Origin of the sequence: Variovorax sp. Root434, from assembly GCF_001426595.1 — a bacterium.
Lineage (GTDB): Bacteria > Pseudomonadota > Gammaproteobacteria > Burkholderiales > Burkholderiaceae_C > Variovorax.
On the sequence record NZ_LMEK01000006.1, the window covers coordinates 297,047 to 352,929 of the forward strand.

At 67.6% G+C, this 55,883-nt stretch carries 49 protein-coding genes and 3 pseudogenes (1 of these 52 cut by a window edge); 27 read left to right on the forward strand and 25 right to left on the reverse strand.

Annotation, left to right across the window (positions count from 1 at the left end; all coding sequences use genetic code 11):
- The 3 genes and pseudogenes from ASD05_RS30635 to ASD05_RS29375 all read left to right on the forward strand — a co-directional run.
- Window positions 1-603: aldehyde dehydrogenase family protein (locus ASD05_RS30635; protein WP_268810524.1), on the forward strand; the 603-nt coding region annotated here is incomplete at both ends.
- Between the two features lies 1 nt (window position 604).
- Window positions 605-1,216: pseudogene (locus tag ASD05_RS30640) on the forward strand (aldehyde dehydrogenase family protein); the annotation flags it as partial.
- Window positions 1,216-1,476 (forward strand): annotated as a pseudogene (locus tag ASD05_RS29375) (aldehyde dehydrogenase family protein); the annotation flags it as partial. The pseudogenes ASD05_RS30640 and ASD05_RS29375, both read left to right, overlap by 1 nt.
- Before the next feature lie 306 nt (window positions 1,477-1,782).
- On the opposite strand, the gene ASD05_RS08100 reads toward ASD05_RS29375, so the two are convergent.
- Complete coding sequence (locus ASD05_RS08100; RefSeq protein ID WP_056590114.1) at window positions 1,783-3,336, reverse strand: glycine betaine ABC transporter substrate-binding protein; 1,554 nt, start codon at window positions 3,334-3,336, stop codon at window positions 1,783-1,785.
- Between the two features lie 113 nt (window positions 3,337-3,449).
- On the opposite strand from ASD05_RS08100, the gene ASD05_RS08105 reads away from it, so the two are divergent.
- The gene (locus tag ASD05_RS08105; RefSeq protein WP_056590116.1) at window positions 3,450-4,514 is read left to right on the forward strand and encodes an ROK family protein; all 1,065 of its coding nucleotides are present in this window, start codon (window positions 3,450-3,452) and stop codon (window positions 4,512-4,514) included.
- A 13-nt stretch (window positions 4,515-4,527) separates the two neighbouring features.
- Here the strand turns inward: ASD05_RS08105 and ASD05_RS08110 are convergent, their stop codons facing one another.
- The 5 genes from ASD05_RS08110 to ASD05_RS08130 form a co-directional block, all read right to left on the reverse strand.
- Window positions 4,528-6,060 (reverse strand): efflux transporter outer membrane subunit, encoded by a 1,533-nt coding sequence (locus tag ASD05_RS08110; protein WP_157610028.1) that lies wholly within the window; start codon window positions 6,058-6,060, stop codon window positions 4,528-4,530.
- Window positions 6,061-6,075: 15 nt separating this feature from the next.
- Window positions 6,076-7,194, reverse strand: a complete 1,119-nt coding sequence (locus ASD05_RS08115; protein WP_056590119.1) for an ABC transporter permease — start codon at window positions 7,192-7,194, stop codon at window positions 6,076-6,078.
- A gap of 11 nt (window positions 7,195-7,205) precedes the next feature.
- Entirely contained in the window at window positions 7,206-8,336 is a 1,131-nt protein-coding gene (locus ASD05_RS08120) for an ABC transporter permease (protein WP_056590122.1), read from the reverse strand.
- Window positions 8,333-10,099 (reverse strand): ATP-binding cassette domain-containing protein, encoded by a 1,767-nt coding sequence (locus ASD05_RS08125; RefSeq protein ID WP_056590125.1) that lies wholly within the window; start codon window positions 10,097-10,099, stop codon window positions 8,333-8,335. The genes ASD05_RS08120 and ASD05_RS08125 overlap by 4 nt, the downstream gene beginning before the upstream one ends.
- A 153-nt stretch (window positions 10,100-10,252) precedes the next feature.
- Complete coding sequence (locus ASD05_RS08130; RefSeq protein WP_056590128.1) at window positions 10,253-11,263, reverse strand: HlyD family efflux transporter periplasmic adaptor subunit; 1,011 nt, start codon at window positions 11,261-11,263, stop codon at window positions 10,253-10,255.
- Window positions 11,264-11,367: 104 nt separating this feature from the next.
- Here ASD05_RS08130 and ASD05_RS08135 point away from each other — a divergent pair, with 104 nt between their 5' ends.
- Window positions 11,368-12,039 (forward strand): TetR/AcrR family transcriptional regulator, encoded by a 672-nt coding sequence (locus tag ASD05_RS08135; RefSeq protein WP_056590131.1) that lies wholly within the window; start codon window positions 11,368-11,370, stop codon window positions 12,037-12,039.
- Here the strand turns inward: ASD05_RS08135 and ASD05_RS08140 are convergent.
- The 3 genes from ASD05_RS08140 to ASD05_RS08150 are packed head-to-tail and all read right to left on the reverse strand — an operon-like array spanning window position 12,017 to window position 15,246.
- Entirely contained in the window at window positions 12,017-13,396 is a 1,380-nt protein-coding gene (locus ASD05_RS08140) for a phospholipase D-like domain-containing protein (RefSeq protein WP_056590134.1), read from the reverse strand. The genes ASD05_RS08135 and ASD05_RS08140 overlap by 23 nt on opposite strands.
- Before the next feature lie 34 nt (window positions 13,397-13,430).
- Window positions 13,431-14,096 carry a glutathione S-transferase family protein gene (locus ASD05_RS08145; RefSeq protein WP_056590137.1) on the reverse strand — a complete coding sequence of 222 codons (666 nt, stop codon included), beginning with the start codon at window positions 14,094-14,096 and terminating at the stop codon, window positions 13,431-13,433.
- Between the two features lie 28 nt (window positions 14,097-14,124).
- On the reverse strand, window positions 14,125-15,246 hold the full coding sequence (locus tag ASD05_RS08150) for a 5-methyltetrahydropteroyltriglutamate--homocysteine S-methyltransferase (RefSeq protein ID WP_056590139.1): 1,122 nt from the start codon (window positions 15,244-15,246) through the stop codon (window positions 14,125-14,127).
- A gap of 276 nt (window positions 15,247-15,522) precedes the next feature.
- Here ASD05_RS08150 and ASD05_RS08155 point away from each other — a divergent pair, with 276 nt between their 5' ends.
- From ASD05_RS08155 to ASD05_RS08175, 5 genes are all read left to right on the forward strand, one after another.
- A complete protein-coding gene (locus ASD05_RS08155; protein WP_056590142.1) occupies window positions 15,523-16,695 on the forward strand; it encodes an ABC transporter substrate-binding protein in 1,173 nt (390 codons plus the stop codon).
- 139 nt (window positions 16,696-16,834) lie between these two features.
- A complete protein-coding gene (locus ASD05_RS08160) occupies window positions 16,835-17,707 on the forward strand; it encodes a branched-chain amino acid ABC transporter permease (RefSeq protein ID WP_056590145.1) in 873 nt (290 codons plus the stop codon).
- On the forward strand, window positions 17,708-18,706 hold the full coding sequence (locus ASD05_RS08165; protein ID WP_056590149.1) for a branched-chain amino acid ABC transporter permease: 999 nt from the start codon (window positions 17,708-17,710) through the stop codon (window positions 18,704-18,706).
- The gene (locus tag ASD05_RS08170) at window positions 18,703-19,464 is read left to right on the forward strand and encodes an ABC transporter ATP-binding protein (protein ID WP_056590151.1); all 762 of its coding nucleotides are present in this window, start codon (window positions 18,703-18,705) and stop codon (window positions 19,462-19,464) included. Before ASD05_RS08165 ends, ASD05_RS08170 begins: the two co-directional genes overlap by 4 nt.
- Window positions 19,457-20,161, forward strand: coding sequence for an ABC transporter ATP-binding protein (locus ASD05_RS08175; RefSeq protein WP_056590154.1), 705 nt, complete (start codon window positions 19,457-19,459; stop codon window positions 20,159-20,161). Before ASD05_RS08170 ends, ASD05_RS08175 begins: the two co-directional genes overlap by 8 nt.
- Here ASD05_RS08175 and ASD05_RS08180 read toward each other — a convergent pair.
- The 3 genes and pseudogenes from ASD05_RS08180 to ASD05_RS08190 all read right to left on the reverse strand — a co-directional run bounded on the left by ASD05_RS08180 (window position 20,158) and on the right by ASD05_RS08190 (window position 22,744).
- Window positions 20,158-20,814, reverse strand: a complete 657-nt coding sequence (locus tag ASD05_RS08180) for a DsbA family protein (protein WP_056590157.1) — start codon at window positions 20,812-20,814, stop codon at window positions 20,158-20,160. The two genes, ASD05_RS08175 and ASD05_RS08180, sit on opposite strands and share 4 nt — an antisense overlap.
- Window positions 20,808-21,701: pseudogene (locus ASD05_RS08185) on the reverse strand (MBL fold metallo-hydrolase); the annotation flags it as partial. The gene ASD05_RS08180 and the pseudogene ASD05_RS08185, both read right to left, overlap by 7 nt.
- 140 nt (window positions 21,702-21,841) lie before the next feature.
- Window positions 21,842-22,744, reverse strand: a complete 903-nt coding sequence (locus tag ASD05_RS08190; protein ID WP_056590163.1) for a LysR family transcriptional regulator — start codon at window positions 22,742-22,744, stop codon at window positions 21,842-21,844.
- 100 nt (window positions 22,745-22,844) lie between these two features.
- Here ASD05_RS08190 and ASD05_RS08195 point away from each other — a divergent pair, with 100 nt between their 5' ends.
- The 3 genes from ASD05_RS08195 to ASD05_RS08205 are packed head-to-tail and all read left to right on the forward strand — an operon-like array spanning window position 22,845 to window position 26,049.
- Window positions 22,845-23,792: a hydroxymethylglutaryl-CoA lyase gene (locus ASD05_RS08195; protein WP_056590166.1), complete on the forward strand. Its 948-nt coding sequence runs from the start codon at window positions 22,845-22,847 to the stop codon at window positions 23,790-23,792.
- A complete protein-coding gene (locus tag ASD05_RS08200) occupies window positions 23,789-24,997 on the forward strand; it encodes a CaiB/BaiF CoA transferase family protein (protein ID WP_056590169.1) in 1,209 nt (402 codons plus the stop codon). Before ASD05_RS08195 ends, ASD05_RS08200 begins: the two co-directional genes overlap by 4 nt.
- 41 nt (window positions 24,998-25,038) lie before the next feature.
- Window positions 25,039-26,049 (forward strand): tripartite tricarboxylate transporter substrate binding protein, encoded by a 1,011-nt coding sequence (locus ASD05_RS08205; protein ID WP_056590172.1) that lies wholly within the window; start codon window positions 25,039-25,041, stop codon window positions 26,047-26,049.
- Between the two features lie 125 nt (window positions 26,050-26,174).
- Here ASD05_RS08205 and ASD05_RS08210 read toward each other — a convergent pair whose 3' ends face one another.
- The 3 genes from ASD05_RS08210 to rpoD all read right to left on the reverse strand — a co-directional run bounded on the left by ASD05_RS08210 (window position 26,175) and on the right by rpoD (window position 30,840).
- A complete protein-coding gene (locus tag ASD05_RS08210; RefSeq protein WP_056590174.1) occupies window positions 26,175-27,302 on the reverse strand; it encodes an HPP family protein in 1,128 nt (375 codons plus the stop codon).
- A gap of 14 nt (window positions 27,303-27,316) precedes the next feature.
- On the reverse strand, window positions 27,317-28,552 hold the full coding sequence (locus tag ASD05_RS08215) for a multidrug effflux MFS transporter (protein ID WP_056590178.1): 1,236 nt from the start codon (window positions 28,550-28,552) through the stop codon (window positions 27,317-27,319).
- A gap of 101 nt (window positions 28,553-28,653) precedes the next feature.
- Complete coding sequence (rpoD, locus tag ASD05_RS08220; RefSeq protein ID WP_235507900.1) at window positions 28,654-30,840, reverse strand: RNA polymerase sigma factor RpoD; 2,187 nt, start codon at window positions 30,838-30,840, stop codon at window positions 28,654-28,656.
- Here rpoD and ASD05_RS30645 point away from each other — a divergent pair.
- The gene (locus tag ASD05_RS30645; RefSeq protein ID WP_235507901.1) at window positions 30,833-31,165 is read left to right on the forward strand and encodes a hypothetical protein; all 333 of its coding nucleotides are present in this window, start codon (window positions 30,833-30,835) and stop codon (window positions 31,163-31,165) included. The two genes, rpoD and ASD05_RS30645, sit on opposite strands and share 8 nt — an antisense overlap.
- Window positions 31,166-31,288: 123 nt before the next feature.
- Here ASD05_RS30645 and dnaG read toward each other — a convergent pair whose 3' ends face one another.
- On the reverse strand, window positions 31,289-33,316 hold the full coding sequence (gene dnaG / locus ASD05_RS08225; protein ID WP_056590426.1) for a DNA primase: 2,028 nt from the start codon (window positions 33,314-33,316) through the stop codon (window positions 31,289-31,291).
- Between the two features lie 87 nt (window positions 33,317-33,403).
- Here dnaG and ASD05_RS08230 point away from each other — a divergent pair, with 87 nt between their 5' ends.
- Window positions 33,404-34,345 (forward strand): YihY/virulence factor BrkB family protein, encoded by a 942-nt coding sequence (locus tag ASD05_RS08230; RefSeq protein WP_056590183.1) that lies wholly within the window; start codon window positions 33,404-33,406, stop codon window positions 34,343-34,345.
- Here the strand turns inward: ASD05_RS08230 and ASD05_RS08235 are convergent.
- Both ASD05_RS08235 and ASD05_RS08240 read right to left on the reverse strand, forming a co-directional pair.
- Window positions 34,293-35,051 (reverse strand): 3-hydroxyacyl-CoA dehydrogenase, encoded by a 759-nt coding sequence (locus tag ASD05_RS08235; RefSeq protein ID WP_056590186.1) that lies wholly within the window; start codon window positions 35,049-35,051, stop codon window positions 34,293-34,295. The two genes, ASD05_RS08230 and ASD05_RS08235, sit on opposite strands and share 53 nt — an antisense overlap.
- Window positions 35,052-35,181: 130 nt before the next feature.
- A complete protein-coding gene (locus tag ASD05_RS08240; protein ID WP_007830664.1) occupies window positions 35,182-35,733 on the reverse strand; it encodes a phasin family protein in 552 nt (183 codons plus the stop codon).
- A 186-nt stretch (window positions 35,734-35,919) separates the two neighbouring features.
- Between ASD05_RS08240 and ASD05_RS08245 the strand changes: the two genes are divergently transcribed.
- Complete coding sequence (locus tag ASD05_RS08245; protein ID WP_056590190.1) at window positions 35,920-36,363, forward strand: acyl-CoA thioesterase; 444 nt, start codon at window positions 35,920-35,922, stop codon at window positions 36,361-36,363.
- On the opposite strand, the gene ASD05_RS08250 is transcribed toward ASD05_RS08245, so the two are convergent.
- Window positions 36,353-36,793 (reverse strand): hypothetical protein, encoded by a 441-nt coding sequence (locus tag ASD05_RS08250; RefSeq protein WP_056590193.1) that lies wholly within the window; start codon window positions 36,791-36,793, stop codon window positions 36,353-36,355. The genes ASD05_RS08245 and ASD05_RS08250 overlap by 11 nt on opposite strands.
- A gap of 41 nt (window positions 36,794-36,834) precedes the next feature.
- Window positions 36,835-37,068, reverse strand: coding sequence for a CsbD family protein (locus ASD05_RS08255; RefSeq protein ID WP_056590196.1), 234 nt, complete (start codon window positions 37,066-37,068; stop codon window positions 36,835-36,837).
- 184 nt (window positions 37,069-37,252) lie between these two features.
- Between ASD05_RS08255 and pncB the strand changes: the two genes are divergently transcribed.
- Genes pncB through ASD05_RS08280 form a run of 5 tightly spaced genes read left to right on the forward strand, consistent with a single transcriptional unit; the run spans window position 37,253 to window position 43,467 of the window.
- The gene (gene pncB / locus ASD05_RS08260) at window positions 37,253-38,473 is read left to right on the forward strand and encodes a nicotinate phosphoribosyltransferase (protein WP_056590199.1); all 1,221 of its coding nucleotides are present in this window, start codon (window positions 37,253-37,255) and stop codon (window positions 38,471-38,473) included.
- A 35-nt stretch (window positions 38,474-38,508) separates the two neighbouring features.
- Entirely contained in the window at window positions 38,509-39,921 is a 1,413-nt protein-coding gene (locus ASD05_RS08265; protein WP_056590201.1) for a sodium:proton antiporter, read from the forward strand.
- Window positions 39,922-39,932: 11 nt separating this feature from the next.
- Window positions 39,933-40,919, forward strand: a complete 987-nt coding sequence (locus ASD05_RS08270) for a 2-hydroxyacid dehydrogenase (protein ID WP_056590204.1) — start codon at window positions 39,933-39,935, stop codon at window positions 40,917-40,919.
- A gap of 20 nt (window positions 40,920-40,939) precedes the next feature.
- The gene (locus ASD05_RS08275; protein ID WP_056590206.1) at window positions 40,940-42,307 is read left to right on the forward strand and encodes a DNA recombination protein RmuC; all 1,368 of its coding nucleotides are present in this window, start codon (window positions 40,940-40,942) and stop codon (window positions 42,305-42,307) included.
- Complete coding sequence (locus tag ASD05_RS08280; protein WP_007830685.1) at window positions 42,304-43,467, forward strand: MFS transporter; 1,164 nt, start codon at window positions 42,304-42,306, stop codon at window positions 43,465-43,467. Before ASD05_RS08275 ends, ASD05_RS08280 begins: the two co-directional genes overlap by 4 nt.
- On the opposite strand, the gene ASD05_RS08285 is transcribed toward ASD05_RS08280, so the two are convergent.
- From ASD05_RS08285 to earP, 3 genes are all read right to left on the reverse strand, one after another.
- Window positions 43,464-44,327: a TIGR00730 family Rossman fold protein gene (locus tag ASD05_RS08285; protein ID WP_007830686.1), complete on the reverse strand. Its 864-nt coding sequence runs from the start codon at window positions 44,325-44,327 to the stop codon at window positions 43,464-43,466. The genes ASD05_RS08280 and ASD05_RS08285 overlap by 4 nt on opposite strands.
- Before the next feature lie 119 nt (window positions 44,328-44,446).
- Window positions 44,447-45,001 (reverse strand): elongation factor P, encoded by a 555-nt coding sequence (gene efp, locus ASD05_RS08290; RefSeq protein ID WP_007830687.1) that lies wholly within the window; start codon window positions 44,999-45,001, stop codon window positions 44,447-44,449.
- A gap of 153 nt (window positions 45,002-45,154) precedes the next feature.
- Complete coding sequence (gene earP / locus ASD05_RS08295) at window positions 45,155-46,243, reverse strand: elongation factor P maturation arginine rhamnosyltransferase EarP (protein WP_056590209.1); 1,089 nt, start codon at window positions 46,241-46,243, stop codon at window positions 45,155-45,157.
- Window positions 46,244-46,318: 75 nt separating this feature from the next.
- Between earP and ASD05_RS08300 the strand changes: the two genes are divergently transcribed.
- Window positions 46,319-47,743, forward strand: a complete 1,425-nt coding sequence (locus ASD05_RS08300; protein WP_056590212.1) for a M20/M25/M40 family metallo-hydrolase — start codon at window positions 46,319-46,321, stop codon at window positions 47,741-47,743.
- 51 nt (window positions 47,744-47,794) lie between these two features.
- Here the strand turns inward: ASD05_RS08300 and ggt are convergent, their stop codons facing one another.
- Window positions 47,795-49,852: a gamma-glutamyltransferase gene (gene ggt, locus ASD05_RS08305; RefSeq protein ID WP_056590215.1), complete on the reverse strand. Its 2,058-nt coding sequence runs from the start codon at window positions 49,850-49,852 to the stop codon at window positions 47,795-47,797.
- A gap of 141 nt (window positions 49,853-49,993) precedes the next feature.
- Between ggt and uvrC the strand changes: the two genes are divergently transcribed.
- From uvrC to ASD05_RS08320, 3 genes are read left to right on the forward strand one after another with little or no spacing between them, the layout of a single operon-like run.
- A complete protein-coding gene (gene uvrC, locus ASD05_RS08310) occupies window positions 49,994-51,958 on the forward strand; it encodes an excinuclease ABC subunit UvrC (protein ID WP_056590218.1) in 1,965 nt (654 codons plus the stop codon).
- Window positions 51,959-52,005: 47 nt separating this feature from the next.
- Window positions 52,006-52,572, forward strand: coding sequence for a CDP-diacylglycerol--glycerol-3-phosphate 3-phosphatidyltransferase (gene pgsA, locus ASD05_RS08315; protein WP_007830693.1), 567 nt, complete (start codon window positions 52,006-52,008; stop codon window positions 52,570-52,572).
- Entirely contained in the window at window positions 52,569-53,456 is an 888-nt protein-coding gene (locus tag ASD05_RS08320; protein ID WP_056590221.1) for a DMT family transporter, read from the forward strand. Before pgsA ends, ASD05_RS08320 begins: the two co-directional genes overlap by 4 nt.
- 18 nt (window positions 53,457-53,474) lie before the next feature.
- Here ASD05_RS08320 and ASD05_RS08325 read toward each other — a convergent pair whose 3' ends face one another.
- Window positions 53,475-54,434, reverse strand: coding sequence for a LysR family transcriptional regulator (locus tag ASD05_RS08325; protein WP_082572004.1), 960 nt, complete (start codon window positions 54,432-54,434; stop codon window positions 53,475-53,477).
- 71 nt (window positions 54,435-54,505) lie between these two features.
- Here ASD05_RS08325 and ASD05_RS08330 point away from each other — a divergent pair, with 71 nt between their 5' ends.
- Both ASD05_RS08330 and ASD05_RS08335 read left to right on the forward strand, forming a co-directional pair.
- A complete protein-coding gene (locus ASD05_RS08330) occupies window positions 54,506-55,426 on the forward strand; it encodes an alpha/beta fold hydrolase (RefSeq protein WP_056590227.1) in 921 nt (306 codons plus the stop codon).
- Window positions 55,423-55,883 carry the 5' portion of a tartrate dehydrogenase gene (locus ASD05_RS08335; RefSeq protein WP_056590230.1) on the forward strand. The gene runs 625 nt beyond the window's last position, so the window shows 461 of its 1,086 coding nt (coding positions 1-461); the start codon lies at window positions 55,423-55,425; its stop codon lies off the right edge, out of view. Before ASD05_RS08330 ends, ASD05_RS08335 begins: the two co-directional genes overlap by 4 nt.

Below are 55,883 nucleotides of genomic sequence, written 5' to 3' on the forward strand. Positions count from 1 at the left end.
AAGACCCGCGCCGAAGGCATCGGCGAAGCCACGCGCGCCGGCCAGATCTTCAAGTTCTTCGCCGGCGAATGCCTGCGCCTGTCGGGCGAGGTGCTGCCCTCGGTGCGGCCCAACATCGGCGTGGAGATCACGCGCGAGCCGGTCGGCGTGGTCGGCCTCATCACGCCGTGGAACTTCCCCATCGCCATCCCGGCCTGGAAGATCGCGCCYGCGCTCGCWTTCGGCAACTGCGTGGTCCTGAAGCCTGCCGACCTCGTGCCKGGCTGCGCCTGGGCGCTGGCCGAAATCATCAGCCGCTCGRGCATCCCGGCCGGCGTGTTCAACCTCGTGATGGGCCGCGGCAGCGTGATCGGCAACGCGCTGGTCAACCAYCCCGGCATCCATGCSATCAGCTTCACSGGCTCGGTCGGCGTGGGCCGCAACATCGCCGTGCAGTGCGTCACCAACCACAAGAAGGTGCAGCTCGAAATGGGCGGCAAGAACCCGCAGGTGATCCTGGAYGAYGCCGACCTCGCGCAGGCCGTGGAGCTCAGCGTGCAGAGCGCCTTCTACTCGACCGGCCAGCGCTGCACCGCGTCGAGCCGCCTCATCGTGACCGAAGGCNGCCGACCTCGCGCAGGCCGTGGAGCTCAGCGTGCAGAGCGCCTTCTACTCGACCGGCCAGCGCTGCACCGCGTCGAGCCGCCTCATCGTGACCGAAGGCATCTACCCCAAGTTCATCGAGGCGATGAAGGCGCGCATGGCCAAGATCAAGGTCGGCGATGCGCTCGCGCAGGGCACCGACATCGGCCCCGTCTCGTCCAAGTCGCAGCTCGACCAGGACATGGAGTACGTCGCCATCGGCAAGGGCGAAGGCGCCACGCTGGCGGCCGGCGGCGAGCTGCTGAAGCTCGACACCGACGGCTACTACATGTCGCCCGCGCTCTTCAGCGAATCGGCCGCCGCGATGCGCATCAACAAGGAAGAGATCTTCGGGCCGRTCGCAAGCGTGATCCGCGTGAAGAACTACGAMGAGGCGCTGGCCACGGCCAACGACACCGAGTTCGGCCTYTCGGCGGGCATYGCGACCACGAGCCTGAAGTACGCCACGCACTTCAAGCGCCACAGCCAGGCCGGCATGGTGATGGTCAACCTGCCGACGGCGGGGGTGGACTACCACGTGCCGTTCGGCGGCCGCAAGGGCTCGAGCTACGGTCCGCGCGAGCAGGGCAAGTAAACTACGAAGAGGCGCTGGCCACGGCCAACGACACCGAGTTCGGCCTTTCGGCGGGCATTGCGACCACGAGCCTGAAGTACGCCACGCACTTCAAGCGCCACAGCCAGGCCGGCATGGTGATGGTCAACCTGCCGACGGCGGGGGTGGACTACCACGTGCCGTTCGGCGGCCGCAAGGGCTCGAGCTACGGTCCGCGCGAGCAGGGCAAGTACGCGCAGGAGTTCTTCACCACTGTGAAGACGGCTTACACGCTGGCCTGATCCTTTCGTCGTGGGCGGCTCTGGGCACGCTGTTGTGTTCGGGGTGCGCTCACGCCGACGGGGTACTCTGCTCCGCGAATGTCCCCCGGCCTTCGGCCTCCTCCTTTATTTCGCTGCGCAGAGCACCCCGCCAGCGTGATCGATCAGAGCACTGGTTGATCAGCCAGCACAACGGCAGCGTCCATTGTGCGAAGGGCACCGGGTGGCTCCCGCAGCGAAATAAGGGAGGAGCCGAAGGCGGGGGACATTCGCGGAGGGAGCCACCCGGTGCCCTTCGCACACGCCCCGAAAGAAAACACCCCGAATTCAGGAAAGCAGCGAAGACGGCGGCACACGACGCCGCCGCCGCATCAGGTACTCCACGAGTTCGAACAGGCCCTCGCTCAGCAACGCCAGCGCAGCAGCCGGCAATGCGCCCGCAACGAGCAGCTCGCGGTCGTTGAGCGCCAGCCCCGTCACGATGCGCTCGCCAAAGCCACCCGCACCGATGAAGGCCGCGATGGTCGCCGTGCCGATGGCGATCGAGGTCGCGGTGCGCACGCCCGCCAGCAGCGTGGGCAGTGCCAGCGGCAGCAGCACCAGCCGAAGGCTCTGCGGCGGTGTCATGCCGAGTGCAGTGCCGGCCATCCGCAGGCCGTTGGGAACTTCGGCCAGGCCCGTCACCGTGTTGCGCATGATCGGCAGCAGCGAATAGAGCGTCAGCGCGATCAGCGCCGGCAGTGCGCCGATGGCGCCCAGCATCGAGATCAGCACCGCCAGCAGCGCCAGCGAAGGCACGGTCTGCAGCAGGCTCGCGAAACCCAGCACCACCGCGCGCAACCGAACGTGCGCAAACACCAGGATCGCCAGCGGCACGCCGATGAGAATCGCGACGCCGACCGACACCGCCACCAGCAGCAGATGCTGTCGCGCGAGCTTCCACAGGTCCGGCCCGAACAGCTTGGCCATGAAGCCGCGCCGCGCTTCCTGCGGCTGCGCCTTCGCGCCCTTGCCCGCGCTTGCGAGGAAGTCGCGCGCGATGGTGTCGAAGGGCACGCTCTGCAGCTCGGCCCGCGCATTCATCGCGATCATTGCGCGCTCGTCGACGCGGCCTTCGAGCGTCTTCAGCGCGGCCCAGGCCTGCGGCAGCCGCGTGGGCAGGTCGAGCTTGTAGAGCACCACCGCGTCGTAGCGCGGAAAGTACTTCCTGTCGTCTTCCAGCACGCGCAGGCCGAGGTGGTCGATCTTGGCGTCGGTGGTGTAGATGTCGATCACGTCGATCTGCTTCGCGGCCACCGCGTCGTAGGCCAGCCCGTGGTCGAGCCCGGTGGGCATCTGCGTGAAGCCGTAGCGTCCGGCCAGGCCCTTCCAGCCGTCCGCACGGCCGATGAATTCGTTCGACAGCCCGAACTTCAGTTCGGGGTGCTTCGCCAGGTCGCTCAGCGTGCGCAGGCCCAGCCGCTCGGCGTCGGCGGCGCGCACCGCGAGCGCATAGCCGTCGTTGAAGCCCAGCGGAATGGCCACGCCCAGGCCCATCGGCGCGAGCGCTGCGTTCATGGCCTCGCGCGTGTCCGCCGGCGTGCCCTTGAGGATTTCGAGCGCGATGGTGCCGGTGTATTCGGCGTACAGGTCGATGGCGCCCGAGCGCAGCGCCTCGTACACGATGGCCGTGTTGCCAAGGCCTTGCCGCACGACGGGCGCCGAGGCGGTGTGCGGCGCCGCCGTCTGCGCCAGCAGCTCGGCCAGGATGTACGACTCGGTGAAGCGCTTGGAGCCCACGCGCAGCGTCTCGTCCGCGGCTTGTGCGGGGGCGGGCGCGATGGCAAGCCATGCGAGGGCGTACAGCAGGGCGGCGCGCCAGAAGCTGCGGGGCAGATGCATCCGGGCCAGTGTATATAGACATCGTTCCGTTTGGCGTACCCGCCGCTCTCCTACACGCCGTGGTGCGTGGTGCCGATGGGGCGGGCCGCCGATCAGGCCCACAGTCGGTTGCCATGAAGACCCGCTCCACGAAGAACGAACTCCCCGGCCCCGACGTCCACGGCCTGCGCGAGCTGCCGGGTGTGCAGGTCGACGGTTACAGCCTGCAGCTGCGCGACAAGGACGGTTTTGTCGGCGACCAGGCCAGCCAGACGGCCTTTCGCGAACTGCTCGAACGCTGGCGCAAACGCCGCCGCAGGAAGGGAAAGGATCCGCTGGGCGGCTCGCATTCGCGCGACCTCGACAAGGGGGAACTCGACCGCGCGCTGCAGGAAAAGAAGGCCTCCGAAGCGTCCGACGTGATGCATGGCGCCATCGAGGAGTTCGCGCAGGAGCTGGCCCTGGTGATCCAGCGTTTCATGCGCCAGCCCTCGTGGCGGAAGGTGCAGCGCATCGTGGTCGGCGGCGGTTTTCCCGAGAGCGACGTGGGCGAGCGCGCCGTCCTGCAGACCGGCGCCATCCTCGAGGAGATGGGCCTGCACGTGCAGATCGGCCGCCTCTCGCACGACGTGGACGACGGCGGGCTGATCGGCTGGGCGCACCTTGTGCCGCGCGCCATGCTGAAGAAGCACGACGCGATCCTCGCGGTGGACATCGGCGGCACCAACGTGCGCTGCGGCATCGTGAAGACGCGCCACCGCAAGGCGCGCGACTTCTCGCTCGCGAAGGTGGTGCGGCGCGAGAAGTGGCGCCATGCGGACGAAGGGCCTGACCGCGGCGGCATGATCGAGCACATCGCCGACATGCTGGAAGACATGGTGCGCTACAGCGAGCGCAGGAAGATCCGGCTCGCGCCCTTCGTCGGCATTGGCTGTCCGGGCCTGATCCGGCCGGACGGCTTCATAGCGCGCGGCGCGCAGAACCTGCCCGGCGACTGGGACAGCCACGCCTTCCACCTGCCCAGCCAGCTGTGGCAGCGCATGCCGATGATGGGCTCGGGCCCGACGCTGGCGCTGATGCACAACGACGCGGTGGTGCAGGGCCTGAGCGAACTGCCTTTCATGCGCGACGTGCGGCACTGGGGCGTGCTGACCATCGGCACGGGGCTGGGCAACGCGAGCTTCACGAACCGGCTTTGAGGCCGGGGCTGCATTACCGGTGTTCGGTCTGCGGGCCTTCCAGCACCAGCGTGCCACCACCCAATGCCTTGTAGACCGCCACCAGCCCGACCGCGAGCCGGCTTGCGCTCTGCGCCCGGTCGCGTTGCGCCTGCAGCAGCGTGCGGCGCGCATCGAGTTCGACGCCGAAGTCGGTGAGTCCGCCCGCGTGGCGCGCATGTGCCAGCACCAGCGCGTCGCGGCTGCGGCGCTCGCGCTCGGCCAGTTCGGTCTGCCGCTGCCGCTCGGCGGCGTAGGCGGTGAGCGCCGAGTCGATCTCGTGCCAGGCCTTGAGCACGGTCTGCTGAAAGGCCATGGCCGCTTCCTGCTGCTGCAGCTCGCGCAGCTCCACGGTGCCGCGGCGGCGTCCGTTGTCGAAGATCGGCAGGCTGATCGACGGGCCCACGTGCCACTGCCGGCTGCCCCATCCGCCGAAACGTTCGCTGCCTACCGATTCGTAGCCGAAGCCGGCGCCCAGCGTCACGCGCGGATAGAGGTCGGCCACGGCCACGCCGATGCGGGCCGTGGCCGCATGCAGCTGCGCCTCGGCGGCCGCGATGTCGGGGCGGCGGCGCGCGAGTTCGGCGGGCTGGCCCAGCGCGAGGGCGGGGAGCGCCGGGGCGTCGAGTGCGTCGCCGGTGGCGGTGTCGGCCAGTTCGGTGTTCAGCGAACCGGGCGCGGCACCGGCCAGCAGCGTGATGCGGTTCATCGCGTCGGCTTCCTGCTGCAGCAGCGCGGGAATGCGCGCGCGCAGTTCGGCCACCAGCGCGCGCTGGCGTACCGGGTCCAGGTCGGTGACGAGGCCGCCGTTGGCGCGCGCCTGCATCAGTTCGAGCGACTCGGCGGCTGCCGCGATGTCGGCGCGCGCGATGCGCAGTTCGCGCTGCGTGCCGCGCAGCTCGAAGTAGTTGCGCGCCAGCTCGGCCTGCACGCTGAGCCGGGCCTGCCGCAGCAGCGCTGACGAGGCGCTCGCGTCGGCATCGGCCGCCTCGATGGCCCGGCGCACGCGGCCCCACAGGTCGATCTCCCACGAGGCATCGAAGCCGGCCTGGTAGAGGTTGTAGGGCTCGCTGAGCGTGCGAATGAGCTGGTCGCGGTTGGAGACCGACGAGCCGAGCGCATCGATCATCCGCGTGGCGGCGCCGCTTTCGCTCTGGCGCTGCCGGGTGACGCCGGCGCTCGCATTCACCTGCGGCCCTTGCTGCGCCGCCGTGGTGGTGCGCTGCACGCGGCTTTGTGCGAAGCGCAAGGCGGCAGTCTGAAGGTCGGGGTTGCTTGCGAGCACCATGGCTTCGAGGCGGTCGAGCACCGGATCGTTGAAGGCCTTCCAGTCGCCGGATGCGATGCCGCCGGTGGGAGCGCCTTGCCGTTCCGCGCCCAGCAGCGCGGGCGAGCCGCCGTGCCAGGCAGTCCAGTCGGCGGGCGTGCGCACCTCGGCCGGCTTGTGGTCGGGCCCCACCGCGCAGCCGGCGAGCAACAGGGAGAAGGCGAACGCGGTCGCGGCGCGAGGAGCGGACAGAAGAGGCATGGCGTGCTCCCGGTTTCAGACAAGACGGTTGCGGAACAGCCAGGCCGCCAGCGGCAGCGTGATGGCGGCGATGACGGCCAGCGGAATCAGGTTGTGCCAGACCGTGCCCAGCCCCACGCCTTCGAGGTACACGCGCTGCACGAGATCGATGGCAAAGCGCAGCGGGTTGGCCAGCGTGGCCACCTGCAGCACATGCGGCATGTTGCGCACCGGCGTGGTCAGGCCCGACAGCAGCATCAGCGGCATCAGCAGCACGAAGGCGTAGAGCATGGCCTGCTGCATGTTGGCCGACACGGCCGAGATCGACAGGCCGATGCCCACGCTCGCGACCGTGAAGAACACCAGCCCCGTGTACAGCGTGAGCAGCGAGCCCGCCATCGGAATGCGGAACCAGAACAGCGCCACCAGCAGGATCAGCGACGACTGCACCAGCCCCACCAGCACCGGCGGCAGCCCCTTGCCGATCATGATCTCGAGCGGCGACATCGGCGTGACCAGCAGCTGGTCGAAGGTGCCTTGCTCGCGTTCGCGCGCCACCGACAGCGCGGTGAGCAGCAGCGTCTGCAGCATGCTGAGCGCAGCGATCATGCCGGGCAGCAGGTTCCAGCGCGTTTCAAGGTTCGGGTTGAACCATGCGCGCGATTCGATGACCAGCGGCGACGGCGGGGCGCCCGCGCGCGTGCGCAGTTCCGCGTTGTAGCGTTCGACCACCGCGCTCACGTAGCCCGCCGCCGAGCCCGCGGTGTTGGAGTTGCGCGCATCGAGAATCAGCTGGATCGTCGTGGTCTGCCCCGCGCTGAGCTGTTGCTCGAAGTTGGCGGGAATCTGGATGACGAGCAGCGCCTGCTCGGTGTCGATCACCTCGCGGATGTCGGCCTGCGAGCGCAGCGTGGCCACGCGGTGGAAGACGCCTGTGCTGTCCAGGTGCGCGATGAGTTCCGACGAGGCGCCGTTGCGGCTCTGGTCGAGCAGCGCGTACGGTACGTTGGTGAGGTCGTAGGTCGCGCCGTAGCCGAAGACCAGGCTCTGCAGCAGCGCCGGCGCGACCAGGATGGCGCGCGTGGCCGGGTCCTTGAGGATCGTCAGCAGCTCCTTGCGGCAGAGGTTGGCGATGCGCAGAAGGAAATCGATCATGGCGTCGGCCCTCAGTCGAGGCTCTTGCGCGTTACCGCGCGCGCCACCAGCAGCAGGCCCACCGCGTACGCCAGCAGGATCGCGCAGTTGCGCCAGATCAGCGGCCACACGTCACCGGCGAGGAACAGCGTCTTGATCAGGTCCATGAAATAGGTAGCCGGCAGCAGGTGCCCCACCACCCGAACGGCAGTGGGCACGTTGCGCAGATCGAACAGGAAGCCCGATAGCATCATCGAAGGCATGAAGGTCGCGATCAGCGCCACCTGGCTCGCGAGGAACTGATTGCGCGTGACCGACGAGATCACGAGGCCCAGGCTCACGGCCACGATCAGGTACAGCATCGAGCTGAACACCACCACCAGCAGCGAGCCGTATATGGGCACGGCGAACAGGTAGCGCGCGGAGAGCAGGCACAGCGTGAGGCCCAGCATGCCGACCGCGAAGTACGGAATGATCTTGGCCAGCAGGATCTCGACCGGCCGCACCGGTGTGACGAACAGTGCCTCCAGAGTGCCGCGCTCCCATTCGCGCGCCATCACCAGCGCGGTGAGGAAGGCGCCGACCAGCGTCATGATGAGCACGATCAAGCCCGGCACCAGATACCAGGTGCTGGTGTTCGCGGCGTTGAACCACATGCGCTGCTCGACGGCGACGCTGCCTGCGGGTGGGGCGCCGGCAGCGTTGCCGTTGCGGTCCGCCTGCCGCACGCCCGCTTGCGCGAGGGCGCCGCTCACATAGGCCTTGATGATGCTCGCGCGCCCGGCGTCCGAGCCGTGCACGATGAGCTGTACGCGTGCATTGCCGGCAGCGAGCGCGCGCGAGAAATCGGCCGGCACGCGCACGATGCCGTCGACCTTGCGCTCCTGCATCAACGCTTCGGCCTCGTGCATCGAGCCCAGCAGCACCGGCGCGATGGTGGGCGAGAGCTGCAGCCCGGCCATGGCCTCGTGCGCGGTCGGCGAGGCGTCTTCCATGACCACCGCCACGGGCGCGTTCTTCACGTCGAGCGACATGCCGTAGCCGAAGATCAGGATCAGCACCATCGGCAGCAGGATGCCGATGGCGAGGTTGCTGCGGTCGCGCAGCAGCTGGCGGAACTCCTTGCGCGTGAGGGAGACCAGGCGGGACCGGAAGCCGTTCATGCCGCCACCTCTTCCGTGCTCTTGTGCCGCGCCTTCTCGACGATGCCGATGAAGGCCTGTTCCATGTCGATGCGTCTCTCGCCGTCTTCCTCGCCCAGCGCCTGCGCGCGCACCTCCTGCGGCGTGCCGATGGCCAGCACCTTGCCTGCGTCCTGGATCACGATGCGGTCGCAGTACTCCGCCTCTTCCATGAAGTGCGTGGTGATGACGACCGTGGTGCCGCCTTCGGACAGCGCCGTGATGCGGCGCCAGAACTCGCGGCGCGCGAGCGGGTCGGCGCCGCTGGTGGGCTCGTCGAGGAACAGGATCTCGGGCTCGTGCAGCAAGCCGGTGGCCATCGCCAGGCGCTGCCTGTAGCCGCCGGCCAATTGGCCGCTGGGCGTGTCGAGTGCCTGGGCAAGGTCGAACTGGTGCAGCACCGTGTTCATGCGCTCGCGCAGCTTCGCGCCGCGCAGGCCGTAGGCGCCCCCGAAGAACGAGAGGTTCTCGTGGACCGTGAGGTTGCCGTAGAGCGCGAACTTCTGCGAGACGTAGCCGATGCGCTGGCGTGCCTGTGCGCGCGCATGCCGCAGGTCGACGCCGGCCACGCGCAACTGGCCGCCGCTGGCGGGCAGCAGGCCGCAGAGCATGCGGAAGGTGGTGGTCTTGCCCGCGCCGTTGGGGCCGAGCAGGCCGAAGATTTCGCCGCGCCGCACCGAGAAGCTGGTGTTGGCCACGGCGACGAAATCACCGAAGCGACGCACGAGGTCCTTGACCTCGATGACCACCTCGCCGGGTTTGCCGTCGGGCGTCGCCATGGCCGCTGGCGGAATGGTGTCGCTGGCGGGCGATGGCTGCGTGCGCAGCAGCATCATGAAGCCGTCTTCGAGGCGCGGCGCGACGGGCTCGCTGTGCGCGCCGTCGAGCAATGCGTCGAGCCGCGGGCCGTCTGCTTTCTCGCGGCGGATGAAGCGCACCTCGCCGCCCTGCGGCACCGCATCGACGATGTCCTGCCGCGCGTCGAGCAGGCGGGCCTGAAGCAATCGCGGCGGCTCGCTGTCGGGCGGCGTTGCGACAAAGCAGAGGCCGCGCGCCCGGTCGCGCAGTTCGCCGGGCGCGCCCTGCACCAGCAGCTTGCCGCCGCGCAGCACGAACACATGGCTGCAGCGCTCGGCCTCGTCGAGGTAGGCGGTGCTGACGATGACCGAGAGCTTTTCGTCGTCGACCAGCTGCTGCACGATCTCCCACAGCTCGCGGCGCGAGAGCGGGTCCACGCCCACGGTCGGCTCGTCGAGCAGCAGCAGGTCGGGCGAGCGCACCAGCGTGCAGGCCAGCCCGAGCTTCTGCTTCATGCCGCCCGAGAGCTTGCCGGCGGGGCGGCTGGTGAAGCGGCCGAGGTCGGTCATTTCCATCAGCCGTGCGTAGCGCTCGCGCCGCTGCGCGCGCGGCACGCCGTGCAGGTCGGCGTAGAGGTCGAGGTTTTCCTGCACGCTGAGGTCGTCGTAGAGGCCGAAGCGCTGCGGCATGTAGCTGATGCGGTCCTGCACCGCCTGCGGGTCGGCCGACACGTCGATGCCGAGCACGCGCAGCTCGCCCTGGTCGGCGCGCATCAGGCCGGCCATGAGGCGCAGCAGCGTGGTCTTGCCTGCGCCGTCGGGACCGACCAGCGCGGTGAGCGTGCCGGCGGGTACTTCGAGCGACACGTCGTCGAGCGCGTGCACGGTCGCGGCCGGCGCCTTCGGCACGAAGCGCTTGTGCAGCGAGCGCCCGGCCACGGCTTGCATTCAACATCCCTCCGTGCGGGAGGTCTTGCTCCTTCCCCCGCTGGGGGAAGGCTGGGATGGGGGCGGGCAGAGCGCTCGATGGGTACGCCGTCTGCCCGCACCCCAGCCCTCCCCCAGAGGGGGAGGAAGCAATGCAGGAAGAAGGACGGTCATTCAGGGCCTGCCCGTCGAAGCCAGCTGCAGCCGCACCGTGGCCGGCATGCCGAGCCGCAGCCGGTCCTCCTTGTCGTCGACCATCACGCGGATCTCGTAGACGAGGCTGCTGCGCAGCTCCTCCGTCTGCACCGTCTTGGGCGTGAACTCGGCCACCGACGAGATGTAGCCGACCTTGCCCGCGATGGCCTCGCCGGGCTGGCTGTCGGTGCTCACGCGGGCCTCCTGCCCGGCGCGCACGCGGCCGAGGTCGGGTTCGGCCACATAGGCGCGCACCCACTTGGGATCGGTGATGGCGAGCGTGAAGGCCGGGCGCTGCGGCGAGGCCATGTCGCCCGGTTCGAGCAGGCGGGCGCGCACGACGGCATCGATGGGCGCCTTGAGCTCGGCTTCCGCGAGCTGGTGGTTCATGAGCGCGAGTTCCGCGCGGGCCGATTCGAGCTGGGCCTGCGCCTGCCCGATGTCTTCCCTGCGCGGCCCGGTGACGACCAGCTGCTGCGCCTTGCGCGCGTTGTCGAGCTGCGCCAGCGCCACCTTGCGCCTGGCCTGCGCGCTGTCGAGGTCCTGCTGGCTCACCGCCCGGCCGGCCGTGGTGGCGCCGATGGCCTGCAGGCGCGCGAGCTGCTGCTGCGCCAGTTCGGCATCGGCTTGCGCGGCGGCCACCTGGGCGCCGGCCTGCGCCACTTCCTCGGGGCGGCTGCCGGTCTTCAGGCGCAGCAGGGCCTGCTCCTGCACGCCGATGCGCGCCTGCGACTGCGCCGCGCGCAGCACCAGCGAGCGGGTGTCGAGCCGGCCCAGCACCTGCCCGGTGCGCACGCGGTCGCCTTCGCGCACCGTCAGCTCGGCCACGCGCTCGTTGCCGTTGAAGGCCAGCGAGACCTGGCGCACGTCGACGTTGCCGTACAGAACGAGCTGATCGGAGGGGGCGGCCGAGCGGTGCGCGTACCACCAGCCGCCCGCTGCCGCGATGACTGCCACGGCGGCGATGGCGATGAGGGGTTTCCTGTTCATGGCGTGTGTCCTGACGAGGCTGCTGCTGTCCCGGGGCCCTGCGTGATGTTATCAAATTGAAATTTGAATTTGAAGTATTTTTTCGTTTGGGTTAGCCTCGGGGCATGGCAACCCGCACTCCGCGCACCGACGGCAACACCACGCGCCTGCACATCCTCGAGACCGCTGGGCGGCTGTTCGCGGCGCAGGGTTTCGCGCAGAGCACCAGCAAGGAAATCTGCACCCGCGCGGGCACCAACATGGCCGCGATCAACTATCACTTCGGCGGCCGCGACGGGCTCTACGAGGCGGTGCTGATCGAGGCGCACCGGCAACTGGTGAGCCTCGACGAGCTGATGGCGCTGTCCATGGAATCCACCGATGCGCGGCTCAAGCTGCGCGCCTTCCTCACGCACATGGTCGAGATGAGCGCGCAGCCGAAGGCGCCGTGGGGCTTCCGGGTGGTGCTGCGCGAGGCGCTGTCGCCGTCGCCGGCCATGCCGGCGATGATCCAGCGGGCGGTGCTGCCCAAGGCCAAGCTGCTGCGCGGCATCATCGGCGAGATCATGGGCTTGCCCGGCGACCATCCCTCGGTGCAGCGCAGCCTGCTGCTCGCGGTGCTGCCGTGCCTGGTGATGACGGTGGCGCCCAAGGACCTGAGCAGCAAGGTGCTGCCGGCCCTGAAAGACACGCAGGCGCTGGCGGACGACCTGATGCGCTACGTGCTCGCCGGGCTCGACGCCGTGGCGAAGGAAGCCAGGGCGGCCGAACCGACTACAGCTGGAAAGCGACGGTAAGCAGCAGCCCCTCGGCCACGTCGCGCAGCAGCCCCGGTCGCCGCGCGCGGTAGGGTTCGCCGGCCGAGGCGGTGGTCTCGATCCACTCGGCCAGCCAGTCAATGTTGTCCTGGCCGTAGAACACCACGGCGGCCTCGTGGTTCAGCAGCAGGCTGCGCAGGTCGAGGTTGATCGAGCCGCAGATGGCGAGTTCGTCGTCCACCACCACGGCCTTGGCATGCGCCATGAACGGCAGCATGCAAAAGCTCACGCCTGCGCGCGCCAGGTCGCGCATGGCGCGTGCGCGCACGAAGTCGGCCAGGCGGTGGTTCGACTTCGCCGGCATCGCGATGGTCACCTGCACGCCGCGCCGCGCGGCCAGCCGCAGAGCGTCGCGCAGGCCGTCGCCGGGCACGAAGTAGGGCGTGATCGCGAGGATGCGGTGCTCGGCGCGGAAGCACGCGTCGATCAGCAAGGCGTGCGCCGTGTCTTCGGTCTGGTCGGGGCCGCTCGGCAGGAACTGGGCCATGGCCGTGCCCGGGCCCTCGGCAACGTCGTCGCACGTGATGGCGCGGGCCTTGCGGCTGCGCACCGAGGTCCAGTCGTGGTCGAACTGGCGCGCCGCCGCTGCGGCTACGCTGCCGCGCAGGTCGAACGACAGGTCGTGCCAGGCCTCGGGATGCTTGTCGCTGCCGGTGAAGTATTCGCCCGCGAGGTTGCGCCCGCCCGACCAGAGCCAGCTGTCGTCGGCGATGGTGAACTTGCGGTGGTTGCGCAGGTTGCGCGGCCCGATGCGGCGCAGGCTGAAGAAGGGGCGGAACACCGCCACCTCGCCGCCCGCCGCCCGCAACCGGTCGAAGTGATGGCGCGGCAGCGACAGCGCGCCGAAGCCGTCGAGCAGCACCCGCACCTTGAGCCCGTCGCGCGCCCGCCTGGCGAGCCGCTCGATCACCGCATGGCCGAGGGGGTCGTCGCCGATGATGAAGGTGCACACGTCGATGCGCTCGCGCGCGCCGTCGATCACCTGCCACAGCGCCTCGCGCGCGGCCTCGCCGTCGGCGTGCATGCGGATCGCGCAGCGCCCCGGCGGCGCGAGGCCGAAGCTCTCGATCAGGTCGGCCGCCCAATGGCCCGGCGGCACCGAGCGCGGCGGCCGCGGCGAGCCAGCGGGACGCAGCTTGCGCTGGCCGAACAGCAGGTACATCGGCAGGATGAGGTAGGGCATCAACACCAGCCCCATGACCCAGGCGATGGCCGTGGTGGGTGCGCGCTGCTCGCGGCGCGCGCGCGTGGTCAGGACGTAGACCAGCAATGCGAAAGTGACGACGAGGAAATGCTGCGAAGGAGAGGGCAGCCAGTCGAACCTTGTGATCGGCATGGAGCGATGATGCCTCGGAGCCTTGGCCCGGCCTTCAGCGTTGAAGGAAGGCCGGCACGCCGCGCCCCTGCGAGGCCAGGAACCGCATCATCGGGTCGACTACCGCGCGCACCGCGGGGCGGTCGCCCACGCGTTTGCGCCAGGCCAGCAGGCGCGGCGTGGCGTCGGTCATGCCGGCGCCTTTGCGGTCGGCGAACACGCAGGCCATGTAGAAGGCGATGTCGGCAAAGGAGTAGGGGCCGGCCAGGTACTCGCGCGTGGCGAGCAGGCCTTCCATCTCGTCGTAGAAGCGCGCGCAGCCGGCGCAGGCTGCGATCGCCGGGGCACTCTGCATGGCCTCCTGCAGGCCGAAGAGCTTGATGACGTTAGGAAAGAAGACCTCGTCGGACTTCTGTTCCAGCTGCCGCGCGCGAGCCCGGTCGGCAATGCCTTCGGGCCACAGCGCCGGGCTGGGATAACGATCTTCCAGGTATTCGAAGATCTGCGTCGAGTCGAAGAGCGAAACCTCGTCGTCGACCAGCACCGGTACCTGCTGCTTGACGGGGTTGACCCGAAGCACCTCGGGGTGCTTGGGCTCGTAGGCGTCGCCCTCGATGAAGGGCACCATGACCAGTTCGAAGGCAAGGCCTTTTTCGCGCGCCGCGATCTCGACCTTGGCGCCGAACATGCTGAGGGGGCCGGAGTAGATGTGAATCGTCATGGGCCCCGACTTCAACAGAAATGGCGCTTCAGGTCGAGCCCCAGACTTCCTGTGCCGTCTCCACCACGAGGCGCAGCTTGGCGCGCTGCGCTTCCACCGCGATGTTGTTGCCGTGCACCGTACTGGAGAAGCCGCACTGCGGCGACAGTGCGAGCTGTTCGAGCGGGGCGTACTTGGCGGCATCTTCGATCCGGCGCTTGAGCTCGTCCTTGTCCTCCATCTCGCCGAACTTGGTGGTCACGAGGCCGAGCACCACGGTCTTGCCCTTGGGCAGGTAGCGCAGCGGCTTGAAGTCGCCCGAGCGGGCGTCGTCGTATTCCATGAAGTAGGCGTCGAGATCCATCTCTTTCAGCAGCGCCTCGGCCACGGGCTCGTAGTTGCCGGCCGCGGCGTGCGTGCTCTTGAAGTTGCCGCGGCACAGGTGCATGGCCAGCAGCATGCCCGGCGGCTTCTGTGCGACCACCTTGTTGATGAAGGCCGCGTAGCGATGCGGCAGCTCGTTCGGGTCGTCGCCGCGCTTGCGGGCGGCTTCGCGCATGTGCTCGTCGCACAGGTAGGCGAGGTTGGTGTCATCCATCTGCACGTAGGTGCAGCCGGCGTCGGCCAGCGAGCGCAGCTCGTCGCCGTAGGCGTTGGCCACGTCGTCGTAGAACACCGGGTCGAGCTCGGGATAGTGTTCCTTGCTGATGCCGGCGCGGCCGCCGCGGAAGTGCAGCATGGTCGGCGAGGGGATCGTCACCTTCGGCGTGCGGCCTGCCGACAGCTGGCTCTTGAGGTACTGGAAGTCGGCGAGCTGGATGTCCTTGACGTGGCGCACCTTGTCGATCACGCGCATCGCCGGCGGCGCCAGTTCCTCGGTGCCGTCGGGCTTGCGGATGGTGACCGGAATGTCGGTCTTCACGCCGCCGAGCTGGTCGAGGAAATCGATGTGAAAGTAGGTGCGGCGGAACTCGCCGTCGGTGATGCTCTTCAGGCCGATGTCTTCCTGGAAGCGGACGATCTCGGTGATGGCCTTGTCTTCGACCAGGCGAAGCTGCTCGGGCGTGATCTCGCCCTTGGCCTTCTGCTCGCGCGCTTCGAGCAGGTACTTGGGGCGCAGGAAACTGCCCACGTGGTCGTAGCGGGCGGGCAAGGCGGCGTGCTGTGACATGGATGACTCCGTCGTGATGGGGGAACGAGCGGAACATCGTATCGCCTTCGAACATCGGCGGCTTCAATCAAACGACTCGGCCCGGCTCCGCTTACTGCGCCGACGGCAGACGCGCACGCAGGCAGAAGCTGCCGTGCGCGATGATCGCGCGGTTCATCTGGTTATCGCGCAACAAAGAATCCCGTCGGAGGCCGCTAGGTGATTGCCAGCTGCGCCGGGTGTTGCAAAGTGTTGAAAATAGCCCGGGTCCGCGTTCCGCCCCTCAAAGGAAAAACCATGCAAAGACGCCATCTCATCCAGACCGCCGCCCTGTCGGCGCTAGCGCTTTCAATGTCGCTGGCCAGCGCCCAGGACAACAAGTTCAAGATCGGCCTGATCCTGCCGATGACGGGCCAGTCGGCTTCCACCGGCCGCCAGATCGAAGCCGCCGCGCGCCTCTACATGGCCCAGAACGGCGACACCGTGGCCGGCAAGAAGGTCGAGCTGATCATCAAGGACGACACCGGCCTGCCCGACGTCACCAAGCGCCTGGCGCAGGAACTGGTGGTGAACGACAAGGTCAATGTGCTGGCCGGCTTCGGCCTCACGCCGCTGGCGCTGGCCGTGGCACCGATCGCCACGCAGTCGAAGACGCCTGAAGTGGTGATGGCCGCCGCCACGTCGAGCATCACCGAAGCCTCGCCCTACATCATCCGTTCGAGCTTCACGCTGCCGCAGGTGTCGGTGGCCATGGGCGACTGGGCGCCAAAGAACGGCGTGAAGACAGTCGTCACGCTGGTGGCCGACTACGGTCCCGGCAACGACGCCGAGAAGTTCTTCAGCGAGCGCTTCCAGCTCAACGGCGGCAAGGTGATCGAGAAGCTGCGCGTGCCGCTGCGCAACCCCGACTTCGCGCCGTTCCTGCAGAAGGTGCGCGACGCCAAGCCCGACGCGCTGTTCGTCTTCGTGCCCTCGGGCGCGGGCGCGGCAGTGATGAAGCAGTTCCTCGAGCGCGGCATGGACAAGGCCGGCATCAAGATGATCGCCACCGGCGACGTGACGGACGACGACCAGCTCAACGACATGGGCGACGGCGCGCTGGGCGTGGTCACCTCGCACCACTACTCGGCCGCGCACCCCTCGGCGATGAACAAGAAGTTCGTCGAGGCCTTCCAGAAGGCCAACCCCAAGATGCGCCCCAACTTCATGGCCGTGGGCGGCTATGACGGCATGCGCGTGATCTACGAAGCGCTCAAGACCACCAAGGGCCAGGGCGGCGGCGAAGCGCTGCTGGCGGCCATGAAGGGCCAGGTCTTCGAGAGCCCGCGCGGCCCGGTGCTGATCGATGCGCAGACGCGCGACATCGTGCAGGACGTGTACCTGCGCAAGGTCGAGAAGAAGGACGGACAGCTCTACAACGTCGAGTTCGACGTGATCAAGGGCGTGAAGGATCCGGGCAAAGCTAAATAATGCTCGCCCCCAGGCTGCGCGCACTTCGTGTCGCTTCGCCTTCCCCCTACCGGGGGCAACACCTGCGGCCCGGCGAAGCCGGTTCCGCGGTGTTTCCCGAACGGGCCGCTTTTGTGCAGCACGCTGATAGATAGCTGACATGTTGACCATTCTTTTCGACGGCATCGCCTACGGCATGCTGCTTTTCGTGCTCGCCGTCGGCCTGGCCGTGACGCTCGGGTTGATGAACTTCATCAACCTCGCGCACGGCGCCTTCGCCATGGCGGGCGGGTACCTCACGGTGTTCGCGATGCAGAAGCTGGGCATGCCGTTCCTGGCCTGCCTGCCGTTCGCGTTCATCGTCGTCGCGTTGGCCGGGGCATTGCTCGAACGCACGCTCTATCGGCCGATGTACGGCAAGCCGCACCTCGACCAGGTGCTCTTTTCCATCGGCCTCGCCTTCATGGCCGTGGCGGCCATCGACTACTTCGTGGGATCGTCGCAGCAGAACGTGCAGCTGCCCGAGTGGCTGCGCGGCCGTACCGAAATCGGCGACGGCGCGCTGCTGATGGGCATGGGGCACTACCGGCTCTTCATCATCGGCGTGTGCGCAGTGCTCACGGTGGTGCTGCAGCTCATCCTCTCGAAGACGCGTTTCGGCAGCCGGCTGCGCGCCGCGGTCGACGATCCGCGCGTGGCGGCGGGGCTGGGCATCAACGTGAACATCGTGTTCCTGCTGACCTTCGCCGTGGGCTCCGGGCTCGCGGGGCTGGGCGGTGCGCTGGGCGCCGAGATCCTCGGGCTCGACCCGACCTTTCCGCTCAAGTACATGATCTATTTCCTGATCGTGGTGTCGGTCGGCGGCACCTCGTCGATCACCGGGCCGCTCGCGGCGGCGCTGCTATTGGGCATTGCCGACGTGGCGGGCAAGTACTTCATTCCGAAGATGGGTGCGTTCACCGTCTACCTGCTGATGATCCTCATATTGATGTGGCGGCCCCAAGGCCTGTTCACCCGCAAAGGGGGGCGCTGAATGAGCACGCCTTCTTCTGCGACCGATCTCCAGTCGGCCCTGCTGCGCAAGGCGCGCTGGCACCCGCTCGAGTTCGTTGTCTGGGCCGTGGCCTTCGCGCTGCCGCTCGTGATGCCTTCGCACTCGCTGCTGATCAACGAGATCGCCATCGTCGCGCTGTTTGCGATGTCGCTCGACCTGATCCTCGGCTACACCGGCATCGTGTCGCTGGGCCATGCCGCCTTCTTCGGCTTCGGCGCGTATGCGGCGGCGCTGTTCGCCAAGCTCGTGATGCCCGACCCGACCGTGGGGCTCGTGGTCGCCACTGTGCTCTCCGCGCTGCTGGGCCTCGTCGCCAGCGTGACGATCTTGCGCGGCAGCGACCTCACGCGCCTGATGGTCACGCTCGGCACCGCGCTGCTGCTGCTCGAACTCGCCAACAAGCTCGACTGGCTCACCGGCGGTGCCGACGGCCTGCAGGGCGTGGTGATGGGGCCGGTGCTCGGCCTGTTCGACTTCGACCTGTACGGCCGCACGGCCGCCTGGTATTCGCTGGCCGTGATGCTGCTGCTCTTCCTGCTGATGCGCCGGCTGGTGCATTCGCCGTTCGGCGCCACGCTCAAGGCCATTCGCGACAACCGGCTGCGCGCCATGGCCATCGGCATCCCGGTGGTGTCGCGCCTTGCGGTCATCTACACCGTGGCAGCCGGCATCGCCGGAGCCGCGGGCGCGCTGCTGGCGCAGACCACCGGCTTCGCCTCGCTCGACGTGCTGGCCTTCGACCGCTCGGCCGACGTGCTGCTGATGCTGGTCATCGGCGGCGTGGGCTGGCTCTATGGCGGCGTGGCGGGCGCGATCGTGTTCAAGCTGCTGCAGACCTGGCTGTCGGCCGTGACGCCGCAGTACTGGATGTTCTGGATCGGCCTGATCCTGGTGCTGCTGGTGCTGGTCGGGCGCGACCGGCTGCTGAAGCCCTGGACGTGGTACGGCGCCGGCAAGAAGAAGGGTGGAGCGGCATGAGCGACACCGTTCTTTCCACCCACGGCCTCGTGATGCGCTTCGGCGGCATCACGGCCACCAACAACGTGTCGATGGAGCTCAAGCGCGGCGCGCGCCATGCGCTGATCGGCCCCAACGGCGCGGGCAAGACCACGCTGATCAACCAGCTCACGGGCGTGCTCACGCCGACCGAAGGCCGCATCACGCTGCTCGGCGAAGACATCACGACGCTCGCGCCGCACAAGCGCGTGGCGCGCGGGCTGGTGCGCACGTTCCAGATCAACCAGTTGTTCGATTCGATGACGCCGCTCGAAACGCTGGCGCTCGTGGTATCGCAGCACCAGGGCATCGGCGCGCAATGGTGGCGCCCGCTGGGCGCCAGCAAGGCGATCGCCGAGCGCGCGGCGCAACTGCTCGAACAATTTCACCTGAGCGACGTGGCGCAGCAGCAGGTGAAGCACCTGGCCTACGGCAAGCGCCGCCTGCTGGAAATCGCCATCGCACTGGCCTGCGAGCCGCGCGTGCTGCTGCTCGACGAGCCGGTGGCGGGCGTGCCCGCCGGCGAGCGCGAAGAGCTGCTGCAGACCGTGGCCGCGCTGCCGGCCGACGTGTCGGTGCTGCTGATCGAGCACGACATGGACCTGGTGTTCAGTTTTGCCGACCGCATGACGGTGCTGGTCAACGGTACGCTGCTGACCGAAGGCGACCCCGAAACCATCGCCAACGATCCCAAGGTGAAAGAGGTCTATCTGGGCCACGGAGAAACCGCCCATGTCTGAGCTGCTGCGCATCGAGAACCTGAGTGCCGGCTACGGCGAGGCCGTGGTACTGCACGACGTGGCGTTCGCGCTCGGCGAAGGCCAGACGCTGGCGCTGCTGGGCCGCAACGGCACGGGCAAGACCACGCTGATCAACACGCTTGCCGGCGCCACGCGCCAGCATGGCGGCAGCATCACGCTGAGCGGACAGGCGCTGCACAAGCTCGCGCCGCATCAGCGCGCGGCGGCCGGCATCGGCTGGGTGCCACAGGAGCGCAACATCTTCAAGTCGCTCACGGTGCACGAGAACCTCACGGCCGTGGAACGGCCGGGCAAGTGGAATCCGCAGCGCGTCTACGAGATGTTCCCGCGCCTGGCCGAGCGCAAGACCAACCTCGGCACGCAGCTCTCGGGCGGCGAGCAGCAGATGCTGGCCGTGGGCCGCGCACTGGTGCTGAACCCCAAGCTGCTGCTGCTCGACGAGCCGCTCGAAGGGCTCGCGCCGATCATCGTGGAGGAGCTGCTGCGCGCCATCCGCCGCATCACGCAGGACGAGGGGCTGGCCGCGATCATCGTGGAGCAGCATCCGCAGGCGATCCTCGCGATTTCCGACGAGGCAGTGGTGTTGGACCACGGCACCATCGTGCACAAGGACAGCGCCGCGGCGCTGCGTACCCAGCCGCAGGTGCTGGACCGGCTGCTGGGCGTCGCGCGCTAGACGAGTTCCGCGAGGCGCGCCTTCCAGTCTTCGGCACGGCCCAGCCACGGGCCGATGTCGATGCGGCTGGCGCTGCCATCGGCCCGCGTCAGCACGAAGGTCGGAAAGCCCTGGCCGCCCGCGCGTTGCAGCAGCTGGCGGCTTTCAGCGATGTGCTGCGCGGTCGCTTCTCCCGCCAGGCGCTCGACGGCTGCAGCAAAGGCTTCGGCATCGAAACCGAGTTCTTCGGCCACCGCCTTCAGCACTTGCGCGTCGGCGATGCGTCGACCTTCGACATAGTGCGCACGCTGCAGGCGATGCACCATGTCCAGCCCGCCGCCTGAGCGCAGCGATTCGGCCGCGAGGATGGCGGTGATCGGCGGCTCGGAATCCATCACCGCGCCGGTGTCGCGCAGCAGTCCTTCGAAGTAGCCTTCGCCGAAGGGCTGGCCCGTCATCTCGGCGATGCGCCGGTCGTGCGGTATCACGTACTCGCGCCATTGCGGCGTGATCGCGCGGCGGTTTGTGCCGGTCATCATGCCGCCGCCGTGGAATTCGACCTGCAGGCCCGGCACGCCGCGCGCCGCGTCCACCAGCGGCGCGGCGGCGTAGCACCAGCCGCACAGCGGGTCGAAGATGTAGTGCAGGGTGGTGGTGTCGTTCACTGCGGCCATTTCATTTCTCCCTTGATGACCTTGGCGCCGAGTTCCAGCGACGAGGCGCCTTCCAGCTTCGGGTAGCGCTTCTTCATCGCGGCGATGAGCGCGCCCGAGTCCTTGGCCTTGGCGGCTTCGAGCTCGAAGGCCTTCAGGTAGTCGCGCGTGAACTTCACCGAGGCGAGCGAGTAGGGCGCGCTGCCGTTCGCGTTGGGCAGGTAGTGGCCGGGCACCACGGTCTTCGGGTGCAGGGCTTCGATGCGGCCCAGCGTCTTGATCCACTCCTGGCGCGACTCGAGCGTCTGCGTGTCGGCCACCCACACGTGGATGTTGGCCGCGACGGGGATGCCGCCGACCACCGCCTTCAGCGAGGGAATCCACGCGAAGCTGCGTTCAGGTGTGGGGCCGTCGAGGCCGACGACCTGGATCTTGCGGCCTTCGAGCGTGAAGCTGTCGCCGGCCAGCGGCTCGGGCACGACCAGCGCCTTGGGCGCGTTGTCCTTGAGGATCGGGCCCCAGTGCGCAAGCTTGCCATCCTTCGAGGCCTGGATCGCGGCCACGGTCTGCGGCGTGGCGACGATCTTCGCGTCGGGGAAGGCGGCCTGGATCACGTCGAGGCCGAAGTAGTAGTCGGGATCGCTGTGGCTGATGTAGACCGTGGTGAGCTTCTTGCCCGTGGCCTTGATCTTCTGCACCAGCGCCTCGGCGTCGTTGCGCTGGAACTGGGCGTCGATCAGCACGGCATCGGTCTGGCCGGTGACGATTTCCGAAGAGACCGGGAACATCGATTTCGTGCCGGGGTTGTAGACGTCGAGCTTGAGGGGCTGGGCGGCCTGGGCGGCAAGCGGGGCGAGGCTCAGCGTGGTGGCGAGGGCGGCGGCGGAGAGAAGGGCTCTGCGGAACATGGCGGCGATCTTTCTGAATGTGTGTCGTGAAGAGGTGATAGCGCTGAATGCCCCGAATGTTAGGTTGCGCGAATCGAAACAAAAACCTGATGATTCACAACGAATAGTTTCGGATTTCGGCCGAATGAGCTTCCAGGTCGTCAGTCCGTGGCGCACCGCTCGAGGTGCGCGACCAGCAGCTGCGCCGACGGCGACAGCGCCGCCTCGCCGCGAAAGCAGATCGCGAAACGCCGCCGCGCCCACGCGTCGGTAAGCGGCATCAGCCGCAGGCCGAAGGCATCGGTGAAGGGCCGCGCCACCTCCGCCGGCACCACGCTGATCGCCAGCCCGGCCCGCACCACCCGCAGTGCCGCGTCGAAGTTGGAGACCAGCACGCGGTACACCAGCGGCTTGCCCGCCACCGCCGCCTCGCGCGCCAGCATCAGCTGCACGGCACTGAGGGCTGGCATGCCGACGAATTCGTGGTCGAGCACCTGCTCGAAGCGCACGTGCTCGTGCCTTGCGACGGGATGCGAGGGGTGCGCGACGATGGCGAGGTGGTCGGAGCGGTAGTTGCGCCGTTCCAGGCCGTCGAGGTCGGCGGCGTCCCAGCAAAGGCCGATGGAGGCGCTGCCCTCGCGGATGCCGCGCACGATCTCGGGGCTCACGCGCTCTTCCATGTCGACGCGGATGTTGCGGTGGGCCGGGTCCTTCAGAAAGCCCGCCACGTCTTCCGCCAGCGATTCGGCCATGACCGACGCCGAGGCCAGGATGCGCACATGCCCGCGAGCGCCACCCGCATAGGCGGCCATGTCGCGCTCGATGCGGTTCACGCTGCTGAGCATCGCGCGGGCGTGCTCCAGCAGGGTTTCGCCGGCCGGCGTGGGCACCACGCCGCGGCGCTTGCGCAGCAGCAGCGGCGTACCCACCGCTTCTTCGAGCTGGGCTAGTCGCTTGCTGATGGCCGAGCCGACGATGCTGGCCTGCTCGCCGGCGCGCGCGATGCTGCGCGTTTCGCAGACGGCGACGAACAGGCGCAGGGTGGTGAGGTCGAGGTCTCTCATGGTGTTCCGCTTCGGAAGCAAATGGCTTCCAAAATATACCTTCTGGGTCGAATCGGAACTTCTAATATTCACGCCGTACCCTCACGACGGAGACAAAGTCTTGATTCACCCCTTCCTGCCGCCCCGCGCGGTCGTCCGCGAGGTGGGCCTGCGCGACGGCCTGCAGAGCATCGCCCGCGTGCTGTCCACCGAACGCAAGCTCGAATGGATCCGCGACGCGCATGCGGCCGGCCAGCGCGAGATCGAAGTCGGCTCCTTCGTGCCGGCGCATCTGCTGCCGCAACTGGCCGACACGGCCGAACTGCTGGCCTATGCGAAGACCTTGCCGGGCCTCTTCGCGTCGGTGCTGGTGCCCAACCTGAAGGGCGCGGAGCGTGCCATCGCGGGCGAGGCCGACCTGATGATCGTGCCGCTCTCGGCCAGCCACGCGCACAGCCTCGCCAACCTGCGCAAGACGCCCGACGAGGTGGTGGCCGAGGTGGGCCGCATCCGCGCCGCGCGCGATGCCGCGGGCTCGAAGACGCTCATCGACGGCGGCGTGGGCACGGCCTTCGGCTGCACGCTCCAGGGCCACGTCGACGCCGACGAAGTACTGCGGCTGATGCAGGCGCTGCTCGACGCGGGGGCCGACCGCGTGAGCCTTGCCGACACCGTCGGCTATGCCGATCCGGCGATGGTCCGCAGCCTGTTCGAGCGGGCGCTGCGCATCGCGGGCGACCGGCTGTGGTGCGGCCACTTCCATGACACGCGCGGCCTCGGGCTGGCCAATGTCTATGCCGCGCTGGAAGTCGGCGTGACGCGCTTCGACGCCTGCCTCGCCGGCATCGGCGGCTGCCCGCATGCACCCGGGGCCAGCGGCAACGTCGACACCGAAGACCTCGTCTTCATGCTCGAGAGCATGGGCGTCGCGACCGGCGTCGATCTGCCGAAGCTGCTCGAGCTGCGCAAGCGCGTGGCGGGCTGGCTCGAAGGCGAAACGCTGCAGGGCACGGTATGGCGCGCGGGCTTCCCGAAGACCTTCGCGGCCACGGCGGGGGTCACGGCATGAGCACGACCGGCACCCAGGAAAAGCGCCTGCCGCTCGCCGGCATCCGCGTGGTCGAGTTCACGCACATGGTCATGGGGCCGACCTGCGGCATGGTGCTCGCGGACCTGGGCGCGGAAGTCATCAAGGTCGAGCCGATCGAGGGCGACCGCACGCGGCACCTGCTGGGCGCGGGGGCCGGCTTCTTTCCCATGTTCAACCGCAACAAGAAGAGCATTGCGCTCGACCTCAAGAAGCCCGAGGGCATCGAGGCCGCGCTGCGCCTGTGTGCCACCGCCGACGTGGTGGCGCAGAACTTCAAGCCCGGCACCATGGACAAGTACGGCCTGGGCTATGCCGCGCTCGGCAAGCTCAACCCGCGCCTCGTGTACGTGAACCACACCGGCTTCCTGCCCGGCCCGTACGAGCACCGCACCGCACTCGACGAGGTGGTGCAGATGATGGGCGGCCTCGCCTACATGACCGGCCGCCCCGGCGATCCGCTGCGTGCCGGCACCAGCGTGAACGACATCATGGGCGGCATGTTCGGCGCCATCGGCGCCATCGCCGCGCTGATGCAGCGCGCCGAGACCGGCAAGGGGCAGGAGGTGCAGTCCGCGCTGTTCGAGAACAACGTGTTCCTGGTCGGCCAGCACATGCTGCAGTACGCCATCACGGGGCAGGCCGCCGCGCCGATGCCCGAGCGCATCTCGGCGTGGGCGCTGTACGACGTGTTCACCGTGAAGGACGGCGAGCAGATCTTCCTGGCCGCGGTGAGCGACGCGCAGTGGAAGACCTTCTGCGACGCGCTGGGCTTCGACGACCTGAAGGCCGACCCGGCCCTGCGCACCAACAACGACCGCGTGCGTTTGCGGCCCACGCTGCTGGCCGATCTGCGCCGTCGGCTGGCCGACCGGTCGGCCGCGGAGCTGTCGGCGATCTTCGAGGCGAAGGGCCTGCCGTTCGCGCCGATCACGCGGCCGGAGGACCTGTACGAAGACCCGCACCTGAAGGCCACCGGCGGGCTCGTGGACATCCGCCTGCCCGACGGCGAGCGTGCCGGCGAAACGGCGCAGACGACGCTGTTCCCGATCACGCTCGGCGGCGAGCGCCTCGGCGTGCGCCTGAATCCACCCACGCTCGGCGAGCACACGCGCGAACTGCTGGCCGAGCTGGGCTATGCACGCGAGCAGGTGGACGCCCTGCACGCCGATTCGGCGGTGGCCTGAGCCTGCGATCCTTTTCCCAAAACATAAAGAGAGACAAGACCATGACGAAGACACCTCCCCCGACGAACCTGAATCGCCTGAACCGCCGCGCGGTGCTCGGCCTCGGCGCGTGCGCCGCCGCGGTGGCCGCGATGGGTGCGCGCCCCGCGCTCGCGCAGGGCTCCGACAAGCCCATTCGCTTCATCCTGCCGATCAGCGCCGGCTCGGGTGTGGACACCATCGTGCGCGCGGCCGCGCCCGCGCTCGGCAAGGCCTTCGGCCAGCCGGTGTTGATCGAGAACCTGCCGGGCGCGGGCGGCATCACCGGCGCGGCGGCCATCGTCAAGGCCGCGCCCGACGGGCTCACGCTGGGCATGGTGTCGAACAACCACGTCATCAATCCGGCGGTGTTCAAGAAGATGCCCTTCGACGCGATCAACGACATCACGCCGATCAGCGTGGTGGGCGCAACGCCGCTGGTGCTGCTGGTGAACCCGAAGGTGCCCGCGAAGAACGTGAAGGAACTGGTGGCGCTGCTGCGCGCCAAACCCGGGGGCTACAACTACGCCTCGTCGGGCAACGGCACCATCATCCATCTTGCCGGTGAGATGTTCATGGACGAGGCCGGCGTGAAGGCGCGGCACATCCCCTACAAGGGCACCGGCCCGATGGTGACCGACATGATCGGCGGGCAGGTCGAGATGGGCGTGGTCGCGCTGCCGGCCGTGCAGCAGCACATCCGAAGCGGGGCGCTGCGCGCCATCGGCCTGTGCGGGGCAACGCGCTCGCCGGCTGCGCCGGAGATTCCGACCATCGCGGAGCAGGGGCTGCCGAACTACGCGGTCGAAGGCTGGTTCGCGGTGATCGGGCCGCCGAAGATGCAGGCGATCGACGTGCAGCGTGCGCACGATGCGGTGGCCGCGGCCTTCACCAGCGCCGAAGTGCGCGAAGCGATGGACAAGCAAGGCAACGTCACCAAGCCCACGACGCCCGAACAGGCCGCGAGCTATTTCCGCGGCGAGGCCGCGCGCTATGCGGCGCTGGTGAAGAAAGCGAACGTGGTGCTGGAGTAAGGTTCTTGCTCCTTCCCCCTCTGGGGGAAGGCTGGGATGGGGGCAGGCGGCCGTCGGTGAGGCGCTGCGTCGTGGCCGATGCCGTCGTGCCCCCACCCCGACCCCCGGCAGGGGAGGGAGAAAAATCAAGCAGGCCCGACCGCGCGGTACAACGCCCGCACGAAATCCGACTGCGTGATCATCCCCGTCAACCGCTTCTCGCCGTCGATGATCGGGATATGGTGATGCCCGCCCTCGGAGAACAGCGGCACCAGGTCGACCACGGGCCGGTCGGCGCTGGCCACGCGCACCTGGCGCGTCATGATCTGGCCGACCACCTCGGGCTTGTCCGACATCACCGAGCGCGTGGCGCGGATCAGGTCGCGCAGCTTGCCGGCGATGCCGTCATGGTGCTGCAGGTCGAGCTGGCGGAAGAAGTCGGCCTGCGTGACGATGCCCACCACGCGGCGCGTGCGGTCGGTGATGGGCAGGGCCTTGATGTGTCGTTCGTGCATCAGCGCCCAGGCTTCCTGCAGCGGCGTGCCGAACTCCACCGAGATGGGCACGCTGGACATGATGTCGGCGCAGGTCAGCGTACCGAGGCGCCGCTTGTACGACTCGAGCTCGGTCTCGCGGATCAGCGATTCGAGGTCGTCGCGGCTGATGTCGAGCACCTGGTTGTAGCGCGCCAGCACCGCGTCGATGTCGGCCTGGCTGAAGCGCGCATCGGCCGCGGGCGGGCGCACCACCTGGACGTGCGGATAGCGCCGCCCGGTCAGCGAGTTGTAGGCCACGCCGGCCAGCACCAGCAGCAGCGAGTTGGTGAAGAAGGGGAAGAGGGCGGCCGAGAAATGCGTGGTGTGCGTCAACACAGCGAGCAGCGCCGCGGCCCCGCCGGGCGGGTGCAGGCAGCGCGCGCTGAACATCACGCCGATGGCGCCGGCCACGGCCACGGCGGCGGCCAGCGCGGGGTCGGGAATCCAGCTGACGGCTGCGATGCCGACCACCGCCGACAGCGTGTTGCCGCCGATGACCGACCACGGCTGCGCCAGCGGGCTCGCCGGCACCGCGAACACCAGCACTGCGCTGGCGCCCAGCGGCGCGATCAGCCAGACGGTCGCGGCCAGCGGGCCGGCCAGCCACCGGCACAGCAGCGCCGTGGCCAGCAGTCCGAGGCCGGCACCCGCAACCGCGCGCAGCCGTTCGCGCGCATCGACGGTGGTGCGGCCCGGCAGCCAGGCGCGCGCGTGATTCAGGAGTGCCTCGAACCGCATCGCAGCCTCCGTCCTCAGCCTTCGTGAGCCACCAGGCGCCCGATCTCGGGCCAGCGGCCATGCAGCCACACCCATGCGACCAGGCCGATGCCGAGCATGCCCATGGAGGTCAGCGCCAGCGCGAGCGTCGAATGCATCACCAGCGGCGCCACCGCACCGGCCACGATGCCGTTGGCGGTGGAGCCGATGACGGCCTGCAGCGACGAGGCCATGCCGCGGCGCTCCGGGTGCAGGTCGAGCACCAGCAGCGTGACCACCGGCACCATCAGCGCCCAGCCGAAGGCGAATACCGCGAGCGGCCACAGCGCCCAGGCCACGTGCGCCTCGAAGAAGGTGTTGGCCACCACGTTGACCACCGAAGTCGCCAGCATGATGACGAAGCCGTCGCGGATCTGCCGCTTGGGCGCCACCTTGCCGGCCATGCGGCCGCTGGCACGTGCGCCGAGCATGATGCCGCCGATCGTCAGCAGGAAGAACCAGAAGAACTGCTGCGGCTGCAGCGCGAGGTGGTCGCCCAGGAACGCGGGCGCGGCCAGCACGTAGAGGAACATGCCGTTGAAGGGCACGCCACTCGCGAAGGCCAGCAGCAGGAAGCGCGGGTCGGAGCACAGGTCCCAGTAGCCGCGCAGCAGGTACCGCACCTGGAAGGGCTGGCGGTGGTCCTTGTGCAGCGTCTCGGGCAGCAGCTTGTAGTTGGCGGCGAACAGCACCACGCCCACGGCCACCAGGAACCAGAACACAGCATGCCAGCCCGCGTGCACGAACAGGAAGCCGCCCACGATGGGCGCGATGGCCGGGGCCACGCCGAAGTAGATCGTCACCTGGCTCATCACCCGCTGCGCCTCGGCCGGCGGGAACATGTCGCGGATCACCGCGCGCGAGACCACGATGCCGGCGCCGGTCGAGAGGCCCTGCAGCCCTCGGAACAACACGAGCTGCGTGATGTTCTGCGACAGCGCGCAGCCCAGCGAGGCGAGCGTGAACACTGCCAGTCCCCACAGCACCACGGGCCGGCGGCCGAAGCTGTCCGACAGCGCGCCGTGGAACAGGTTCATGAATGCGAAGCCGAACAGGTAGGCCGAGAGCGTCTGCTGCATCTCGGCCGGCGTGGCACCGATGGAGCGCGCAATGCCCGAGAAGGCCGGGATGTAGGTGTCGATGGAGAAGGGCCCGAGCATGCCGAGCACTGCGAGCAGCACGGCAAGCGCCCAGCGCGGGGCCTGCCAGAGTTTGTCTGCATCGGGATTCATGGAAGTTGCTCCATTCTTCTTGTCGTGTGCGGCCCCCAAAAGAGAGCGCCCGCCGCCCGGTGAGGGGCGAGGCGGGCGCTTGTGGCTTCAGGGAACCCGGATTACAGAGTATCGATGAAGCTGCGCAGCTTGTCGGAGCGGCTCGGGTGCTTCAGCTTGCGCAGCGCCTTGGCTTCGATCTGGCGGATGCGCTCACGCGTCACGTCGAACTGCTTGCCGACTTCTTCCAGCGTGTGGTCCGTGCTCATCTCGATGCCGAAGCGCATGCGCAGCACCTTGGCTTCGCGCGGCGTGAGGGAGTCGAGGATGTCCTTCACCACGTCGCGCAGGCCGGCTTGCATGGCGGCCTCGATGGGGGCCGTGTTGCTGCTGTCCTCGATGAAGTCGCCCAGGTGCGAATCGTCGTCGTCGCCGATGGGGGTTTCCATCGAGATCGGCTCCTTCGCGATCTTCATGATCTTGCGGATCTTGTCTTCCGGGATCTCCATCTTCGCGGCCAGGATGCCGGCGTCGGGCTCGAAGCCGAACTCCTGCAAGTGCTGGCGCGAGATGCGGTTCATCTTGTTGATCGTCTCGATCATGTGCACCGGGATGCGGATGGTGCGCGCCTGGTCGGCGATCGAGCGCGTGATGGCCTGGCGGATCCACCACGTGGCGTAGGTCGAGAACTTGTAGCCGCGACGGTATTCGAACTTGTCGACCGCCTTCATGAGGCCGATGTTGCCTTCCTGGATCAAGTCGAGGAACTGCAGGCCGCGGTTGGTGTACTTCTTGGCGATGGAGATCACGAGGCGCAGGTTGGCCTCGATCATTTCCTTCTTGGCGTCGCGCGAAGACGATTCGCCTTCGTTCATGCGCTTGTTGATGTCCTTGAGCTGGGTCAGCGGCACCACCACGCGCGACTGGATGTCGGTCAGGCGTTGCTGCAGCTCCTGCACCGGCGGAATGTTGCGCGCGAGCACGGCGCTCCAGGGCTTGCCGGCGGCGGCCTGCTTCTCGACCCACTTGAGGTTCAGCAGGTTCGACGCGATGCGGTTGCCGTTCTTGTCGTAGCCGCTGAAGTCGCGGATGAACTCGTCCTGCGGGAAGCCGCACTTGTCCACGATGATGCGGCGAAGCTCGCGCTCCTTCTTGCGCACGTCGTCGACCTGCGTGCGCACCAGGTCGCACAGCTTCTCGATGGTCTTGGCCGTGAAGCGGATGGTCATCAGCTCTGCGGACAGGGCCTCCTGGGCCTTGACGTACGCGGGGGTGCCGTAGCCTTCCTTGTCGTAGATCTTGTGGACCTTCTCGAACATTCCGGCGATGCGGTCGAAGCGCTCGAGCGCTTCGCGCTTGAGTTCCTCGAGCTTCTTGGTCAGGGCCTTGGAGCCGCCCTTGCCGTCATCGTCGTCTTCCTCGTCGAATTCGTCGAAGTCTTCTTCGGCCACGTAGTCGTCGGCCTCGTTGGGGTTCGAGAAGCCGTCGACGATGGTCGAGATGACGACCTTGCCTTCGCGGATCTCGGCGGCCAGGCGCAGGATTTCGGCGATGGTGGCGGGGGAGGCCGAGATGGCTTCCATCATGGCCATCAGGCCGCCTTCGATGCGCTTGGCGATTTCGATTTCGCCTTCGCGCGTCAGCAGCTCGACCGTGCCCATTTCGCGCATGTACATGCGAACCGGGTCGGTGGTGCGGCCGAATTCGCTGTCCACCGTGGACAGGGCAGCTTCGGCTTCTTCCTCGGCTTCTTCCACCGTGGTGGCGGTGGGCGCGGTGTTGTTCAGCAGCAGGGTTTCGGCGTCGGGCGTCTGCTCGTACACCGCCACGCCCATGTCGTTGAGCATGGTGACCACGACTTCCATGGTCTCGGCGTCGACCAGCTTGTCGGGCAGGTGGTCGGAGATTTCGCCGTGCGTGAGGTAGCCGCGGGTCTTGCCCAGCGTGATCAGGGTCTTCAGGCGCGAACGGCGCTTGGCCAGGTCTTCTTCGGAGAGCACGGTCTCGTCGAGGCCGAACTCCTTCATCAAGGCGCGTTCCTTCGCCTTGCTGATCTTCATGCGCAGCGGCTTGACCTTTTCTTCGGTGGTCGTGGCAGCCGCGGGCTCGTCGCCGGCCAGATCTTCCTCGATGTCCGACAGGTCGATGTCGTTCTCGGGCGCATCCTTGTCAGCCTTGGGCTTGCGGCCGCGCTTGGCGCCGGTGGCAGGCGTGGCGGCGCCGGCGGCCTTGGGCGGGCGGCCGACTTTCTTGGCTGCCGGGGCGGCTGCTTTTTTGGGATCGTCGAGAGAGGTCGATTTCGTGGGCACGGTTTTCACTTTCGTTGCGGCTGCCGATCTGGATGCGGCGGCGGCCGTCTTGGTTGCCGGCTTCGCGCCGGCTTTCAACGGTTTCTCTGCTGCGGGCTTGGTGGCGACGCTTTTGGCTAGTGAAGGAGCAGGCTTCTTTGAACTGGGCATACGACCTCGTTACGGCAAGAAAGAACAAGCGAAATCACAGGCGCACCGTCACACGGACAGCGCCACCACAGCCCGTGCACAGGCACGGACTAAAAACAATTGGGAAAGAGGAATGAATTCCTCAGCAGGCAAGATGTCGGGCGAACATTTGGTATGCAGTCCTTGCGGTTATTGACCCTTTCCGCCGGAATTTACCGTTGGAGTGCGTTGCGCTAGGGGTCGGCCCGGAGGTGCTGCTGTCGCTCTTGCCTAATTTCGCCAGTTGCGAAGCCCTACATTATAGCGTGTTGCGCAAATTTCAAGCAGTTTCTGAACCCGAGGCGCGCAGGCGGGCGCGCAATTCGAGCCGCCGGGTCTCCAGCGCCTTGTAGCGCTCCAGGGCTTTCGGATCTTTCCCGACGGCCGCGATGGCTTCGCTCTGCTGGGCCTTGAGGCGGTCGTCGAGCATGAAATCGAGCACGCTGGCGAGTTCGCGGGCGGCGTCGGCCAGGTGCTGCGCTTCTTCGCCCTCCGGGATGGGGCCGGCTTCGGAGACGGACATCAACCGCTCGGCCAGCGGCTCGAAGCCGAGTCCGCGCAGGCCTTCGCGCAGGGCCGCCCAGGGCTGGACACCGTGCTCGTGCAGCTGGCTGTCGAGCCAGGTGAAGAGGGCACCGTGGTGGCCGGGCAGTTCGCAGAGCATCAGGTGAAGCTCGTGCGACAGGGCTTCCCACTGCGCCATGTTCGACAGCAGCAGCCGCACCGCCACGTCGGGGCGGCTGGGCGGGGCGCCGCGGCCGCGCAGGGGCTCGATGGGTTCCTCGAACTTGCCGCCCCAGCGCTTGCCGCCCTTGCCCGTGAACTTGCGCTGCTGGAACTTGGGCTTGCTATCGCTTTCATAGCGCGGCGGCTCGTAGTCCTGGGGCGGGGGCATGTCCGGGTAATAGTCGTCGCCGCCGCCACCGCTGAAGCCCGGGGGCTCGCTGTGGCGCTGCGGCGCCGGTGCGCCGCCGGCCTTGCGCGGGCCGGGCGTGGAGGCCCAGAGGTCTGACAGCGCCGCCGCATCGAGCTGCACCAGCGTTGCGATCTCGCTCAGCAACTGGCGCTTGAGTGCGCCGTCGGGCATGGCGCTCCAGAGCGGGCGCACATTGCTCGTCATGTGGGCGCGGCCCTCGGCGGAAGTCAGGTCGCAGCCTTCGCGGGCGGCTTCGAGCATGAAGCGCGACAGCGGTGTCGCCTCGTTCACGAAGCGGGCGAAAGCCTCGGCGCCGTGCTCGCGGATGAAGCTGTCGGGGTCGTGCTCGGCCGGCAGGAACAGGAACTTGATGCTGCGCACATCGGTGGCGTAGGGCAGCGCGCCGTCGAGCGCCTTGCGCGCGGCGCGCCGGCCCGCGGCGTCGCCGTCGAAGCTGAACACCACCGATTCGGTGAAGCGGAAGAGCTTCTGCACATGCTCCGTGGTGCAGGCCGTGCCGAGCGTGGCCACCGCGTTCGGAAAACCGAGCTGCGCCAGCGCCACCACGTCCATGTAGCCCTCGGTGACGAGTGCATAGCCGCGGTCGCGGAAGGCGGCGCGGGCTTCGTAGAGCCCGTAGAGCTCGCGGCCCTTGCTGAAAACGGGCGTTTCGGGCGAGTTCAGGTACTTGGGCTTCTCGTCGCCCAGCACCCGGCCGCCGAAGCCGATGCATTCGCCCTTCACGTTGCGGATCGGGAACATCACGCGGTCGCGGAAGCGGTCGTAGCGCTTCGCCTCGGCCTCGCTGAGCTGGCCTTCCTCGTTGTTGACGATCACCAGCCCGCTCTCGGCGAGCAGCGGGTCGTCATAGTCGGGAAACACGCTGGCCAGTGCGCGCCAGCCGGCCGGTGCATAGCCGATGCCGAACTGCTTGGCCACTTCGCCCGACACCCCCCGGCCCTTCAGGTATTCGATGGCGCCGGGCGCCTGCCGCAGGTGCTTGCGGTAGGCGTCGCCGGCCTTTTCGAGCACGTCGGTCAGCGTGGCCTGCTTCTGGCGCTGGCTGGCGGCGCGGGCGCGCTCGGCGGGGGAGGCGTCGTCTTCCGGCACCTGCAGGCCGTACTGGCCGGCCAGGTCGTGCACCGCCTCGACGAAGCCCATGCCGGCATGCTCCATCAGAAAGCCGATGGCGTTGCCATGCACCCCGCAGCCGAAGCAGTGATAGAACTGCTTGGTCGGGCTGACGGAGAAGGAGGGCGATTTCTCGCCATGGAACGGGCACAGGCCCATGAAATTGGCGCCGGCCTTCTTGAGCTGCACATAGCGGCCGACGATCTCGACCACATCGGCGCGCGCGATGAGTTCCTGGATGAATGAAGCGGGGATGGTCATGTAGGCGAAGAGCGGCAAATGATACGCAAGCGGGTGAAGCCTCGCGGCCCGGCGGCATACTGAAAGCGACTGGATCCACGCACGACGATGCCCAAACCCCTGCAACACATTGCGCCGCTGCTGCGCCACCCCCTGCGGTTCGCCTGGGATGCGCTCAAGGAATTTCGCGCCAACCAGGGCCTGCTGCTCGCGGGGGCGGTGGCGTACTACGCCTTGCTGTCCATCGTGCCGCTGCTGATCGTGAGCGTGATCGCGCTGTCGCACGTCATCGAGCAGGCCGAGCTGCTGCGCACCATCGGGCGGTACCTCGAATGGCTGCTGCCGGGGCAGTCGAAGGCCATCGTTGGCGAGCTCTCGAGCTTCCTCGACCATCGCGACGTGCTGGGGCCGGTGCTGCTGGTGACCATGATCTTCTTCAGCTCGCTGGCCTTCAGCGTGCTCGAAAGTGCCATGGCGGTGATCTTTCACCACCGCAAGGCGGACCACAAACGCCATTTCCTGGTATCGGTGGCCATGCCCTATGTCTACATCCTGTGCCTGTGCGTCGGGTTGCTGCTCGTCACGCTGGTGTCGGGCGCGCTGCAGCTGGTGGGGCAGGAAAGCGTCGACCTGCTGGGGCGCAGCTGGTCGCTGTCGGGTGTTTCGGGGTTGCTGCTGTACCTGCTGGGGCTGGGCGGCGAGATCTTCATGCTGACCTCGCTCTACCTCGTGATGCCGGCCGGGCGCATGTCGCTGCGCCATGCGCTGCTGGGCGGCGTGACGGCCGCGCTGCTGTGGGAGGCCACGCGGCGCGTGCTGATCTGGTATTTCTCGACGCTGTCGCAGGTGAACGTGGTCTACGGCTCGCTCACCACGGCCATCGTGGTGCTGCTGAGCCTGGAGATCGCCGCCACGCTGGTGCTGCTGGGCGCCCAGGTGATCGCGAACTACGAGCGCCTGGACCGCACCGGCAGCACGAAGCCGCCCAAATCCGCCCTCAGCGGGGAGCCAATCGAATCGCTCCGTCCAGACGAATCACCTCGCCGTTGAGCATGTCGTTCTCGATGATGTGCTTCGCCAGCTTGGCGTAGTCCTCGGGCGTGCCCAGGCGGGAAGGGAAGGGCACGCTGGCGGCCAGGGCATCCTGCACTTCCTGCGGCATGCCGAACAGCATGGGCGTGCCGAAGATGCCGGGGGCGATGGTCATGTTGCGGATGCCGCTGCGTGCGAGGTCGCGGGCGATGGGCAGCGTCATGCCGACCACGCCGCCCTTCGAGGCGCTGTAGGCGGCCTGGCCGATCTGGCCGTCGTAGGCCGCGACCGAGGCGGTCGAGATCAGCACGCCGCGCTCGCCGGTGGCTTCGGGCTCGTTCTTGCCCATGGCGTCGGCCGCCAGGCGGATCATGTTGAAGCTGCCGATCAGGTTGACCGTGACGGTCTTGCTGAACACGGCCAGCGCGTGCGGGCCGTTCTTGCCCACCGTCTTCTCGGCCGGTGCGATGCCGGCGCAGTTGACGAGGCCGACCAGCTTGCCGAGCTTGAGCGCGGCGGCCACCGCGGCCTGGCCGTCGGCTTCCTGGCTCACGTCGCACTTGACGAACACGCCGCCGATTTCCCTGGCAACGGCTTCGCCCTTGTCAGCCTGCATGTCGGCGATCACCACCTTGGCGCCATTGGCCGCCAGCATGCGCGCCGTGCCTTCGCCGAGGCCCGAAGCGCCACCGGTCACGATAAAAACCTTGCCGTCGATCTGCATGGAGAGTCTCCTGAAATGAGACCCGCATTATCGAAGAGGCCCGCCAGACGAAAAAAAGGCCTCGTCGTGAGACGAGGCCCTGAATTGGATCCGTGAGGACCCAAGGAGACAACTGGTGGTGGTCGCCAGCTTAGCGCTTGCGCGAAGCGGTTGCGGTCTTTGCGGCGGCAACGGCTTGCGTCGACACGGCATTGAAGTTGGCTTCGGCGACGTCCGATGCTTGCTTGACGGCCTTCTGGACCGATTCGAAAGCGTTATTGGCGGCAGCCACGGCGCTCTTCAGCACGGCAACGGCGGTTTCCGAACCGGCGGGGGCGTTCTTGGAGGCGCTGTCGACCAGGCCGACGAAGGCTTGCTGGGCTTCGGCAGCCTTGGCTTCGAAGGCCTTGCCGAATTCGGCGCCGGTGCCTTGGGCGATGTCGTACAGGTGACGGCTGTAGGCAGCGGTCTTTTCAGCCAGGGGCTGGAACAGGCTGGCTTGCAGCGTCAGCAGCTCTTGGGCGTCCTTGACGCTCAGGGCGGCTTGGGCGGTGCTCTGGGCTTCGACCAGGGCAGCCTTCGAGGCGGTCACGTTCAGTTCGACGAGCTTCTCGACGCCTTCGAAAGCCTTGGTGGTCAGGCCGAAGAGGGTTTCGAGGTTTGCCTTTTGGGCGGCGAGGATTTGGTCAGCGGTCAGGGCCATTTGGGAAATCTCCAGAAGGGGATGATTGAGTGGTCGATTCACGTTGCGCTGTCTCGCCGTCTATGTTGCGGTGCAGCATGGCCTCAAGTATAGGCAGCTGAGTTTTGCGATCAAGGGGTTTTTGCTGCCATGCAGCAATTTAGAAGCCGTCTTCTAAATTCGGCTTCCCGGGCAAAATGCCGCGCGATGAGCGCCCCGACCAAACCAATCCCCCAGGCACGCGGCAGCTACCGCGCTTTCCGCAGCATTCCCACGCGCTGGGCCGACAACGACATGTACGGCCACGTCAACAACGTCGTCTACTACAGCTGGTTTGACACAGCGGTGAATGCACTGCTGATCGAGCGCGGCGCGCTCGATATCCACGAGGGCTCCACGATCGGCTTCGTGGTGGAGACGCAGTGCAACTATTTCGCACCCATCGCGTTCCCGCAAACCGTCGAGGCGGGCATTCGGGTGGCGCAGGCGGGCCGGTCGAGCGTGCGGTATGAAATCGCGCTGTTCGCCGAGGGCGCGGACAGCGCTGCGGCACAGGGCCACTTCATCCACGTCTACGTGGACCGCGTCACGCAGCGCCCGGTACCGCTACCCGAGGCGCTGCAACGCGTGGTCGATTCGCTCAAGGCTTGACCGGCGCGGTCCGTTCCGAAGTTCCTGCGGTCTTCTTCATCGCCTTGATGTCGGCCTTGCCCTGGGCTTCGTCGGCCTTGGCCTGCTTCACGCAGGCGGCCTTCGCATCGCCCTTCTGGTCGTCGCACTTTTCCTTCGCGACTTCGTAGGTGGCCTTCACCTTCTCTTCAGCCACGTTGCGGGCGTGGCTGTCGCTCGGCTGGTACTGCTGCTCCAGCTCGGCCTTGGCGACGTTTTCCTTGCCCTTGGCTTCCTTCTGGCAGACGTCCTTGGCGTTGTCCTTCATCGTGTCGCACTGGGCCTTCGCGACCTTGTAGTCGGCCTCGATCTTTTCCTTGGCGACTTTGTATTCATCCTTGGTCATGGCGCTGGCCTGCGTGGCCACGAAGCAGGTGGAGGCGAGGGCCAGCATGAGGAGATGTTTTTTCATGGGATGTTTTCCTTCCGGAGTGGATGAAATTCAGGAGCTGTTCAATAGCGTTCGAACCAGAGCGCGTCCGGCGTGCGGCCATCGCGCGATTCCCAGTCCTTGACCTGCTTCTCGGCTTCTTCGCGGCTGATGCCGTGGCGCTCCTGGATGCGCCCGAGCAGCTGGTCGCGCTTGCCGGCGATGACGTCGAGGTCATCGTCGGTCAGCTTGCCCCATTGCTCCTTGACTTTGCCCTTGAGCTGTTTCCAGTTGCCTTCGATGGTGTCCTTGTTCATGCAAACCTCCTTTGACTTTGAGCCAGGTTGATCCGGCGGGCCGTGTGCTTCGCCGTGGAATCACTGTCATCGGGGGGATTCACCCTCACGGTAGGACGTGCAGTTCAGGCCCCGTAGGCAGAGGCCGACTCACCCCGTGATAATCGAACGGACGCCGAAAGTTTGAGACACCGCGCACAGCACCATGATCATTCACAGCCTGCTCGACACCGACCTCTACAAGTTCACGATGATGCAGGTGGTCCTGCATCACTTCCCCGGGGCCCGGGTCGAGTACCGCTTCAAGTGCCGCAACCCCGGCGTCGACCTGGCGCAGTTCGCGGGACAGATCCGGGACGAGGTGCGCAGCCTGTGCTCGCTGCAGTTCCGCGACGCCGAGCTGGCCTACCTGCGCTCGATGCGCTTCATCAAGAGCGACTTCGTCGACTTCCTCGGGCTCTTCCGGCTCAACGAGAAGTACATCAACATCGTTCCCCAGCCCTCGGGCGAGCTCGAGATCCGCATCAAGGGGCCGTGGCTGCACACCATCCTGTTCGAGATCCCGGTGCTGGCCATCGTCAACGAGGTGTACTTCCGCAATACGCAGAAGAAGCCCGACTTCGAGGAAGGCCGCCGCCGCCTCGAAACCAAGATCGCCCAGCTGCAGGACGCCGGCCTCGCCGACCTGAAGATCGCCGACTACGGCACGCGCCGCCGCTTCTCCAAGGACTGGCACGAAGAGGTGCTGCGCACGCTGACCGCCCGCCTCGGCGCCGTCACCTCGCCGCCGGTGCAGGCGCCGCCCGGCACGCGGCTGCCGCAGCTCGCGGGCACCAGCAACGTGCTGTACGCCATGAAGCTGGGCCTGATCCCGCTGGGCACCATGGCCCACGAATACCTGCAGGCCTGCCAGGCGCTCGGCCCGCGGCTGCGCGACAGCCAGATCTTCGGCTTCGAGAGCTGGGCGCGCGAGTACCGCGGCGACCTGGGCATCGCGCTGTCCGACGTGTACGGCATGAACGCGTTCCTGCGCGACTTCGACATGTACTTCTGCAAGCTCTTCGACGGCGCCCGCCACGACAGCGGCGACCCGTTCCAGTGGGGTGAGCGCATGCTGGCGCACTACGTCGCCAACCGGGTCGATCCGCGCACCAAGACGCTGATCTTCAGCGACGGCCTCACGGTGCCGCGCACCATTGAGCTCTACCAGCAGTTCCGCGGCCGCTGCCAGCTGGCCTTCGGCATCGGCACCAACCTCACCAACGACCTGGGCTACGAGCCGCTGCAGATCGTCATCAAGATGATCCACTGCAACGACCAGCCGGTGGCCAAGCTGTCGGACACGCCATCCAAGAACATGTGCGAGGACGAAAAATACCTGGCCTACCTGCGCCAGGTCTTCGAGATCGAACAACCCCTGGCGTGAAGGCTGTACTGACCCCTCTGGTACGGTACGGCCCCATGAAAAAACCCCTTCGCCTTGCGGCGGCCGCGCTGCTGCCGCTGATGTTTCCCGCGCTGGCGATGGCCGCCGACTTCGACGGCGCCGCGCTCTCGCCGCTGTGGGGCGTGCCGTTCGCCGGCATCCTGCTGTCGATCGCGCTGTTCCCGCTGCTGGCGCCGGGCTTCTGGCACCACCACTACGGCAAGGTTTCGGCGGCCTGGGCGCTGGCCTTCCTGCTGCCCCTTGCCGCCACCTTCGGCGTTTCGCTGGCCGGCGCCCAGCTCGTGCATGCGCTGGTGGAGGAGTACATCCCCTTCATCATCCTGCTCACGGCGCTGTTCACCGTGGCGGGCGGCATCCATATCCGGGGCAACCTGCACGGCGCGCCCGGCCTCAATACCGGGCTGCTCGCCATCGGCGCGGTGCTCGCGAGCTTCATGGGAACCACGGGCGCGTCGATGCTGCTAATCAGGCCGCTCATTCGTGCCAACGACAACCGCGTGCACCGGGTCCACGTGGTCGTGTTCTTCATCTTCATCGTTTCCAACGTGGGTGGCTCGCTCACGCCGCTGGGCGATCCACCGCTGTTCCTCGGCTTCCTGAAGGGCGTCGACTTCTTCTGGACCGCGAAGAACATCCTGCCCGACACGCTCTTCATCCTGGCCGTGCTGCTCGCGCTGTTCTACGCCATCGACCGCCACTACTACCGCAAGGAGGGCGTGCTGCCGGTCGACCCGACGCCCGACACGAAGCGCATCGGCTTCGACGGTGCCGTCAACTTCTGGCTGCTGGGCGGCGTGGTTGCGTTCGTGCTGCTCAGCGGCTTCTGGAAGTCGCCCGTCGGCTTCGATGTCTTCGGCACCCGGGTGGGCCTGCCGGGCCTGGTGCGCGACGCGGGCCTGATCGCCATCACGCTGCTCTCGCTGAAGATCACGCCGGCCAAGGTGCACGCCGACAACCAGTTCGAGTGGGGCCCCATGGCCGAGGTGGCCAAGCTGTTCGCGGGCATCTTCCTGACCATCATCCCGGTGATCGCGATGCTCAAGGCCGGCACGCAGGGGCCGTTCGGCGCCGTCGTCTCGGCCGTGACGCGCGCCGACGGCCAACCCGACCCGGCGATGTATTTCTGGGCCACGGGCATGCTGAGCTCCTTCCTCGACAACGCGCCGACCTACCTGGTGTTCTTCAACACCGCGGGCGGCGACCCGGCCGCGCTGATGACCACCTACGCCACCACGCTGGCCGCCATCTCGGCTGGCGCGGTGTTCATGGGCGCCAACACCTACATCGGCAACGCGCCCAACCTGATGGTCAAGGCCATCGCCGAGAGCCGTGGCGTGCGCATGCCGAGCTTCTTCGGCTACATGGCGTGGTCGGTGGCCATCCTGGTTCCGCTGTTCGTTCTTTCCACCTTCATCTTCTTCCGTTGAGTGCAAACATCATGAGCAAGCCCAAGATCCTGGTCGCGCGCGCGATCTTTCCCGAGACCATCGAACGCCTCTCGCAGCACTTCGAGGTCGAGTCGAACCAGTCCGACGAGAGCTGGAGCAAGGAACAGCTGATCGCGAAGCTGCAGGGCAAGCAGGGCGCCTTCACCACCGGCAGCGAGCGCATCGACGCCGCGGTGCTCGACGCCTGCCCCGGCCTGAAGATCTGCGCCAACATGGCGGTGGGCTACAACAACTTCGACGTCGACGCGATGGCCGCGCACGGCGTGCTCGGCACCAACGCGCCCGACGTGCTGACCGAGACCACGGCCGACTTCGGCTTTGCGCTGCTGATGGCCACGGCGCGCCGCATCACGGAGAGCGAACACTTTCTGCGCGCGGGCAAGTGGCAGAAGTGGAGCTACGACATGTTCGCAGGCTCGGACATCCACGGCTCGACGCTCGGCATCATCGGCATGGGCCGCATCGGGCAGGGCATCGCGAAGCGCGGTGCACACGGCTTCGGCATGAAGGTGGTCTATCACAACCGCTCGAAGCTCGACGCCGCGCTCGAGACGGAATGCAAGGCCAGCTACCTGAGCAAGGAAGAGTTGCTCAAGACGGCGGACCACGTCGTGCTTGTGGTGCCTTATTCGCCGGCCTCGCACCACACCATCGGCGCGGCCGAGATCGCGCTGATGAAGCCGACCGCCACGCTCGTCAACATCGCGCGCGGCGGCATCGTCGACGACGCGGCGCTGGCCGTGGCCCTGCGCGAGAAACGCATTGCCGCCGCGGGCCTCGACGTGTTCGAGGGCGAGCCCAAGGTGCACCCCGACCTGCTGACCGTGCCCAACGTGGTGCTGACGCCGCACATCGCCAGTGCCACCGTGCCCACGCGCCGCGCCATGGCCGATCTCGCGGCCGACAACCTCATCGCGTACTTCGGCGGCAAGGGGCCGCTGACACCCGTGACGCCCGTTCCTCCAGCCGGCAAATAAGCAGAGGCAGTACCGCAACCTTGGATACCTCGCTGATCCTCATCGGACTGGCCGCACTCGCGGTCATCCAACTCGTGCTGGTGATCTGGCTGCTGGCCCGCCGGCAGCCCCCGTCCGACCACAGCGACGTGTTGCGCGTGCTGGCCGCCCTGGGCTCGGCCAACGAACGCACCGAGCGCGAACTGCGCCACGACATCGGCGAAAGCTCGCGCGGCGTGCGGCAGGAAACCGCGCAGGCCTTCGCCACTTTCCAGCAGGCGCTGGTGCAGCAGGGCGCCGAAGCCACGCGCACGCAGAATGCGCAGCTCGACGCCTTCTCCCTGCAGCTCGCGTCCTTGCAGAAGACGCTGGCCGACACGCTCAGCACGCAGCTGCAGGGGTTGAGCGAATCGAATGCGCGCCGCCTGTCCGAAGTGCGCGCGACCCTGGAAGCGCAGCTCGCGCAGCTGCAGCAGACCAACGCCGCCAAGCTCGACGAGATGCGCAAGACGGTCGACGAGAAGCTGCAGAGCACGCTCGAGGCGCGCCTCGGCGAAAGCTTCAAGCAGGTGGCCGACCGGCTCGAGCAGGTGCACAAGGGGCTCGGGGAAATGCAGATGCTGGCCGTGGGCGTTGGCAGCCTGCAGCGCGTGCTGACCAACGTGAAGACGCGCGGCGTGTTCGGCGAAGTGCAGCTCGAGGCGCTGCTCGAACAGGTGCTCACGCCCGACCAGTACGCCAAGCAGATCGAGACCAAGCCGCGCAGCGGGCAGCGTGTCGATTTCGCGATCCGCTTTCCGGGGCGGGGCGAGGACGGTGCGCCGGTGTGGTTGCCCATCGACGCCAAGTTCCCGCGCGACGACTACGAGCGGCTCATCGACGCGCACGAACGCGCCGATGCCGTGGGTGCCGACCTGGCGGCCAAGGCGCTCGAAGCGCGCATCCGCACCGAGGCCAGATCGATCGCTGACAACTACCTCGCTGCGCCGCACACCACCGATTTCGCCATCCTCTTCCTCCCGGTCGAGAGCCTCTATGCCGAGGTGCTGCGCCGTCCCGGCCTGATGGATGCCATCCAGCGCCAGCACCGCGTGACGCTGGCCGGCCCGACCACCTTGCTCGCGATGCTCAACAGCCTGCACATGGGCTTTCGCACGCTGGCGCTGGAGCAGCAGGCCTCCGAAGTCTGGAAGGTGCTGGGCGCAGTGAAGACCGAGTTCGAGCGTTACGGCGAATGGGTCGCGCGCGTCAAGGAGCAGGTGGCCAAGGCTTCCGACACGCTCGACAAGGCCGACACGCGCGCCAAGCAGATGCGCCTGGCGCTGCGCAAGGTCGAGGCGCTGCCCGAGGCGCAGTCGCAGGCGTTGCTGCCGCCCGCCGCCGACAGCGAGGCCGAAGACACCCCGTGAAAGGTTCCGAACTGCTGCGCGTGATCGGGGCCCAGGTGTGCCTGCACGCGACCATGGCCGGCATGCGGCTCGCCACGCCGCTGCTGGCGCTGCAGCAGGGCTACAGCGCCGCGGCGGTCGGCCTGCTGATCTCGCTGTTTGCGCTGACGCAGGTCTTCCTTGCATTGCCTGCCGGACGCTTTGCCGACCGATACGGTTTCAAGCGGCCGCTGTGGCTGTCGGTCATTGCGGCAGTCGTCGGCGCGGGGCTCGTGGTGATCTTTCCGATCTTTCCGGTGATGTGCATTGCAGCCCTGCTGACAGGCGGCGCCACGGGTGCGACGGTCATCGCGCTGCAGCGGCACGTCGGCCGCTCGGCCACCGACGCGACGCAGCTCAAGCGCGTGTTCAGCTGGCTCGCCATTGCGCCGGCCGTGGCCAATTTCGTCGGGCCCTTCCTGGCCGGCATGCTGATCGACCATGCGGGCCGCTCGCCCGCGGACATGCTCGCGTTCCGCATTTGCTTCGCGGTGATGGCGGCGCTGCCCATCCTCTGCTGGATGCTCGCGCGCGGCGCGCACGAGCCACCGCCCGCCGCGCCCGTGCCGGGCGCCACGCCGACCCGCGCCTGGGACCTGCTGCGCGAACCGATGTTCCGCCGCCTGCTGTTCGTGAACTGGCTGCAGTCGTCGAGCTGGGACGTGCACGCCTTCGTGCTGCCGGTGCTGGGGCACGACCGGGGCATCAGCGCCTCGGTGATCGGCTCGATCCTCGGCGCCTTCGCGATCGCGGCGGCGGTCGTTCGCGTGGTGCTTCCGGTGATCGCCTCGCGCGCTTCGGAGCGCAGCGTGATCCTGAGTTCAACGGCCGTCACGGCGATGGTGTTCGCGGTCTATCCGCTGCTGGACTCGGCCCTGAGCATGGGCGTGTGCTCGGTGGTGCTCGGCTTTGCGCTGGGCGCGGTGCAGCCGATGGTGATGAGCATGCTCCACCAGATCACGCCGCACACCCGCCACGGCGAGGCGCTGGGCCTGCGGCTCATGACCATCAACGCGTCGAGCGTGGCGATGCCGATGCTGTTCGGCTCGCTCGGTGCGCTGATCGGCATCGGCGGCGTGTTCTGGGTGGTGGGAGGCGTGGTGGCGCTCGGCGCGCGCGCCACCTGGGGCCTCAAGGTCTAGAGCTTGTAGAAGCGCTTGATGGCGCTCCATGCGTCTTCGGGCGCGTCGACGTATTCGAAGAGCTTCACGTCGCCCGGCGAGATCACGCCTTCGTCGACCAGAAAGTCGAAGTCGATCAGCCGCTTCCAGTAGTCCGAGCCGAACAGCACGATCGGCACCGGCTTCGACTTCTTCGTCTGCACCAGCGTGATCACCTCGAACAGTTCGTCGAGCGTGCCGAAGCCGCCAGGGAACGCCACCAGCGCCTTCGCACGCATCATGAAATGCATCTTGCGGATGGCGAAGTAATGGAACTTGAAGCTCAGCGCCGGCGTGACGTACGGGTTGGCCTCTTCTTCCATCGGCAGCGCGATGGCCAGGCCGACCGAGAGGCCGCCGCCTTCGTGCGCGCCGCGGTTGGCCGCCTGCATGATGCCGGGGCCGCCGCCGGTGCAGACGAAGAGCTTGTCCTGCGGTTCCTTGTCGTTGCTGTACTGCGCGACCATCTTGCCGAAGGCGCGCGCCTTCTCGTAGTAATGCGAATTGCGCGCCAGCCGGCGCCAGCGCTCGGATGCCGCGGCGTCGCCAGCGGCATCGGCCTGCGCGATCATGGCGGAGGCGTCTTCCTCGCTGCGAAAGCGTGCGCTGCCGAACACCACCACCGTGTTCTCGATGCCATGGGCGCGCTGCTCGAGATCGGGTTTCATCAGTTCCAGCTGCATGCGGATGCCGCGCGTCTCGCGGCGCAGCAGGAACTCGGGGTCGGCGAAGGCGATGCGCGAGGGATCGGGGTCGAGCGGCAGGCCTTTGTCCGCATGGGACTGGAGCGTGGCCCAGGCATCGGCGAGGCGTTTGTCGTGAATGTTGTGCGTGTTGTTCATGAGGAAACCAGACGGAAGGACCTTGGGAGATTGTGCAGCGTTGCAACTGCCATGCCCATCAACAAAAAAAGCTCCTTGCGGAGCTTTTTTCGAGGGTGGCGGTCAGCCGGGAAGGAGGCTCAGACGCGCTTGCGGTATTCGCCGGTGCGCGTGTCGATTTCGATCTTGTCGCCTTGCGACACGAAGAGGGGCACGGGCACTTCGAAGCCGGTGGCGATCTTGGCGGGCTTGAGCACCTTGCCCGAGGTATCGCCCTTGACGGCGGGTTCGGTCCAGGTGATTTCGCGCTCGACGCTGGTCGGCAGTTCGACCGAGATGGCCTTGCCGTCGTAGAACACCACTTCGACGGCCATGCCGTCTTCGAGGTAGTTCAGGGCGTCGCCCATGTTTTCGGCTTCGACTTCGTACTGGTTGTAGTCGGCGTCCATGCAGACGTACATCGGGTCGGCGAAGTAGGAGTAGGTGCAATCCTTCTTCTCGAGCACGATCTGGTCGATCTTGTCGTCGGCCTTGAAGACCACTTCGGTGTTGAAGTTGGCGATCAGGCTCTTCATCTTCATGCGCACGGTGGCGGAGTTGCGGCCGCCGCGGCTGTATTCGGTCTTGAGGACGACCATCGGGTCCTTGCCGTGCATGATGACGTTGCCGGCGCGGATTTCTTGAGCGATTTTCATAACAGGGTCTCTGGATGTTGGCCGCTCGGTGCACGGGGCTGCCGGCGACGCTTGCCGGCATTGTTGGCCCCGCGGTACAGGTCCCGCGGCAGGTTTAGCGGAGAGCATCTCGAATCGTTGAGATTCGGGCCGAAATCCGCAAAGCCCACTATTTTAGCTTTTTTGGCCGATCAGTTTCCGCAGTTGCGTGACCAGATCGTCCTGGGCGAGCAGCCGCGTGCGGGCGTCGAGTGCTGTTTCGAGCCACGGCCCCTGTGTTTCAGGCAGCGGCAGGGCACCGCCGACGAAGCCGTTCCAGGCGTGGTGGAAAAGCCGCAGCGAGGGCGGCGCGCCGAGCCAGTCCAGCCAGGCGTTCAGCTTGACGTGGTGGGCATCGTCGTCCTGTGGGTAGATCTGCCAGACCAGCGGCGCGCCGGCCCAGAGGGCGCGCACCAGCGAATCCTCGCCGCGCACGAAATTCAGCTCGCAGGCCCAGAGCAGGTGATCGAAATCGGGCTGCGTGAGATAGGGGAGGTATGAAATTGATAGCGCGCCGCGCCCGTGGGGCAATGGGGCGCCCCCAAAACAAGCCTGGACTGCCTGGGCGGCGCGGCCCGCCGTCACCAGCAGGCGCGTGGGTTCGGGGCCTTCCGCCAGCCGGGCGAGCAGAGCGGCCAGCGCAGGCGGCTCGTAGCAGAAGAGGGAGAGCAGGCGTTCGTCGGCTCGCCACGGGATCTGCCGCTCGGCCAGCCACTGCACCCGGTCGAAGCGTGCCCGGCGTTCCATCAAGTCGGGCTCGCGCAGCAGCCCGCCCGTGGCGGGTGTGAAGCCTGGATAGAAAAAGCGCTTGGTCAACCCGGCGCCGGGCCCTTTGAACACCGGCGATGGCAGCCCGTGCAGCCGCTCCACGTATGGCTCGGCCGACAGGTACTCGAGATTGATCCACGCCAGGCCCGGCCTTTCGGCGAAGCGGGCAATCGACTCCGGCGCCGGCTCGCAGCCGAAGGCTTCTATCAGCACGTCGGGCGCAGGCCCCGCTACGGTAGCCTGAAGCGCAGAGGCGTCGAGCCAGTCGATCACCTCCACGCCGTCGCGACCAGTGCGAGCCTCGGGCGCCATCCAGCGCAGCGCCGCCGCATCGTCGATCCACAGCCGCACGCGTTCGCCGAGCGCAGCCAGCTGGCGGGCCAGCCGCCAGCAGACGCCGAGGTCGCCGTGGTTGTCGATGACCTTGCAGAAGATGTCCCATTGCCTCGATTGCATGGGCGCGAGTGTGCCCGTGTTCGCGGGCGGTGCTTGCTATGCTGTCCGGCACAACCACCACCGGAGAGAGAACCCATGAGGATGAAGACCTTCCGTGCCGCGAGAACCGTGCTCGCCGTCTCGCTGGCCCTGTGCGGCATGACCGCTGCCATGGCGCAGACGCAGACCCCGCCGGCCCTCACGCCGCAGCAGCAGCGCTTTCACGACATCTACAAGGAGTTGATCGAGATCAACACCAGCCATTCGGTGGGCGACAACACAGTGGCCGCGCGCGCCATGGAAAAGCGCTTGATCGAATCCGGCTTCGCGCCCGGCGACATCCAGATCTTCGAACCCTTCCCGAAGAAGGGCAACCTGGTGCTGCGTTTCAAGGGCGACGGCAGCAAGAAGCCGCTGCTGCTGCTGGCCCACATCGACGTGGTCGAGGCCCGGCGCGAAGACTGGAAGACCGACCCCTTCAAGCTGCAGGAGACCGGCGGCTACTTCACCGCGCGCGGTGCCATCGACGACAAGGCGATGGCCTCGGCGCTGGTCTCGGTGATGGGGCAGCTGAAGCAGGAGGGCTTCAAGCCCAAGCGCGACATCATCCTGGCGCTGACGGCCGACGAAGAGCGCGGCGATGCGCTCAGCAACGGCGCCTTCTGGCTCATCAACAACAAGCCCGAGCTGCTGCAGGCGGAGTTCGGCATCAACGAAGGCGGCGGCGGCGAGCTGCGCGGCGGCAAGCCCAACCTGCACCGCATGCAGGTGGCCGAGAAGATGTACACCACCTACATGTTGGAGGTGCGCGACGTGGGCGGCCACAGTTCGGTGCCGACCAAGACCAACCCTATCTATGCGCTGTCCGCTGGGCTTGAGCGGCTGGGCAACTTCAGCTTCCCGGTGAAGCTCGCGGACGTCACGAAGACCTACTTCGCGCGCAGCGCACCGTTCGCCACCGGCCAGCTGGCCGACGACATGCGCGCGGTGGGCGCGGGCAACCCCGACGCAGCGGTCATCGATCGCATGTCGGCCAACCCGGCCTACAGCGCGCAGTTCCGCACAACTTGTGTCGCGACGATGGTGCAGGCCGGCCATGCCGAGAACGCGCTGCCGCAATCGGCCAAGGCCACGGTCAACTGCCGCATCCTGCCGCACGACGATCCCGAGGAAGTGGAGCGCCTGCTGACCCAGGCGGTCGGCAACGACAAGATCGTGGTGCGCAACATGGGCAAGCCGCTGCGCAGCCCGGCGTCGCCGCTGAACGGCGACCTCGTGAAGACCGTGGAGTCGCTCACACAGCAGATGTGGCCCGGCGTGCCGGTGGTGCCTGCGATGAGCACCGGCGCCACCGACAGCCGCTTCATGCGCAACGCGGGCATCCCGATGTACGGCGTGACCGGCATGTTCCTGGAGCCGTCCGATGCGCGCGCGCACGGGCTCGACGAGCGCATCGAGATCCAGCGGCTTTATGACGGCCGCGAGTTCCTGTACCGGCTGGTGTCGGAGCTGGCGAAGTAGGCGCGCCGATGAGCGACGCCTGCGAGCACTACTTCGTTCAGGCCAACGCCCTCAGGGCGTGAAGGTATCGCCCAGCACGATGCCTTCGCGCCGCGGGTCGGCGCCGCCTGTCAGCACGGTCTTGCCGCCGACGCTGGTGCGGATGATGGTGCTCACGCCGCTGGACTGCGCCGAGACCGACACCTTGTGACCCAGTCCGATCAGCCCGGCGACCAGCGGGTCGTTGAGGCCCGAGTTCGTCGCGTCGATGTTCGGATGCTCGCCGCCGACATTGGTGGTCACGCTGTTGGAGGCGCCGAAGTCGACCAGTGACGTGGCCTGCTGGGCGTCGAGCCCCCAGTCGAGCGCACCGACCAGCGTCTTCACGACGTACTGGATGATGGTGCCGCCGCCCGGCGAACCGGTGCCCATGACGAATTCGCCCATGTTGCCATCGGCCTGCTTCCTGAATACCAGCGTCGGCGCCATCGTGCTGCGCGGGCGCTTGCCCGGTGCGACGCGGTTGGCCACCTTGATGCTCGGATCGACCGTGTCGTTCGGGTTGGCCGAGAAGTCGGTCAGCTGGTTGTTCAGCATGAAGCCCTGCGTCATGTGGAACGAGCCGAGCGTGCTTTCCACTGTGGTGGTCATCACCACCACGTTGCCCTGCTTGTCGACGATGGTGAAGTGCGTGGTGCCATGCTCCTCGGTCTTGTCGATGCCCAGCGGCACCGCGCCCAGGTTGCCCGCCTGGGCAACGCCCATGCTCTTCGCCAGGCTGATGAGGCTGGCGCGGCTCTGCAGATAGGGCTTGTTGATCAAGGTGTCGACCGAGCCGCCCGGCAGCGGGACGAAGTCGGTGTCGGCCACGTACTTGTCGCGGTCTGCATAAGCCAGGCGCTCGGCCTCGCTCACCAGGTGCACGCCCATCACGGTCGGCTTGCCTCCCTCGATGCCGATGGCGGTCGGCTTGTACAGGCCCAGGTTGAAGGTCTCGAGGATGCCCAGGCTCGCCACCACCGCGATGCCGCCCGAGGACGGCGGCGACATGCTGCACACGTAGTAGTCGCGATAGGTGCCGCAGACCGGGTCGCGCCGCTTGGCCTTGTAGTTGGCCAGGTCGGCCAGCGTGGTCTTGCCGGGGGTGATGGCCGAGCCGTCGTTCGCGGCGGCCGTGACGCCGATCTTGTCGACGATACCCTGGGCGATGTCGCCCGTGTAGAAGGCGTTGGCGCCTTGCGTCGCGATGGTGGTCAGCGTCTTGGCGTAGGCCGGGTTCTGCAGGCGGGTGCCCAGCGCTTTCGGCGTGCCGTCGGCGTTGAAGAAGTAGGCCGTGGCCTCGGCGTCGCGCTTGAGGCTGGCGGCCGACGACGAGATGGCGGCGGTCATGCGCCCGCCGATCAGGAAGCCGTCGGAGGCCAGCGTGATGCCGTAGCCGAAGAGGTCTTTCCAGGGCAGCTTGCCGTGGTCCTGGTAGGCGATGTCGAGCATGCGCACCGCGCCGGGCGTGCCGATCGAGCGACCGCTGGCGCGCGCGCCGCCGGGCTTGGGCAGGCTGGTGTCGGTGGCGTCGTCCACGTAGCGCAGGTAGTTCTCGGTGGCCGCGGCGGGCGCGGTCTCACGGCCGTCGTAGGCCTGCACCTTCTTCGTCGCGGCGTCGTAATAGAGCATGAAGGCGCCGCCGCCCAGGCCGCTCGATTGCGGCTCGACCAGCCCCAGCACGGCCTGCACGGCCACCGCCGCATCGACCGCGCTACCGCCGGCCTTCAGCACGTCGCAGCCGGCGCGCGTGGCCAGCGGGTGGTTGGCGACGACCATGTAATTCTTCGCGTAGACCAGCTTGTGCCCCGGCGCGTAGCCCGAGGCCGCCTCGGGCGCGGCCGGATCGCCGGCATCCCCCGAGCCGACCACCACGGAGGAGTTGCCGGTCGAGGTGAGGCAGCCGTTGTCGGGTGCGGGCGGGGCGGGCTGCTGGGCCGGCTGGTTGGCCGCGTTGATCGCGGCGATGGTTGCAAGAGTCGTTGCCGTGTCTTGCGCGTCATTGCGGGAGGCGCCGCCGCAGCCCGCGAGGCTCAGCGAGAGCGCGATGGGCGAGAGTGCCCACCAGGCGCGCCGGTTGTTCTTGTTCATGCAGATTTCCCGAATAGATATGTTGAAAAACCCGGGCGCTCCTCGCGCCCGTGGCCATCTTCAGCAGGTTTCATTCCAGCCGCGCCGGGGTTTGCGCGCAGGCGGGCGCCGGGCCGCGTGCCGCGCGCCACAATAGCTGCCATGTCAGACGTGCATTCCGATCAATTGCTCAGCGAAGTCGCGGCCCTGCCGCAGCTGCCGGGCGTCTACCGCTACTTCGACGCGGCCGGCGCGGTGCTCTATGTGGGCAAGGCGCGCAACCTCAAGAAGCGGGTCGCCAACTACTTCCAGAAGAACCACGGCGGCACCCGCATCGGCCACATGATCTCGAAGATCGTGCGCATGGAGACCACGGTGGTGCGCTCCGAGGCCGAGGCGCTGCTGCTCGAGAACAACCTGATCAAGACGCTCAAGCCGCGCTACAACATCCTGTTTCGCGACGACAAGAGCTACCCCTATCTCAAGATCGCGTCGCACCAGTTCCCCCGGCTGGCGTACTACCGCGGCGCGGTCGACAAGAAGCACCGCTACTTCGGGCCGTACCCGAGCGCCTGGGCGGTGAAGGAATCGATCCAGCTGCTGCAGAAAGTGTTCCGCCTGCGCACCTGTGAAGACACGGTGTACGCCAACCGCACGCGGCCTTGCCTGCTGTACCAGATCAAGCGCTGCAGCGGGCCGTGCGTCGGCTACGTCGCGCCCGATGCCTATGCGCAGGACGTGGCCAGCGCCGAGGCCTTCCTGATGGGCGATACGCAGCTCGTCCTCTCCAAGCTCGAACAGCGCATGACGGCGCACGCCGAGAAGCTCGAGTTCGAGCAGGCGGCCGAGCTGCGCAACCAGATGTCCGCCATCTCACGCGTGTTGCACCAGCAGTCGATCGAGATCGCGTCCGACAAGGACGTGGACATCCTGGCCGTGAAGGTGCAGGGCGGCAAGGCCTGCGTGAACCTGGCGATGGTGCGCGGCGGCCGGCACCTGGGCGACCGGCCGTACTTTCCCGTGCACGTGGAAGACGCGGCGCAGATCCATCACGGCGAACTCGACGATGAGGAAGAGGGTGGTCCGCCCGCCGCGGCCGACCCGATCGAGGTGCAGGTGCTCGAGGCCTTCATTGCCCAGCACTACATCGACGTGCCGGTGCCGGCCACGCTGGTGCTGAGCGAGCAGGTGGGCCGCGAGCTGATCGAGGCGATTTCGCTGCAGGCCGGCACGCGCGTGACGGCGGTGTTCCAGCCGCGCGAGCAGCGCCGGCACTGGCTCGAAATGGCCGAGACCAACGCCAAGTTGCAGCTGGCCCGGCTGCTCGCCGAGGAGGGCTCGCAGCAGGCGCGCACGCGCGCGCTGGCCGATGCGCTGGAGCTGGCATCGGACGACCTCGACAATTTCCGCGTCGAATGCTTCGACATCTCGCACACCGCGGGTGAAGCGACGCAGGCTTCATGCGTGGTGTTCGAGCACCACGCCATGCAGAACAAGGAGTACCGCCGCTACAACATCGAGGGCATCACGCCCGGCGACGACTACGCGGCCATGCGCCAGGTGCTGCACCGCCGCTACGGCAAGCTGGCCGAGGCGATGGCGGCCGAGACCGACGCCCTGCCTCCGGGCGACGCCGAGAGCGACGGCAGCGAGGCGCCGGTGAAGATCAAGGCCGCGCGCATGCCCGACCTGGTGCTGGTCGACGGCGGCAAGGGGCAGGTGTCGATGGCGCGCGAGGTGTTCAGCGAACTGGGCCTGCCGCTGTCGCTGATCGTCGGGGTCGAGAAGGGCGAGGGCCGCAAGGTCGGGCTCGAGGAACTCGTGTTCGCCGACGGCCGCGAGAAGGTCTACCTGGGCAAGGACTCGGCCGCGTTGATGCTGGTGGCCCAGATCCGCGACGAGGCGCATCGCTTCGCCATCACCGGTATGCGGGCCAAGCGCGCCAAGGTGCGGGTCGGCGGCAGCCAGCTCGAAGATATTCCGGGCATCGGCCCGAAGCGGCGCGCGCGGCTGCTGCAGCGCTTCGGCGGCATCCGGGGCGTGGCGGCGGCGAGCGTGGAAGACATCGCGTCGGTCGAGGGGATCGCCTCCGACCTGGCGGAGGAAATCTACAAGGCCTTGCATTGAGGGCGTGACCCCGCTGGGGGTTAATGCCGCCATGACACAATCAAGCGATGTTCTGGACCCTGCCGACCATCATGACCTGGACGCGCATCGTCGCGATCCCCCTGATCGTCGGCGTGTTCTACCTTCCGATCAGCGAGCCGATGCGCAACCTGATCGCCACGGTGATGTTCATCGTCTTCGCCGCCACCGACTGGCTCGACGGCTTCCTGGCGCGCCGGCTCAACCAGACCTCGGCCTTCGGCGCCTTCCTCGATCCTGTGGCCGACAAGTTCCTGGTCTGCGCCTCGCTGCTGGTGCTGGTGCATCTGAACCGGGCCGACGTGTTCGTGGCGCTGATCATCATCGGCCGCGAGATCGCCATCTCGGCGCTGCGCGAATGGATGGCGCAGATCGGCGCGAGCAAGAGCGTGGCGGTCCACATGATCGGCAAGGTCAAGACGACCGTGCAGATGATCGCCATTCCATTCCTGCTTTTTGACGGGCACCTGTTCCGGGTGATCGACACCGGCGTCTGGGGCCAGTGGCTGATCTGGATCTCGGCCGTGCTCACGATCTGGTCGATGGTGTACTACCTGCAGAAAGCCATTCCGGAAATCCGGGCCCGCACCAAATGACCGCGGCGGCCACGGTCCGCAGCGCGGGCTGGCTGCGGGCGATGCCGGCGGTCTTCGTGTTGATCTGGAGCACCGGCTTCATCGTCGCGCGCTACGGCATGCCGTATGCGCCACCCCTCAAGTTCCTGGCCGTGCGCTATGCGTTGTCGCTGGCCTGCTTCGGCCTGTGGGTCGCGCTCGCGCGGGTCGCGTGGCCAAAGCAGCGCGCGCAGTGGGGGCACCTGGCGGTCACGGGCATCCTGATGCAGGCCGGCTACCTGGGCGGTGTGTGGGCCGCGGTGCGGGAAGGCATGGGCGCGGGGCTGGTGGCGCTGCTGGTCGGCATCCAGCCGGTGCTGACGGCGGTCTGGCTGTCTTTCCACGGCGGCCGCATCTCGCAGCGGCAGTGGGTCGGGCTGGGGCTTGGTTTCGCGGGCCTGGTGCTCGTGGTGCTGCGCAAGCTCGGGCAGGGCGGCGAGGTGAGCGTGCTGACGATGGCGCTCACGCTGATGGCGCTGGTATCGATCACGGCGGGCACGCTGTACCAGAAGCGCTTTGTCGCGCCCTGCGACGTGCGCAGTGCAAGCGCGGTGCAGATGGCGGCCGCGCTGCTCGTCACATTGCCCTTTGCGGCGCTGGAGTCGGAGAGCATCCAGTGGAACCTGCACTCCGGCGGCGCGATGGCTTGGTCGGTGCTGGCGCTGTCGCTGGGCGGCAGTTCGCTGCTCTACATGCTGATCCAGCGCGGCACGGCCACGGCCGTCACGAGCCTGCTGTACCTGGTGCCGCCCTGCACGGCCGTGATGGCGTGGCTGTTGTTCTCCGAGCCGATCACGCTGGTGACGGTGCTGGGCATTGCGCTCACCGCGGTGGGCGTGAGCCTCGTGGTGCGCAACGGCCGCTGAACGTCGGCGCTTTTCTCTTCAGCGCGTATCGGCCTTGCCCGGCTTCCAGGGCTCGCCGCGAAACTGTTCCACCAGGTGATCGACCAGCAGGCGTACCCGCCGCGGCGTCTTCGGCCGCCAGGGCGCGATCCAGTGGATGTCTGCTTCCGTCATCGCGTATTGCGGCAGCACGCGCACCAGTTCGCCGCTCGCGAGTTGGGGTGCGATGTCCCACAGGCTGCGCAGCATGACGCCATGCCCGGCCACGCACCAGTCGCGCACCATCTCGCCCGAGTTGCTGGCCAGCGGCCCCTGCACACGCACGCGCGCCGTGCTGCCGTCGCGCACATGGCGCAGGGTCCAGAGTGCGTACTGGCGCTGGCTGGCATCGCCGTTCTCGCGCGCGACCAGGCAGTCGTGCGAGGCCAGCGCCTCGACGGTGCCCGGCGTGCCGCGGCGCTTCAGGTAGGCGGGCGAGGCGGCCAGCACGCGCTGGTTGCGCGCGATGCGCCGCGAGATCCAGTCGGCCGCACGGCGCTGCTGCACCGCCCAGAGCCAGACCGCGCCGTCGTAGCCCTCGGCGCCGAGGTCGGGCAGTTGCTCGGTCAGCAGCAGTTCGATCTGCAGTGCAGGGTGCCGCTCCTGGAAGGCGGCCAGCGCCGGCCCCAGCCAGCGGCGGCCGAAGCCGAAGGTCGCGGCCAGGCGGACGGTGCCGGTCAGTTCGTTCTGGCGTTCTCCGAGTTCGCTTTCGAGCGCGGCGAAGCCGTCGAGCAGCGCTCGCGCATGCAGGCAGACCGCCTCGCCCTCGGCCGTGACGCTGAGCCGCCGGGTGGTGCGCTCGAAAAGGCGCTGGCCCAGGCGCGCCTCCAGCGCACCCAGCCGCTTGGTGATGACCGAGGGCACGACGTCGAGCGTGGCCGCTGCGCCCGCCAGGCTGCCCTGGTCGCGAATGGCCAGCACCAGTGCCAGGTCGCCACGATCCATCGAGAGAGGATTCATGCCATATCGGAAAGTATGAATTGGCTGATTGTTGCTTGATGATCGTCCGGGCGCAACGCACAATCGTTTGCGTGACGGCTTCCTTCCTCTCCTTTCCCACTTTCGACATCGAGCGCAATGGCGTGCGCATCCACGGCCGTATCGGCGGGCGCGGCGCTCCCTTGCTGTTGCTGCACGGCCATCCGCAGACGCATGCGGTCTGGCATCGCGTGGCTCCGGCGCTGGCCGAGCGGTTCACCGTGGTCGCCGTCGACCTGCGCGGGTATGGAGATTCTGGCCGGCCGGCGGCCGATGCCGAGCACATCGTCTACAGCAAGCGCGAGATGGCGCTCGACGCGCTCGCCGCCATGCGGCACCACGGTTTCGAACGTTTCGGCGTGCTGGCTCATGACCGCGGCGCGCGCGTGGCGCACCGGCTCGCCGCGGACCATCCCGCCGCAGTCGAGCGGATGCTGCTGCTGGACATCGCACCCACGCTCGCGATGTACGAGCACACCTCCGAAGCCTTCGCCAAGGCCTACTGGCACTGGTTCTTCCTGATCCAGCCGCCGCCATTGCCCGAGGCGCTGATCGCGTCCGACCCCGTGCGCTACGTGCGCAGCGTGATGGGCGGGCGGCATGCCGGCCTCGCGCCCTTCGCGCCCGAGGTGCTGGCCGAATACGAGCGCTGCGCCGGCATCGCGGGCACGGCCGAATCCATCTGCGAGGACTATCGCGCCTCCGCCACCATCGATCTCGTGCACGACCACGCCGACATCGCCGCCGGCCAGCGCCTGGCACAGCCGCTGCGCGTGCTGTGGGGCGAGCACGGTGCGGTCGGCAAGGCCTTCGACGTGCTCGCGCTGTGGCGCGAACGCGCGGCAGAAGTGTCGGGCCGCGCGTTGCCGTGCGGTCATTACGTTCCCGAAGAAGCGCCGGGCGAGTTGCTCGCCGAGGCGCAGGCATTCTTTTCGCCTTTCACCCATCTAGAACGAGCAGGAGCCACACCATGAGCACCCACAGAATCGCAGTCATCGCCGGTGACGGCATCGGCAAGGAAACCATGCCCGAGGGCCTGCGCGTGCTCGATGCTGCGGCGCGCAAATTCGGCATCGACCTGAAGTTCGACCACTTCGACTTCTCGAGCTGGGACTACTACGAGAAGCATGGCCAGATGCTGCCCGACAACTGGAAGGACCAGATCGGCGGGCACGACGCCATCTTCTTCGGCGCGGTCGGATGGCCCGAGAAGATCGCCGACCACATCTCGCTGTGGGGCTCGCTGCTGATGTTCCGCCGCGAGTTCGACCAGTACATCAACCTGCGTCCCGCGCGCCTGATGCCCGGCATCATCGCGCCCGTGGTGCGGCGCGACGGCACGCCGCGCGAGCCCGGCGAGATCGACATGTACATCGTGCGCGAGAACACCGAGGGCGAATACTCGAGCATCGGCGGACGCATGTACCAGGG

Coding starts and splice junctions, on each gene's coding strand:
- ASD05_RS08125 (WP_056590125.1), bottom strand. CDS start 10,099: ATGCAAGCCGTGGCCGGGCGCTCGCTGCACAAGCGCTTCGTGCCGAAG.
- dnaG (WP_056590426.1), bottom strand. CDS start 33,316: ATGACCATCCCCGCTTCATTCATCCAGGAACTCATCGCGCGCGCCGAT.
- ASD05_RS08210 (WP_056590174.1), bottom strand. CDS start 27,302: ATGCGGTTCGAGGCACTCCTGAATCACGCGCGCGCCTGGCTGCCGGGC.
- ASD05_RS08165 (WP_056590149.1), top strand. CDS start 17,708: ATGAGCACGCCTTCTTCTGCGACCGATCTCCAGTCGGCCCTGCTGCGC.
- ASD05_RS08170 (WP_056590151.1), top strand. CDS start 18,703: ATGAGCGACACCGTTCTTTCCACCCACGGCCTCGTGATGCGCTTCGGC.
- ASD05_RS08145 (WP_056590137.1), bottom strand. CDS start 14,096: ATGACGATTCACATCTACTCCGGCCCCCTCAGCATGTTCGGCGCCAAG.
- ASD05_RS08190 (WP_056590163.1), bottom strand. CDS start 22,744: ATGAGAGACCTCGACCTCACCACCCTGCGCCTGTTCGTCGCCGTCTGC.
- ASD05_RS08250 (WP_056590193.1), bottom strand. CDS start 36,793: ATGAAAAAACATCTCCTCATGCTGGCCCTCGCCTCCACCTGCTTCGTG.
- ASD05_RS08175 (WP_056590154.1), top strand. CDS start 19,457: ATGTCTGAGCTGCTGCGCATCGAGAACCTGAGTGCCGGCTACGGCGAG.
- ASD05_RS08215 (WP_056590178.1), bottom strand. CDS start 28,552: ATGAATCCCGATGCAGACAAACTCTGGCAGGCCCCGCGCTGGGCGCTT.
- ASD05_RS08320 (WP_056590221.1), top strand. CDS start 52,569: ATGACCGCGGCGGCCACGGTCCGCAGCGCGGGCTGGCTGCGGGCGATG.
- ASD05_RS08235 (WP_056590186.1), bottom strand. CDS start 35,051: ATGCAGATCGACGGCAAGGTTTTTATCGTGACCGGTGGCGCTTCGGGC.
- ASD05_RS08160 (WP_056590145.1), top strand. CDS start 16,835: ATGTTGACCATTCTTTTCGACGGCATCGCCTACGGCATGCTGCTTTTC.
- ASD05_RS08285 (WP_007830686.1), bottom strand. CDS start 44,327: ATGAACAACACGCACAACATTCACGACAAACGCCTCGCCGATGCCTGG.
- pgsA (WP_007830693.1), top strand. CDS start 52,006: ATGTTCTGGACCCTGCCGACCATCATGACCTGGACGCGCATCGTCGCG.
- ASD05_RS08130 (WP_056590128.1), bottom strand. CDS start 11,263: ATGAACAGGAAACCCCTCATCGCCATCGCCGCCGTGGCAGTCATCGCG.
- ASD05_RS08105 (WP_056590116.1), top strand. CDS start 3,450: ATGAAGACCCGCTCCACGAAGAACGAACTCCCCGGCCCCGACGTCCAC.
- ASD05_RS08100 (WP_056590114.1), bottom strand. CDS start 3,336: ATGCATCTGCCCCGCAGCTTCTGGCGCGCCGCCCTGCTGTACGCCCTC.
- ASD05_RS08245 (WP_056590190.1), top strand. CDS start 35,920: ATGAGCGCCCCGACCAAACCAATCCCCCAGGCACGCGGCAGCTACCGC.
- uvrC (WP_056590218.1), top strand. CDS start 49,994: ATGTCAGACGTGCATTCCGATCAATTGCTCAGCGAAGTCGCGGCCCTG.
- ASD05_RS08300 (WP_056590212.1), top strand. CDS start 46,319: ATGAGGATGAAGACCTTCCGTGCCGCGAGAACCGTGCTCGCCGTCTCG.
- ASD05_RS08240 (WP_007830664.1), bottom strand. CDS start 35,733: ATGGCCCTGACCGCTGACCAAATCCTCGCCGCCCAAAAGGCAAACCTC.
- ASD05_RS08110 (WP_157610028.1), bottom strand. CDS start 6,060: ATGCCTCTTCTGTCCGCTCCTCGCGCCGCGACCGCGTTCGCCTTCTCC.
- ASD05_RS08150 (WP_056590139.1), bottom strand. CDS start 15,246: ATGTCACAGCACGCCGCCTTGCCCGCCCGCTACGACCACGTGGGCAGT.
- ASD05_RS08140 (WP_056590134.1), bottom strand. CDS start 13,396: ATGCCGATCACAAGGTTCGACTGGCTGCCCTCTCCTTCGCAGCATTTC.
- ASD05_RS08200 (WP_056590169.1), top strand. CDS start 23,789: ATGAGCACGACCGGCACCCAGGAAAAGCGCCTGCCGCTCGCCGGCATC.
- ASD05_RS08230 (WP_056590183.1), top strand. CDS start 33,404: ATGCCCAAACCCCTGCAACACATTGCGCCGCTGCTGCGCCACCCCCTG.
- ASD05_RS08205 (WP_056590172.1), top strand. CDS start 25,039: ATGACGAAGACACCTCCCCCGACGAACCTGAATCGCCTGAACCGCCGC.
- pncB (WP_056590199.1), top strand. CDS start 37,253: ATGATCATTCACAGCCTGCTCGACACCGACCTCTACAAGTTCACGATG.
- ASD05_RS08180 (WP_056590157.1), bottom strand. CDS start 20,814: ATGGCCGCAGTGAACGACACCACCACCCTGCACTACATCTTCGACCCG.
- ASD05_RS08155 (WP_056590142.1), top strand. CDS start 15,523: ATGCAAAGACGCCATCTCATCCAGACCGCCGCCCTGTCGGCGCTAGCG.
- ggt (WP_056590215.1), bottom strand. CDS start 49,852: ATGAACAAGAACAACCGGCGCGCCTGGTGGGCACTCTCGCCCATCGCG.
- ASD05_RS08255 (WP_056590196.1), bottom strand. CDS start 37,068: ATGAACAAGGACACCATCGAAGGCAACTGGAAACAGCTCAAGGGCAAA.
- ASD05_RS08115 (WP_056590119.1), bottom strand. CDS start 7,194: ATGATCGATTTCCTTCTGCGCATCGCCAACCTCTGCCGCAAGGAGCTG.
- ASD05_RS08135 (WP_056590131.1), top strand. CDS start 11,368: ATGGCAACCCGCACTCCGCGCACCGACGGCAACACCACGCGCCTGCAC.
- earP (WP_056590209.1), bottom strand. CDS start 46,243: ATGCAATCGAGGCAATGGGACATCTTCTGCAAGGTCATCGACAACCAC.
- ASD05_RS08325 (WP_082572004.1), bottom strand. CDS start 54,434: ATGAATCCTCTCTCGATGGATCGTGGCGACCTGGCACTGGTGCTGGCC.
- efp (WP_007830687.1), bottom strand. CDS start 45,001: ATGAAAATCGCTCAAGAAATCCGCGCCGGCAACGTCATCATGCACGGC.
- ASD05_RS08265 (WP_056590201.1), top strand. CDS start 38,509: ATGAAAAAACCCCTTCGCCTTGCGGCGGCCGCGCTGCTGCCGCTGATG.
- ASD05_RS08270 (WP_056590204.1), top strand. CDS start 39,933: ATGAGCAAGCCCAAGATCCTGGTCGCGCGCGCGATCTTTCCCGAGACC.
- ASD05_RS08120 (WP_056590122.1), bottom strand. CDS start 8,336: ATGAACGGCTTCCGGTCCCGCCTGGTCTCCCTCACGCGCAAGGAGTTC.